The following is a 57,671-nucleotide window of genomic DNA, read 5'->3' as shown; positions in this document are numbered from 1 at the left end:
CGCGAGTATCGCGGCGGTGGGCGAGATTGAGATGAGGACGATTGGAGAGGAGCCTCCAGGACCGAGACCAGACTTTGTGTCGCCAGAGGAGCACGCCGTAAGGGCCGCAACAAACCCGAGCGACACAAGCCACCGCCTGTATTTGAAATCAGAAATCGTGAAACCTGATGTGCCTGCTGAGCTTGCCACCGCAATCAATTCACTCGAAGACCTGCTATTAGCCCAACCAACTTCCACCACCCACAGCACTTGGGCTACCTCTGGAAATGCAAACCCCGGGCCGGATCCGCTTTCCAAGGGGACTAGGATAATCAATTGCACAACAATGTGTTAGGGAAACACCCCAAACCGACGGACCTCCGGCTTGGCCCGCCCCCAAATCCGCGACCATTCAAAACACCGGAATATTCGCGCTCCGCACCTGGCTGTGGGTGGGAAGGGTAACGAGGCGTTCGGCCAACAGGCGAGCCCCAGGGAATTCTGTATCCCGGTTCGGGAAGCGCCGCAGCCGTCCCGGAAGATCCGAAGGGACAATGGATAGCCGGATCTGACCCCCAGCGCGACATTATGTCTACTCGGCACCGCATCTGCCGTGCGCTGGGTACAACTGGCAGCCTCAGCCACCCGGCCTTCCAGCCCGTTGGCACACCGAAGTGTGAGACACCCCGGACAGGACTGCAGCCGGTCGGCGTTGGCCCGCCGCTGGAAATCTCATTGGGAGCCATCAGGAGGAGGGTCCGGATGAGGACCCCCGCAGCCATAGCAGAGATCCACCGATCGGGTGAGGCGGATGGTGGGTTGTTTCACCGAGGCCAAGAAACGGGAGTTTCGATGGAATCCAATAGAGGGCGGGTCGACCGAAACTCCACTGTGCACAAAGCGAAATGAAGTCCGTGAGAGAGCCGCGAGGCGCGCGCGGACCGGTCGTTGAGCCCCACGCCGACCGAGCCGCATCGAGCAGCATTTCGTTGTTGATGAGCAGTGCACCGCCCCTGCCGCCAGTGACGCTCTTGCCGCGTCCGAAGCTCGGCAAGATGCCAAGGGCGCCGTGGCTTCTCCGCCGGTTTGCCGCGCCAGACGCACCCCGACCCCTGAGGCTGCATCTTCAATCAGCAGGGCCTGGTATTCGTCCGCCAAGCTCTGAACGGCCCCCAAATCCAGCCGGCACGCCATACAGGTGCGCCACCACCACACTCCGCACCTGCCTCAAACGCCTTCCGAAGCGAGGCGAGATCAGGCGAGAGGGTGGTTGGGTCCACATCGTAGAGATGAAGTCAATCCTCGCCGCGTCGGCTGCAGTCGCGACGTCGTAGCAGCAGTAGGCCGGGAGAGCGATGGGGGCTCGGGTCACATCCCCTACGACCCGCAATGCCAAAGCCAATGCGGACGTCCCGCTGTCGGTGAGATACAATTTGCATGGGCCAAAGGCTAGCCTCAGCGCATGCTCGACTTCGCGCCGTTCCCACCGACCGTCGCTGAGCCAAGCAGCCCGCAAGCCCGAGTAAGGCCGATATGGTAAGCGGGGAATTGGCCGGGGTGCAAGCGGCTCACCCTACCGTACCCCTTGGTTCGAACCGGGCTTTGAGTTTCAAGAATGGGCGCTCGATGATGTAATACGAGCCGGTGGCAAAGCCAGCCGTGGCCATCACGCCAAATGCGAATCTGGTGTGCAGATGGCCGAACGGGACGCGCCGACCAATGGCCATACCCCAACAATGGTACAAGTACATCGGGTATGAAATCCCTGCCCAGATACCGCACCCTGGCATCATCGAGCCATCGCCATGGTGAGGTCGAACTCAACTGCAAGAGTTGGACAAGCAAGACCGCGAGCAGGAGTGCGTCGACAGTGGTCCGACTCCGTAGTGCCAGTTCGATGAGATTCCTAGGTGGGAGATGAGCAATAATCCGAGAGTAGCCATCGGAAGCCACCAATAACGTGCCAGCAGTCCTGCTCAGGCCACGGCCGACCGGGACTTGAAGCACGGCCAGGAGGCAACCGACCGCCAACGTGTCGAAGCGAAGTATCAAAGGCATTGTAGACGTAGGCCTCCCCCATACCCACCTGATACCAAAGGAAACACCTCCAAGCGACGACGAGGGCGATGAGTCCGATGAGTCCCCGGAGCATTCGCAATCGCCCGCCGGAGCATAGTGTCCAGAAACAACAATGGCCAGATAAGGTAGAATTGCTCCTCGACTGCGAGCGACCAAGTCGCCGCCACCGAAGTACTGGGGTGACCGTTGAACGCGTTGAAGTAGTTGACACCGTAGTACAAGGCGGCGGCCATGGCGGAACGCGAATGGGTATCCCCGACGTACGTGTCAATTGCGAAAGTGAGGAGCAGGTAGGTGTAGTAAGCCGGGAAAATGCGAAGAGTCCTCCGCGCATAGAACCGCCGAAGCGAGACGGTACCAGTCTCGTCATACTCGCCAGCAGAGCGATGATCTGGCGGGAAACCGCACTCAGAACGAAGAACGCGCTGACCCCAAGCCCACCGGTGGGGATCTGAGCGTAAGAGTGCGCAACGAGAACAGCCATGACGGCGACCATTCGAATTCCGTCAAGGGCAGGAAGGTGACGCTGACGAGGACTTCCCGCGAGATCGCGCGTCATGGAATCAGGCGAACGATGTGGGCCAGGCCAGTGGCAATCGGCAGCGGCAGCACCTCGCTGAACCGCGGACCCCAGGCGAAGGCCCCCTGATCCGGCGATGGCGTGGTCGCCGGCGCTCCACCAGTGGAGTGCTGATACCGCCGGAAGTCCTCGTCTACGCCGCCCCCACTGCAACTTGAACCGATGGGTACACCGCCACCCGGCGTGCAGCGCCAAAGTTGAAACAGGTGCAACCGGTCGCAATGGCCCGTTCCATGAAAGCCCTGTAGAGTCCATATTGGCTGAAGTGCGATTGAATTCCGAGAGCGCGCTGGCCCAGGTCATCTCAAACTCTCTGCCCCAGATGAATCCGGCCCCTGCCGCAATGGGCCTGTCCCCAAGCCAGGCGCACCCGAAGACGGCGTCCTCCGGAAAGACGCGCGCGATTTCCTGGAAGAGCCGAAGACTCTGCGTAGGCGTGCCCGGTCTCGCATGTGCCGGGAAAAGACGGAGAAGAACGGCGCGACCTGGTCAGAGCCGAAGGCGTAGGTGACACCCTCCTTCTCAGGGCGCCTCACTGGCTCCGCAGCTTGGCGGAAGCCCTTCATCAGCAAAGCGGGGTCGGCGGGCATGTCCAGCACCACGGTGACTTTCCGATGCGACACCAAGAGAGGTCGACGGGAAACTGCCGCTCCGGAGTTCAAGGAGTTTCACGCCCCCTTCGTCTGCCATTCGGGCCGCCTCGGCCGCGAGGGCGCCCACCGCATCTGGGGTGCCGGGGGGCCACCGTAGTTCGGGAATGGGAGCGAGACCCAGATAGTGTCCGAATAGGGCCTCCGCACCGGACGAGGGGGTATCCCGCTTGGCGAGCTAGCCGTGTGAGGCACGGCCCGAGATAGATCGTCTCGTGACCGAGCGCGTTCTGCATGAGGTCACGCCGCACCCATACAGATGAAAATGCGTCCAGCCAACCTGTTGCCTGCGAACGCGTTCCCACTCGGCCGGGGACCCTTCGAAGGCTTACGTCAGATGTGCGGTCACCCGAGGGACGACAGACGAAAACCGGAACTCGCCGAGCAACCGCTCGAGTCGCGGCAAGGGTGATCGAGTCCACGATAGTGTCGAAGCCAGGTAAGCTTTCCACACTTGATCCGCGGTTATGCAGGATCCACTTCCCAAGGATGTACGTAAAACATCCCTCCTTCCTCCTGCCGCTCAGGTCCCCGGAATGCGCGGCGGGCGGCGCCCGAACAGGAACTGCCGAAGAGTACCCACCGCCCGCGGCCGGAACCCGGACCCCGAGGAGGCGGAGGGTCGTCATCAGGTACTCTCGAAGCGTACCTGCCGGGCGGACGATATCGTACGGTACGGTCGGAGCACCCGGCCATCCGTACCCTGGCCGCCGGATCAGGGAAAAATGCTTGAGTCGTAGAGACAGCGGCCGGTCTCCGAGCAGGACGTCAAAGGCCCATTCCATCCCGGGAGAATGGAAAAGCTCGGTGCGCGGAAACCACGAACGCGCTGGCCGGAGATCTCCTCAACCGAGCCTTGGTGCGGTCACGTCTTCGCGAAATTCGTTGGGACTGATGGTGGGAATCCTGCGGTGCCGCCAGGCTGTGGCCTGGCGATTTTGTGGCCGCCGGCTGCAATCCGGCGCACGAGGTCCGGCTTTCAGTCCGCCAGCCAGCCAACGATGAAGAAGGTACCGGTAAGCTCCATGGCGCGCGAGGAGATCCAGCAACAGGTCGGTACTTCGCGTCCGCCCTGCTCGGCTGATGCTCCCACTCCGCAGGAGAGGTACCGCTCGAAGGCAGTCACGTGGAAGTGCTCCTCCACATCAACCGAGAAGTGGTGAACTGGCGGCAGGCGGCGGCTCCGGGGGCTGGTTGCTGGCAAAATTGACCCTTCAGAAGGTACTATCCATGCACGGGTCGTGCCTGTGTGGACCTCCCGAAGCCTGCGACCGGCGCTTGGATGCCGTCGGCCGCCTCACCCAGCCTCCAGCGAAAGGCTCTATGTCTCGATCCCAGAACAACTTCGGGTTCCAACTGGCACTCGCCGGGATCGTATTCATTGCCGCTCATGACCCTGATCCCCGACCCGGGCGGGGCGGGTGAGGCCGCTGCGACGCCGCTCTACTGTGGTCTGCGGATCGCTGGGCGGTGTCGATGTGCTGCTCAACGTGCTGCTCTTCCTGCCTCTGGGGATTGGGCTGGGCTTGGCGGGGTTCTCGTGGAGGCGAGCATTCGTGCTGGCCGGCATCGCTTTCGTTCGGCATCGAACCACCTGGATGAAGGTCATAACCGGCCGGGATGCCAGTCTCGGTGATATCCTGATGAATACGGCCCGGTGGCACGATCAGCGCAGTCATCGGTTCCAGCTGGCTCTACATAATCGTCCCACCCCCACGCGTGGCACGGCGATTGGCCTGGCCCTCGGAACAGGGTTGGTCTGCATCTGGATTGTCACGGCCTGGTCGCTCGGGCGCGTAGCCCGATCCAGCCGCCCGTGGTATGGACAGTGGGCGCCGGATCTCGGCAATTACAAGCCCTTTCTCGGTCGAGTCTTGACCTTGAGCGCCGGGGGTATCCTGCTCCGGCAGAGCCATCGACCAGGCGAGGATCAGGACGCCCTGACAGCGCAGCCTTCGATGGGATTCCGGGCCGTCCTTGGTCCCAGTCCATCTCGACTGGCCCCCGTCAGGGTGTGATCTATGACGAGTGGCAACGGCAGGTGGTTTGCTCGGCCAGGATCGTCGGGACCTGCTGCGTTCCCGTTTGAGCCTGAAGGCGCTGAACCCGAAACTCCGGGTGCCATCCGTGAACCTCAAGAATGGCATGGCTGGGTCGATCGGCGACACAGTGGAGGCCTACGGCGCTGCGCAATGGGGCCTTCGAACTGAACCGCGGATCCACGACCCCGATCCGCACGCGTCGGCTACCCTTGAGTGCAAGCTGGGGATGGAGCCTGATCATGCCGTGGGATTCTGTGCTTGGCGAGGAGGCGCGGGCTCACGGCGCACTGGATTCTCGGCCTGCTCGGTCTGGTGTCACACTACGGGGCGCTCAGCGGGAAGATGGGTCTGATAGTCGCACCCTCACGGCCGCCCTCCTCCTTGGCGGCGTCCCGTTTGCGGCGGGCTTCCCGGCCGCGCACTGGAAGCGAGTGGGTGGCGGCGATCGGCATCCTGCTGGGAATGGGTACCGCGATGTACCCGGAACTCCTGGCCCGACCAGAGAACGGAGCCGCAGCATTCGCCATATTGACATCCTTGGTTTCGAATGGCATATCGGGGGTGAAGCCCCTCCGTACGTCCGCTTTCGCGAGGAGGATGTATGTCGCCCACTAATGCGCGGTCCGTGGAGTACGGCCATCGTTGGCGGTGTCGCTGCGTTGGTCTTCTTTCGGCTGGGACTGCTCTTCTGGGTTGGCATCATCGGCTGGTTGCCCATTGCCGAAGCCGACGGCGGGAACTCCCCCATGATGAGAGTGATCGGCAGCAGCATCTTCGGTGCTGTCATCGGTTGGGTGGGGATTGTCGCATCCCTCCTGATTCCGGTTCCCCCCGACGGGTGGCTTTGGGTACCGAGGCTAGCACTCGCGATTGCGCTTTCGCTCTACCTGTTGGAGTGGGGAAGCCAATTCGACGCCCTCTCGCACCGCACCGCGGCCTACCTTGGATATGCAGCCGTGTTCGGCGCGACCGCCCTAGCCCTAGCGAGCCTCACGGGAATCCCGGCCCGTTCATCTCGACCCCACCTATCCAACCCCCTCATCGGAACGGTGATTGCATTCATCGGCGGCACACTTGCAGGATCTGCCCGGAAATCGATGACCAGCGCCCTGTCAAGGGCTAGCGCCTCAGGCAGATCGCCCAGCCCAACCCGAGACCGGGCAGTTGGACCGATGTGCTAACTTTGTCACATGAATATCTCTCTCCAGCGTGTTGTCCTCCTCGGGTGGGCATCGGGGCTATGTTCTCGTGTCAAGCGGGAGACGTGGTTACCACCCGCCAACCAGGCTCCGAGTGTCGTTATCGACGGTCCCTGTCCGGGGCGACCATCACGCTGGGCACCAGTACCGCGGTTACAGCCACGGCGACTGATCCGACAGGGCCATCGCATCGGTCAGATTCTTCGACCAGCCCCAACTCTCTCGGCATGGTCACCTCCATGCCTTATGCGGTCAATTGGTCGCCGAGTGTCCGCGGACTGCACCGCACTGACGGCCCGCCACGGACGATGGCGGCGCCGCCACCTCCGCCCCGGTAGCCGTCACTGTCTCTCCCCGGCGAACCAATCGCCGACGGTGAGTCTGACTGCTCCATCCCGGAGGGCCACCCCGCTCGATCAAGGCGACTCCGGCCTGACCGCCGCTGCCGGGGATCCCGACGGGACAGTCGTGGCTGTCGAATTCTTTGATGGAGCCGTGTCGCTCAGTGCGGACACATCACCCCATATTCCGTAAGCTGGACTAATCTCCGCAGGGCCCCATGCACTGACGGCGCGGGCAACAGACGACAGCGGCGCCACTACCGCATCCGCGGTCGTGGGCGTGGTCGTGACTGACGGGCAATCAACCACCAATCGCGACGTCAATGCTCCTGCAACCGGCGGCTTCTTCTCCGGCGGTGAAACAGTCGCGTACGCCGGCACGGGTTCGGACAGACGGGACCCTTGCGGGCAGTCAGTTCACCTGGTGGGTGGTGCTGCACCACGCGACTCATACACCTTCGATACCGACGACGGGGGCGACTTCCGGAAGTTTCCTGGTGCCGCCACGGGGGCACACGGACGACATCTTCCTCCGGATATACCTGGCGGTCGTGGATGCGGGCGGACTGGCGGATACGAGTCACGTGGATATTGCAGCCCCGCAAGGTTACACTCTCCCTTGCCGGCGCCCCGAGCGGGGTCGTCCTGACCGTGGATGGACAGCCCCAGGCAACCCCGTTCAGCGTGGTCTCGGTGATCGGAATGGAACGCGATCTCGGCGCCCCCTCCCCGCAGGTGATCGGCCCCGACAGCCTCGAGTGGCAAGTGTGGTCCGATGGCGGATCCGCGCCCGCACGGTCGTCACGCCCACCACCAACACTGCGTATACCGCCACCTACCAGATCGTGGCGGTCGTGAACCAGATCCGATCGTGAGCCTCACCGCGCCATCCGCCGGCGCCCCAGTTACGCAAGGCACAGCCACGCAGGTGACTGCGACTGCGTCCGATCCGGATGGTTCGGTGACTGGGGTCGCATTTTTCGATGGAGGGACCCCGCTGGGCACCGACAACGGCTCGCCGTATGCCGTGACCTGGACCCCGATCACGACCGGCAATCACACGCTGACGGCCCGCGCCACGGGCGATGGTGCTGTCACCATTTCCGCCGGTTGGCGTTACCGTGAATCCCGTCTGGATCCGACGGAACGCCGCCCAGCGTGCAACTCACCGACCCGACCGATGGAACCACCGGCCTGTCGGGGTCGCTGACATTCACTGCCACCGCGACCGACAACGTCGGGGTAGTCAGGAAGTGACCTTCCAGCTAGATGGGATCACCTTGGCCGAAGACACATCGGCTCCCTATCAAGCCACGCTACGGCGACGAGTGCCTATACCACGGGCGTCCACGTGGTGCGGGCACAGGCCCGCGATGCCGCCGGCAATCTCTCGCCCTGGTCAGCGGCTCGCGTGACTTTCTCCGGATCCCGCTTTGCCAACTGGCTTCAGCCGCACCACTCTGGTGAGCGGATTCCAAGTTCAACCAACGGCATGAAGACGGTCACCTGATGGCCGTCTATTCGTGGCAGAGCAAGGGAGGAGCCGTCCGTGTCATCAAGAACGGCCTACTCCTTTCCACCCTTCACGACTGTGACCACCACGGAGATCGGCGAACAGGGGCTGTTGGGCCTCACATTTCACCCAGGTTCATGACCAACCATTGGATATACCTGTATTACACTTCTGAATCAGGTGGTGCCCACAATCGTATCGTGCGCGTCACTGCCAACGGTGACGTTAGCTCGGGCAGTGAAACGGTGGTGGACCTTCCGAATCTCTCCAGCGCCACCAACCACAACGGCGGTGCTCTGCACTTCGGCCCCGATGGAATGCTGTATGTTGCTGTGGGTGACAACGCCACCGGAAGCCAATGCACCAGAGCATGAGTTCTCCGTTCGGAAAGATCCTTCGTTTTAATGACGACGGATCGTTCAACTGACAACCTTTCTATGGGAGCACGACTGGCGGAAACCGGGCGATCTGGTCATTGGGGCTAAGAAACCCGTTTGCTGCATTTCAGCCGGTGACGGGTCGGATGTTTATTGACGATGTTGGGAGAGCATCTGGGAAGAGGTCGACGAAGGTCTTGCCGGCGCCAATTTCGGCTGGCCTGTCAGGGAAGGGCCAGGTGGGGCCGACGTGCCGACCCACTGCGTCTACAGACATTCCAGTGATAATCAAGCCTAGTAGTCGGGTTCGCCATTGCTGGGGCTACGTTTTATGGACCCGTCCTCGCTCTTCCCTGCGGAATACCAGGGCAGCTTTTTCTTCGCTGACTATGTAAGCGGATGGGTCAGCCGCCTCGACACTGTCAACGACAATTCCGTAAACTCGTTTTGGAACTATGGTTCCCCATAACTGGTTGAGGGTGGGTCCCGACGGAGCGCTTTACGTCCTCGCTGACATGGGGAACTCGTGGGGTGTCTGTCGCATCGGATATCTGACCACACCCAGACCCCTCACTCTCCCCCTTCCAACGGATCCTGCTGGTGCTGATTGCGCTGGGCGCCGTGCCCACCGCGATCGCCATCTTCAGCTTCAGGCCCTCACCATCCGCACCAACAACCCCGCTACCGCCGCCCGCGCGGCCGTGGAAGGTCGGCAACTCCAGCCGGAGTGCTGGTGGAAACCATCGACACCACACGGCTCCGCGCTCCCGAGCGCCGCGCCCTGGCCGCCCACGCAGAGGCGCTGAACCGGGCCCTGGTGCGCACCCAGGCGGCCGAGGCGTACGGCCAGTACTACTACGCCGGGCTGGCGGCGCTGCTCCTGGCCCTCGGTGCGTTGTATGTCTACGCCGCCGTCCGCCTCGGCGGGCACCTATCCCGGCAGCTGAGCCGGCCGATCGATGAACTGGTCGGCTGGACCGGCCACATCGCCCGGCACGAGCCGATACCCGACGCCGAGACGCTGCGGGGCGCCCCGGAATTCGAGGCACTCCGCTCCGCCCTCCGCTCCATGGCCAGTGAACTCGAGCTCGGCCGCTCCCGCGAACTCGAGACCGAGCGGATCCGCGCCTTCGGCGAGGTGGCGCGCCGGGTGGCGCACGAGATGAAGAACCCGCTGACGCCGATCGGGTTCGCGGTGAAGGCGCTCGCCCGCACGGCGCGCCCCGAACAGACGGAGGCCATCGAGGTCCTGGCCGCCGAGTCGAACCGGCTGGAGCGGCTCGCCAAGGAGTTCGCCGAACTGGGCCGGCTCCCCGAGGGACCCGCCGCCGAGGTGGACCTGCCGGAACTGCTCGAGGAGCTGCGGCGCACCGCCGTGCCACCCACGGTCGAGGCCACCCTGCAGGTCCATCCCGACACGCCGCGAATCATGGGTCACTACGACCCCCTCCGCCGCGCCTTCAGCAACCTGATCCGGAACGCCGTCGAGGCGATGGACGGCGCCGGCCAGCTCGACATCCGGATCGCCCCCGGCGCCGGCGGCGTGATCGTGGCGATTGCCGACCACGGCATCGGCATCCCCGAGGAGCAGCGCGCCCAGGTGTTCGAACCCTACTGGACCACGAAGGACGAGGGCACCGGCCTCGGCCTGGCGCTCGTGCGGCAGACCGCCGTGGCGCACGGCGGCAACGTGGAGGTGCGGGAGACCCCGGGAGGGGGAGCCACGTTCGTGGTGATGCTGTCGGGCGGTCCCCCCTCTCCATATCATGGAGAGGGGGACAGGGGGTGAGGTGGTATTGGCGGGGCCGCTGGGCAGCGGGGCAGCGGGGCAGCGGGGCAGCGGGGCAGTAGGGCGCTATCTTTCCGAATGTCCTCAATCTTGCTCATCGACGACGAAGCCAACATCCGCCGGATGCTCGGGGCGCTGCTCCGCGCCGAGGGGCATGTGGTGTCGGAAGCCGCCAATGGCAACGCCGCCATCCTGGCCGTCGAAGAGGCCGAGCCGGACGCCATTTTTCTGGACCTGATGATGCCGCCGGGCCCCGATGGTCTGGCCACGCTGCAGGCACTCCGCGAGCGCGGCGTCTCCGCCCCCGTCATCATGATGAGCGGCAAGGCCCAGCTGGCCGACGCGGTCCGCGCCGCCCGACTCGGCGCCTTCCAGTTCCTCGAGAAGCCCCTCACCCCCGAGTCGGTCCTCGTCACCCTCCAGGCCGCCCTCGACCTCTCCCGGACCCGCGCCGCCAACCGCGCCCTGCACGCCGCCCTCGGCCACCGTGACGAAATGGTCGGCACCTCCGCCGCCCTCCGCAAAGTCCGCGAACTGGTGGCCCAGGTGGCACCGGGCGACACCCGCGTGCTCATCACAGGCGAGTCCGGCACCGGCAAGGAACTGGTGGCCGCGGCCATTCACCGCGCCAGCGGTCGCGCCGGTGGGCCCTTCGTGGCCGTCAACTCCGCCGCCATCCCGCGCGAACTGGTCGAGTCGGAGATGTTCGGCCACGAGCGCGGCGCATTCACAGGCGCCACCGAGCGCCGGATGGGCCGCTTCGAGCTGGCCGACGGCGGCACCCTCTTCCTCGACGAAGTGGGCGACCTGCACCTCGAGGCGCAGGCCAAGCTGCTGCGCGTCCTCGAGACGGGCGAGGTCCAGCACCTCGGCGCCGAGCGGACGACGCGGGTGGACGTGCGGGTTATCGCCGCCACCAACAGCCGCCTCGATACCGCCGTGGCGCGGGGTCAGGTGCGCGAGGACCTCTTCTTCCGCCTCAACGTCTTTCCGATTCACCTGCCGCCGCTCCGGGAGCGGCTCGAAGACCTCCCGGCCCTGGTGCGGCACTTCGCAAGCCGGCTCCGGCCGCAGGATCCGGTGCCGTTCACTCCCGACGCGGTGGCCGCGCTGGCGGGCTACCGCTGGCCCGGCAATGTGCGGGAACTGGCCAACGTGGTCGAGCGGCTGACGATTCTTGCCGACGGCAGCGTGACGGCAGAGCTCGTGCGGCAGGTGGTGCCGAGCGTTCCCCCTCTCCAGTTGTCTCACCTCACCCCCCGGCCCCCTCTCCACAATGTGGAGAGGGGGAGCCATGCATCATTGAGTGAGTCGCTTGAGAATCATGAACGTGCACTGATCCAGGCGGCGCTGAACGACGCGAACGGGGTCGTGGCCGAGGCGGCGCGGGCGCTGCAGACCGACCGGGCGAACTTGTACCGACGAATGAAGCGGCTGGGGCTTGGCGAATGACATGATCTAACGGGCGTCCCCCTCTCCATATCATGGAGAGGGGGACAGGGGGTGAGGTGGATGCGGGGATGACGGACCATGGACCCCGGCTTTCGCCGGGGTGACGACTGGGGGCACGAACCGATGCATAACAAGGCGCGTTGGGTATGTGGGCTCTGGCTCCTGACATTGATGTTGGGGGTGACGCCACTCCTGCACGCCCAAGACAGCGTGGTGGTCATCGACCCCGACGCCCCCTTTGCCGACAGCTCGGGGATGGGCGCCCTCCCCGCCGCCGTCACCCAGCAGCTCCTCCGGACCTGGAACGACTCCGGCACCACCCGCCTGACCGGCAACGTCACCCTCGCGCGGGGGAGCACGCTGCAGGGAGCGGTGGCCCTCTATCGCGGCGCGCTGCGCGTCGGCGGCACCATCGAGGGCCCCGTCACCATCATCAACGGCAACCTGGTCCTTCTCCCCGGCGCCCGCATCACCGGCGATGTCCTCGTGGTGGGCGGACGGCTCATCCAACAAGAAGGGAGCACCCTGGACGGCGCCGAGAAGGTCTACTGGGACCTCGCACCGGTCGCGAAGCTGAGTGACGGCACGCTCATCGTGCAGAAGACCCCCGACCTCGAAACACTCGGCACGGCCAAGGCGAGTTTCGGCGTCGGCAAGGTGCGCACCACGCTCAACGCCTCGCTTGGCGGCACCTACGATCGCGTCGAGGGATTCCCGCTGGAGGCCGGCGTCGGGTTCGACTGGCGGGCCACCGACCGCGACCGGGTCCGGCTCGACCTCGCCGGGATTCTCCGCACCAGCACCGACCGGACCGACTCGCGCAGCGACTTCGGCTACCGCACCGGGCTGGAGTGGCGCCGCAGCGGCGAGGTGACCTACGGCCTCGGCGGCAAGGCGTGGAGCGTGATCCAGGTGATTCCCGACCAGACCCTCTCCCGGGCCGAGTCGGGGTGGTCGTCAATTCTCGTGCAGGAAGACCAGTACGACTACTACGACGACCAGGGAATCGGCGTCTACGCCTTCCTCATCCCCGCCCGCCAGTTCCGCGTGGATCTCAGCTGGTACAGCGAGCAGATGTCCTCGGTGCCCGCCGCCGATCCCTGGTCGCTCTTCGTCAACGACAGCCGCTGGCGCCCCAACCCGCTGATCGACGACGGCACCTATTCGATCACCACGGCGGGCCTCACCCTCGACACCCGCGACAGCGACCGTCAGCCCCAGCTCGGCTGGTACGCCAAGGCGAGCGCGGAATTCGCCTCGAGCGACAACGTCGGGCCGGTGAGCCTCCCGCCGGGCGTGCGCAACCCGATCCCCACCGACGGGTCGTACAACTATTCGATGCTCACCCTCGACCTGCGGCGCTACCTCCGGCTCTCACCAGACGACCGGCTCAGCGGCCGCGGCTACTTTGCCGGCTGGGTGGGCGGCGGCGCCCTCCCGATGCAGCGGCGGCTCTCGCTCGGCGGCCCGTCGATTCTCCCGGGCGACGCCTTCCGCCAGGTGAACTGCACCCCGCCCGGCTTCAACAACAGTTCCCAGGCGAGCCTCTGCGACCGCACAATGTTCTTCCAGGTCGAGTACCGGCACCGCCTGAACCTGGGGTGGCACTACACGCTCTCGAAGGGGAGCGAGACCTCGGCCGGCAGGGTCATCGGGATCCAGACGGCGGACCTCGTGTTCCTCTCCGACATTGGCTCCGCCTGGCTGACCGGCTCCGGCCCCGGCCGCGTGCCGAACAATCGGCTCCCCTCCGCCGATTTCTGGTCGGCGGACATCGGCGCCGGCATCGACTTCGGATTTCTCGGCGCCTACCTGGCCAAGTCGGTCACCGACGATGGCCCGCTCCGCCTCTCCCTGCGCCTGCAGCGCCGCTTCTAGCATGCGCCTGCCGGCCGTCCTCCTGCTGCTCGCGGCCCTCACGCTGCCTGCCGCCCCTCCGCTCGCTGCGCAGGGGTCGAACGACGTCACGCTCACCGTGACCCTCGTCCCCGATGCGAACCGCAAGGATGGCCAGCTCCCCGAGGCGCGCGTCAACGGCCTGCTGGAAGACGACCGCTGGACCTCCGCCCTCCTGAGCGGACTCCCACTCCGGCTGCATTACCGCCTCGAGCTCTGGCGCGCGCGCGCGTCATGGTTCGATGCCGCCGTGCGCTCGATCGACTGGGACGTGGTGGTGCGGCGGGAGCCGCTGCTGGACCAGTACACCGTCACGACCGTGCTGCTCGGGCGTACCCGCCAGCAGCGCTACCCCGACCTGGCCACCCTCGGCCGGGCCCTCGGCGTGGCCTACCGGATCGCGGTGCGAGCCACGGACAAGGGCAACTACTACTACGTGGCAACGCTGTCAGTATCGACGCTGTCCGACGCCGACCTCGACGAGATGGACCGGGTGATGCGGGGAGAGACCGGCGCCGCCACCGACGACAACGGCAACCTGGGTGGCGCCGTCAGCCGCTCCGCACGCCGGATGCTGCTGCGCGTGGCAGGGCTGCCCATCATGCGGGTGGAGGGGAAGAGCGAGAACTTCGAAGTGGAGTAGGCGGGGCAGCGGGGCAGCGGGGCCGAATCTCGTCACCCCGGCGAAAGCCGGGGTCCATGTCACAGACCGGGAATGGATCCCGGCGTGCGCCGGGATGACGGCGTTCGAGCTAGTGTCCGCGCAGCGCGTGCAGCGCCGCTTCGCCGTAGAACAGCCGGATGTACTTGGCCTGGGTCCGGCTCAGGCGGCGGACTGCCCACGACAGGTGCACGAAGTGAGGCTCGGTCGGCGGGTGAATCGGCAGCATGCCGCACTCTTCCGGGAGCCGGTTCCCCTTCCGGGTGTTGCAGCTGCTGCACGCCGTGACGACGTTGGTCCAGGCGTTTCCTCCCCCGCGAGAAATCGGCACCAGGTGGTCGCGCGTGAGGCACTCGCGCGGACGCAACTCGGGCTGGGTCCGGTTGCAGTACTGGCACCGGTACTCATCGCGGGCAAAGAGGAAGGTGTTGGTGACGTGGCGGCGGAAGCGGCGGGGGACATGCACGAACTTGACGAGGCGGATGATGGCTGGCCGTGGGATGGCCAGCCGCTCACTTCGCATGTATTCAGGGCCGTCGGCTTCGACGATCTCGGCCTTGCCCTCAATGACAAGCCGCAGCGCCCGGCGCACGGGCACCATGGTGAGTGGCTCGAATGAGGCGTTCAGTGCAAGGCAGCGCATGCGGTGAATTCCGCCTGAGTTGGTTGCAGGAATCGTAACGAGCGGTGCTGGCGCCAGCAAGGGAGGGCCGGGAGGCGTTTCACCCCCGGTACACGGTCCGCCCGCCAAGGATCGTTTCCGCCACCTCGGCGGGGGTGCTCGCCAGGACCGACTCGAGTGCCGACTCCGCCGCCTCGGTCCGATCGATATTCACCACTGCCACGTCTCCCCAACGGCCTGCCCGAAGCGTCCCCACCTCGTTCTCCATTCCGATTGCCCGCGCGGCCCCGCTGGTGACCAGTGCGAGCGCTTCCACGGCCGACAGCCCGGCCAAATCACGGGCGGCCTGCGCCTCGGCCAGCAGGTCCAGCCGTCCCACGCTGGCCACCGAGTCGGTACCCACCCCCACGGCCAGACCGGCCGCCAGGAAGGCGGCAAGCGGCGCGGCGCCATGAAGGTGCCTGCGGTTGGAGAGCGGGCAGTGCGCCACTGATGTGCGGCTGCGCCGGAGCAGCGCCACGTCCCCCGCATCAGCTCGGACAGCATGGATGGCCAGCGTCCGCTCCCCGAGGACACCATGCCGGTCGAGCCAGGCCACCGGAGAGACACCCGAGGAGTCCGGCAACGGTATCCCGCGCGCGCGCCACGCCTCCGCGAACGCCCCTGTCCCGCCGGTTATCAGTTCCGTCTCCGCCGCCGATTCCGCCAGGTGCACCGCGACCGGCAACCGCTCCTGCTCCGCGAACTCGGCGACCGCCCGGTACAGCTCGGCACTGACGGTGTACGGAGCGTGAGGAGAGACACCAAGCCTCACCCGCTCCGACGCGAAACGGCGGAGATCGGACACCCGCTGGCGCAACCCCGCCATGCTCTCGGTGACCTGGTCCGGATGCGGACCGAACACCTCGTGGTAGGCGATCCCGCTCCCGCCCGCCTCCGCCAGCGCCTCGATGACCGCGCCGCTGTCGCCGGTGTCGGCGACGGTGGTGACGCCCGCCGCGTGGCAGTCGGCGAGTCCCTGGCGCGCCGCGACGAGGAAATCCTCTGCGCTGCGCTCCGCCTTCAGCACGCGGATCCGCCGGATCCAGGCGGGAAAATCATCCTCGTCCGCCATGCCGGCGAATCCGGTGAGTTCGAGATGGGTGTGGGTGTTGACGAGGCCGGGGAGGATGGCGGCGTCGGGCCAGGCGGAATGGTCGGCGTCTGCGGGGCGCGGGATGCTCCCCGCCGGACCGACAGCCTCGATCCGTCCATCGCCCCCGATCAGGATTGCGCCATTCCGGATCGGTGGCCCGTCCATCGGGAGGAGCCAGCCGGCGGTCAGGAACCGGGGGGGCATGTTACTGGCCGTCGGGCGCGGGCTCGACTGGGGCGGCTTCGACTTCGGTGGACCGGCCGAAGGGCAGGTGCACCGGGCAGGCCTCGTTCGGCTCGCTGCCCGGCAGGAACCACTCGGTGGCCCGCACCGCCGTCGGGCAGTAGGGCGACGCGCGGAAGCCGGTGGTGCGGTCGATTTCGGCGCTCACGAGGCCATCGGGCTGGGGCCAGCCGCCGGGGGTGGGGCGCCGTTCGTACACCTCGGTCATCATCTGCTGCCACGCCGGCGCGGCGAGGAGACCACCCTGCGCGTTGGTCTTGATCTTCTCCGGCGCATCGAACCCGAACCAGAATCCGGTAACGAGGTCCGACGTGTAGCCGACGAACCAGACGTCGTTGCCGTCGTTGGTGGTGCCCGTCTTCCCGCCGACGGGGAAGCTGATGCCGGTCACGGCGCGGGTGCCGGTGCCGCGGCGCACCACATCCTGCAGCGCGCCGTTCATGATCCACGCAAGCGGCGGGTCCATGACCGGTTCCAGCCGGGGCTTCGGCTGCCAGAGGATGTTCCCCTGGCGATCCTCCACCCGCAGGATCCCCATCGGCGTGGCCCGCTCCCCCTGGTTGGCGAAGGCGGTGTAGGCCGCAATCAGTTCGAGCGGCTTGACCACCGCCGAGCCGAGGTGGATCGAGGGGACGGCCGGGATGGGCGAGGCCACGAGGCCGAAGCGGGTGGCCTCCGCGATGACCGCCTCCTCGCCGATTTCCATGCCGAGCTTGATGGCGATGATGTTGACCGACTTGTAGAGCGCCTGCCGGAGCGGCATCGGCCCGGCGAAGGTGTTGTCGTAGTTCTGCGGCTCCCACGGCTCCTGGATGCCCGGCATCTCCACGGTGATCGGCTCGTCCACCATCACCGTGGAGAGCGGCACGCCGGCCCGCACGCCGGCGGTGTACACGATCGGCTTGAAGGTGGAGCCGGGCTGTCGCAGCGCCTGGGTGGCGCGGTTGAACTTGCTGTCCTCGAAGTCGCGCCCACCCACCATGGCCAGGATGTAGCCGGTCTTTGCCTCGAGGGTGACCGCCAGGCCCTGCAGATAGGGCGACTGGGCGGGCCCGATCTCGTCTTCCGACTCCGCCTTCTTCTCGAGATAGGCGGCATAGGTCGGGTGCTTGTACGGGCCGTACGCCCCCGCCTCGATGGAGCTGAGTTGCGACTCGAGCGCCCGCTCCGCCGCCTGCTGCACCTCGAGATCGAGGGTGGTGTAGATCCGGAGCCCGTCGGTGTAGAGCCGGGGCCCGAACCGGGCGTCGAGCTGCTGGCGGATGTACTCGACGAAATACTCGGCCACGCCGCTGAAATCGTCGCGCGAGGAGAGCAGGAGGGGATACGCCTTCCAGCGATTCGCCTCCTCCTGCGTGATCGATCCTTGGTCGGCCAGGAGATTCAGGATCAGGTTCCGGCGCTGGATGGCGCGTGCCGGGTGACGGCGCGGGTTGTAGCGGCTCGGCGCCTTGGGCATGGCGGCAAGGGTGGCCGCCTCCGCCACGTTGAGATCGCGGGACGACTTGCCGAAGTAGCGCTGTGACGCCGCCTCGACGCCGAACGCCCGGTTGCCGAGATCGATCTGGTTGAGATAGAGCTCGAGGATCTTGTCCTTGCTGTACCGGTCCTCGATCTGCCGCGCCACCTTCGATTCCCGGATCTTCCGGTCGTACGACCGCACCCGGCGGTTCAGGTCTTCCGGGAAGAGATTGCCCGCCAGCTGCATGGTGATGGTCGAGAACCCCTCGGTGACGCCCCCCGCCAAAATGTTGGCCTTGACCGCGCCGAAGAAGCGGATCCAGTCGACGCCGTGGTGCTGGTAGAAGCGCTTGTCCTCGGTGGCGATGAAGGCGGCGACGAGCGCCGGCGACATCTCCTGCAGGCTGACGACGGTGCGCCGCTCCTTGCCGAGGTCGGTGATGAGGCGGCCGTCGGCGGCATAGACCTTGGAAGCCTGGTCAGGGTCGTAGCTGTCGAGTCCCTCGATGGAGGGACAGCGGTTACCGGAGCAGGCGCGCAGCCAGATGCCGGCGCCGAGGGCGGCCCCGAAGACCATCACGCCGAGGATGGAGAGGATGACACCCCGGCGGATTTTGGGGGTACGCCACCACCGGAGGAGGGTGTCGCGGAGGGTGGCCAGCAGGGAACGGAGCATTGAGGGAAAGTAATCGTCCCCCTAGGTTTCTCCACCATGCCCACCCTTCTCGACACCATGACCGCCCGGGGCCTCGTCCACGACGCCACCCCCGGGCTGCAGGCCCGCCTCGGTGAGGGGCCGGTCACCGCCTACATCGGGTTCGACCCGACCGCCGACTCCCTGCATGTGGGGAGCCTCCTCCCGGTCATGGGCCTGGCCTGGCTCCAGCGGTCCGGGGGACGTCCGATTGCCCTGGTCGGCGGGGGCACCGGCATGGTCGGCGATCCGAGCGGGAAGCGGGACGAGCGGCCGATTCTCTCCGTCGAGGTCCTCGACCGAAACTCCGCCGCGCTCAAGGCCCAGCTGGCCCACTTCCTCGATTTCGAGGGGCCGACCGCTGCCCGCGTCATGAACAACGCCGACTGGCTCCGGAACCTGGGGCTGATGGATTTCCTGCGCGACACCGGCAAGCACTTCACGGTCAACTACATGCTGCAGAAGGAATCGGTCCAGAGTCGGATGGAGACCGGCATCAGCTTCACGGAATTCACCTACATGCTGGTGCAGGCCTACGACTTCTGGCACCTCTTCCGCCAGGCGGGGTGCGAGCTGCAGATGGGCGGCAGCGACCAGTGGGGCAACATCACGGCGGGGATCGAGCTCATCGGGAGGCGGGAACAGGGGAGCGCCCACGGGCTCGTGATGCCACTCCTGACCACGGCGGCCGGCGCCAAGTTCGGGAAGAGCGAGGACGGAAACGTCTGGCTCGACCCGGCGCGCACCAGCCCCTACAAGTTCTACCAGTTCTGGCTCAACACCGACGACCGGGACGTGGAGCGGCTCCTCAACTTCTTCACCTTCCTCTCGGGTGACGAGATCGCCGTGGCGATGACCGAACAGGCCGCCGACCCGAGCCGCCGCTCCGCCCAGCGTCTCCTCGCGCAGGACATCACCACGCGGGTGCATGGTGCGGACACCACCGCGCGTGTCATCGCCGCGAGCGCCATCCTCTTCGGCGGTACCGACCTGCGCACCGCCGACGCCGGCGTGTTCGAGGTGCTGAGCGGCGAGATGCCGACCACCGCGCTGCCCGCCGGGATGCTCGACACCGGCCTCCCGCTGGTGGACGCGCTGGTGACCGCCGGCCTGGCCACCTCCAAGAGCGACGCGCGGCGCGGTATCCAGGGGAAGGGCTACGCCGTCAACGGCGAGAAGACCGACGACGTGGAGCGGATGCTGACCTCGGGGGACCTGCTCGCCGGCGGGTACGTGATGCTGCAGAAGGGGAAGAAGAATTACGGGCTGCTGCGGGTCGGGGAGTAGGGGTGGCGGGCTCGTAACCAATACGAAGGAATGTCGGAGGAGAATCGGAGGGTCGGAAATCTGGATTGGTGGGTGACGACGCGACCACTCGATCCGTTATCCGACCCTCCGTGGTTCTTCCGACCCTCTCTCGTTTCCCTTTTGGTGAGGCTACCAGCGAGTGGTCCGCCTCCGCGTCTTCGGTGGCTTGGCTCCCAGCAGTCCGAAAAGACCGCGCACCATCTCCCGGCCCACCGTCCGGCCCACCGTCGCCGCCAGGCTCCCCAGCAGCGCCCCCCCCAGCACCTTCGTGGTCTTTGACACTTGGCTCGGCTTGCCCGGTGCCGCCGGCGCGGCGGGGGCGGCGGGGGCCGCCGGCATCTCCGCGGTCTTCTCGATCCGGCGCGCCAGCATTTCCCGCGCGCTGTCGCGATCGATGGCCTGCCCGTACTCCGCCAGCAGGTCGGAGCTGCGGATATCGGCCTGCAATTCCTCCGGTGTCAGCGGGGCCATGCGCGATGTCGGCGGGATCAGCCGGGTGGCCACCACCGGTGTGGGCACGCCGCGCGGGTTGAGCGCGGTCACCACCGCCTCGCCGATGCCGAGGGTAGTCAGCGTCTCCTCGAGGTCGTAGAAGGTGGTCTTCGGAAAGGTGCGCACCGTGGCGCGGAGTGCCTTGTCGTCGTCGGGGGTGTGCGCGCGGAGTGCGTGCTGCACCCGGTGCCCCAGCTGCGCCAGCACATCGGAGGGCACGTCCTTCGGCGTCTGCGTCACGAAATAGACGCCGACCCCCTTGGAGCGGACCAGGCGCACCACCTGTTCCACCTGCTCCAGGAACGCCTTCGGCGCGTCGTTGAAGAGGAGGTGCGCCTCGTCGAAGAAGAAGACCAGCTTCGGCTTCGGCAGGTCGCCGGCCTCGGGGAGGTTGTGGTAGAGCTCGGCGAGCAGCCACATCATGAAGGTCGAGAAGAGCCGCGGCTTGTCCTGCACATCGGACAACTCGAGGCAGGTCACCACGCCGCGCCCGTCCGAGGTGCAGGTCAGGAGGTCCCGGACGTCGAACTCCGGCTCGCCGAAGAACGCCTCCGCCCCCTGCTCTTCCAGCTCGACCATCTTCCGGAGCAGTACCCCCACCGACGCCGAGGACATCCCGCCGTACTCCTTGAGCGCGGGCTTTCCTTCGTCGCTGTCGAGGTACTGGAGCACCGACCGGAGGTCGGCAAAGTCGAGGAGTGGCATCCCCTGGTCGTCGCAGAACTTGAACACCAGCGACAGGACGCTGGTCTGCGTCTCGTTGAGCGAGAGCACCTTGCCGAGGAGGAGAGGCCCGAACGAGCTGACGGTGGCCCGCAGTTGCACGCCCAGCTTTCCGGTCAGGCTCACGAACTCCACCGGCACACCGGCGCCCTGCCAGTCCCAGCCGATGCTGGTGGCCCGCTCCTCGATCCGCTTGTTGGTCTCGCCCGGCATGGCCAGGCCGGAGAGATCCCCCTTGAGGTCCGCCACGAACACCGGCACACCCTGCACCGAGAGCTGCTCGGCGAGCAGCTGCAGCGTCTTGCTCTTGCCGGTACCGGTGGCGCCGGCCACCAGCCCGTGACGGTTCATCATCGCCAGCGGTATGCAGACCTTAGGGGCGGGATGGACCGTGGCGCCGTCGAGTGCGGCGCCGAGCGTGACACTGGGCCCGTCAAAGCTGTAACCGGCCTGGAGTGCGTCATGGAATGAGGTCATGGGTTCTTCTCGAATTCAGGAGGCAGCGACCTGATCGTAGTTCCGAAACAACGGACGAGGGAAGGTCGGAAAAAGGCGGAGGGTCGGAAAGAATACGTTGGTGGTTGCGTTGGCACACCACAAAGGGTCATTCCGAATCTCCGGCTCTCCCCCGACCCTCCCTCGTCCACTTTTCCTTGATTGGACCCCGGCTTTCGCCAGGGTGACGTTCACACCCGGTCGAGCATCTTCGTCACCCGTTCCATCTCGTCGACGGAGTTGAACAGGTGCGGGCTCAGCCGGATGGCCCCCTCCCGCACACTGGCAATGACCCCCTGTGCGCGGATGGCCTGGTAGGCTTCTGCCGGTTCCGGCACCGCCACGCACACGATCCCCGACCCGTGCGCCCCGACCGGCGAAGTGACCTGCACGCCCTTGCGAGCCGCCCAGGCCAGCACCGGCTCCTGTACCTCGGCAATGTGCCTGGCCACGGCGGGAATGCCGGCGTCGAGCAGCAGCTGCACCGAGGTGTTGTACCCGGCAAAATCCTGGAAGGGGAGACTGATCATCTCGTAGCGCTTCGCGTCGCCGCGGAGGTGCGGGTCGTAATCGGTCAGCCGGGTGAAGTCGTCCGTGCCCTCGAACGCCATCCATCCCATCACCACCGGCTCCACCACCGGGATCAGTTTCTTCCGCACGTACACGAACCCGCTGCCCCAGGGCGAGAGGAGCCACTTCTGTCCGCCGCAGGAGAGGATGTCCACCGGGGTGGCCTGCAGGTCCACCGGCACCGCTCCCAGGCCCTGGATCGCGTCCACGACGAGGAATGTGTTGGTCTCGCGGGCGCGGCGCGAGAGGCGGTCGAGGTCCACCTTGAACCCGTTGCTGAACTGCACCAGCGACACGGCCAGCACGCGGACCTTCGGGTCGGCCATCCGCTCGACCAGGAAATCCTCGTCGGGCCACCCCTCGGCCGTGACCGGCGCCAGTTCGAGCGACACGCCGCCATCTGCCAGGCGGATCCAGGGGTAAACATTGGCCGGGAACTCCCGGTCGCTCGCGAGGACCACGTCGCCCCGTTCGAGCGGCAAGCCGCGCGCGGCGAGGTTGAGCCCGTAGCTGGTGTTGAAGGCGAGGGCGATCTCTCCGGCGGTGACGTTCAGCAGCTGGGCCGTCAGCGCCCGCGCCTGGTCGAGCTCCGAGAAGAAATCGTGGTCGTTCATCCGGTGCGGCGCGGTGCGCATCGAGCTGTATTCGTCGATGCGGCGGCGGGTGCGTTCCGGAATCGGCCCGACGGAGGCGCTGTTGAGATAGATCGCGTCGTCGAGGGCCGAGAATTCTTCGCGCCGGAGGGCGGCGAAGTCAGTGCTCATCGGGTGCTCCTACCGTTCGCTACGGAGTTTGGGGTCAAACGCCTCGCGCAATGTGTCGCCCACAAGGTTGAAGCCGAGGACGGCGAGCCCGATCGCGATGCCTGGGGCGAACGACACCCAGGGCGCCACGCGGAGGAGGTCCCGCCCGTCGGCCACCATCGACCCCCAGCTCGGTGTGGGGGGCTGGGCGCCAAGTCCCACGAATGAGAGCGCCGCCTCGGCCATGATGGCGCCGGCCATCCCGAGCGTCGCCGCCACGATCACCTGGGCGCGCACGTTGGGGAGGAGGTGCCGGAAGAGAATCCGCCGGTCGGGGGCGCCGAGGGCCCGCGCGGCGAGCACATACTCGGAGCCCTTGAGGACCAGGACCTGTCCGCGGACCAGCCGCGCCATGGCCGCCCATCCCACGACGCCGATCACCACGAAGACCACCGGCAGGGACGGATTGACCGCCGCCGCCACTGCGATGAGCAACAGGAGCGTCGGGAAGGCGAGGGTGACGTCGGCGAGGCGCATGATGAGCGCGTCCACCCGGCGGCCGTAGTATCCCGAGATCAGGCCGAGGGTGACGCCCAGCAGGCTCGCCACGACCTGGCTGATGATCCCGACGGCGAGCGAGATCCGCGCCCCGTAGATGACCCGGGTCAGCACGTCCCTGCCCTGCGTATCGGTGCCCAGGAGGTGATCGAGGCTTGGCGGAAGGAGGTAGGCGGTGGCAGGGTCCCCCGTATAGGGGCCACCCGGGGCGAGCCACTGCGCCAGGAGCGCGGCGCCGACCACCATGCCGACGAGCAGGAGCCCGAGCTGGAAGAAGCGGTCGCGGCGGAAGGGGCCGGCCAGTGGGGAAGCCATGAAGGAAGGTAAGTGAAGGGGGAAAAAGAGGTAGAGGAGTCGGGCCAACCACTCCCGGTCCTCACGTTCCTTTCTCCAAGCTCCATTGTATTCTTCCTTCATGCCTTCCTCCCCCAGCTTCAGCCTGGTCCTCGGCGGCGGCGGCCTCAAGGGGCTGGCGCACATCGGCGCATTGCAGGCCCTGGAGGAAGCGGGACTTCGGCCGAATGGCGTCGTGGGGTCGAGCATCGGTTCGCTCATCGCGGCGGCCTGGGCGGCCGGGCGCTCGGTCGAATTCATGCGGGAGCGTGCGCTGCGGCTGAAGCGGCGCGACGTCTTCCGGGTGGCCCACAGCGACATGGCGCTCAAGCGGATGCGTTCGCCCGCCGTGTACCGGCACGAGCCGCTGGACGACCTGATCCATGAGATGGTGGGCGAGAAGACCTTCGACGAGCTCACGCATCCCCTCATCGTCAACACGGTGGACATCAACTCCGGCATGCAGGTCCTCTGGGGCCTGCCGGGGCTCCGCTACGCCCGGGTGGCGGACGCGGTGTTCGCCTCCTGCGCCCTCCCCGGTATCCTGCCGCCGAGGGAAATTGCTGGACGGTGGTACGTGGATGGCGCGGTGGCCGATAACCTCCCGGTCAAGGCTGCCACCGTCTGTGGGCCGGGGCCGATCATCGGCGTCGATGTGAGCGCCTCGATGGCGCTCCGCTCGGAGATCGAGAAGACCGGCTTCGCGACGACGTACGCCCGCGGCCTAGAAATCGTGATGCAGACGATGCTGGAGCGGACGCTGCGGCTCTGGAAATCGCCGCCGCTGCTGCTGGTGCATCCGCGAGTCGAGGACTACCCGATGTTCGTCTTTGACCGCACCCAGGAACTGATGGCGGAGGGGTATCGGGCGATGCGGCAACTGATCCCCGAACTGCTGCGGCTCCTCGACACGGCGGAGGTGGGAATCTTCCCGAAGACGCCGGTCCGCATTCACGTCGACCGCACGCGCTGCATCGGCTGCGGCGCGTGCGCCCTGCGGGCGCCGGGGATCTTTCAGATGGATGGATTGGGCAAGGCGGAGGTGGTGGAGCCGCGGCAGGCGTGGTCGCCGCTCGACGGCATCTTTGTCCGGAACTGTCCGACCTGGGCCATCAGCGCCCGCCCGGTGACGGGAGAGTGGAGCGGCCCCCTGCCTATCGCGGCGGACCGCTAGTCCTCAGTCCGACGTTCCATCGCCCACAAGTGCGCGTACTTCAGGAACCCCGCGTACGCGTCCAGACCCGACTGCACCAACCCCAGGCGCCCGTCGAGCACCCCGCCCCCCAGCAGATAGGCCTTGAGGAACCTCCCGGCCGGACGAAGGCTGAGATCCGCCCAGCCGGCGCGGACGCCCCTGTCCCAGAGATCGGCCGCCCCCCACTCGGCGTAGCGGTCGAGCTTCTCGATGTGGTGACTGAGCGACCGGTATGGATGATGCAGCAGCCGCGCCTCAAGCTCCCCGACATCCGCGACCGGCTCCAGTCCCTCGTGTACCCGGCGTTCCACGTACCGCCTGTCCCGGCTGAAGAGACGCACGACCCAGTCGCGCGCCCACCCGCCGCGGGTCTGCTCGACCCCGAGATAGAAGTTGCGCCGGTGCACCCGGTAGGCGGCGTGCGCCGGCACGGCCAGCACGCGCGCGATTTCGGCGGCGAGCTCCGGGGTCACCCGCTCGTCGGCGTCCAGCGCGAGAATCCAGGGATGGTGGGCGGCGGCGATGGCGGCGTTGCGCTGGGCGGCGATGGTGGGGCCGGTCCCTTCGAGCACGGTGGCGCCGGCCGCGCGCGCCCGGGCGACCGTCTCATCGGTGGAACCGCCGTCGGCGACGATGACTTCGCCCGCGAACGCGGCGCTTGCCACGCAGGCGGCAACGTTGGCCGCCTCGTTGAGGGTGGGGATGATGACGGTCAGCGCGAGTGGTGCCGGCACATTCCCTCGGGGGGCGTCGTCGATGGAACGTTCAGACGAGACGGTAGTTCCGATACTCGAACACACGGGCCCCCGTGAGGCGCTCGATCACGTCGGAGGCGTAGAAGCGCAGGTGCTCGAGCTCGAAGTGCGGCGGCTCCACCACCCGCTCGGGATCCTTCGCGCGCTCGTCGATGTAGGATTGCGCGACCTTCGGATGAATGCCGGTGAAGGGCTTGAGGCCGGGGAACCAGGGGAGGAGCGGGCGCTTGGCTTCGCGCTCCGCCGACCAGGGATAGATGGTCCGGTTGGTGACGATCTTGGCCCGCAGCGCCGCGGCCGGCCGCGCCCACCCGTAGTGGAACATCTCGGCGTTGGTGAGCCGCGCGCGCGTCTTCCGGTTGTCGGGGCCGACCCGGAATCCCTGCGCGCCCTTGTAGGGACGGAGATCGAGGGCGGGGTCGAGCCGCAGCGCGCGAATTTCGCGGCGATACCACCGGCGGTTGGTGGCGATGGTGTCGAAGTCGCCGTAAAAGTGGAGATACTTGACCAGCAGCGCCTCGACCCGGGGATCGTCGTCCACCGCTTCCATGGTGGCGAGGAGTTCCGGCCCGCCGCGTTCGTGGAGCACCTCGTCGCCCTGGATGTAGATGCCCCAGGGGTGACTGCAGGCCCGCATGGCGCGCAGCGTTTCGTCGCTCAGCATCCAGTTCTGGCGGGAGACGTCCCAGACGCCTTCGATGATCTTGATCTTGGGGTCGTCGATCGACTTGATCAGGTCGAGCGTGCCGTCGTCCGAGGGCCCGACGTTGACGATGACCTCGTCGCAGAACGGAAGGATCGAGCGGATGCTCGCCTCGACGGGGAAGTCGTGGCTGATGGCGTTCTTGATGATCGTGAAGCCGGAGACCTTGACCATGGATCGCACCTGACACCGTTGCGAGGAGTGGGCAATTTACCCCGGCCACCGGGTGAATTCCACCGCGTCAGGCGCGGTGGGGCGTGGCCCGGACCACGTCGAGCAGTTCCTTGAGCCGGTGCATGTAGGTGTGGTCGGCCAGCAGCCGTGCCCGCCCGGCCTGCGCCACCGTCTCGGCGGCCGCCGGGTCCTGGAGCGCCGCCTCGACCAGCCCTCGCATCTCCTCCACGGAGTGGTACACCAGCAGTTCCCGCCGGTCGACGAAGTGCCGCTCCAGGTCTCCCCGAAAATCCACCACCTGCGGCACGCCGATCGCCGCCACCTCGAAGGTCCGCTGGTTGACGCCCCGCTCGGTGACGGCCGGCTCGGCATCCGCCGAGCGGTGGATATTGACCGCCACCGACGCGCCGGCATAGGCGCGGACGAAATTCTCGGTGTCGAGTTGCTCACCGCGGCAGTAGTCGCGCAGCGACGTCCGCCGCCATCCCGGTCCCCAGAGCGCGAGCCCGAATTCCACCAGTTCGCCGAGGAGGCGCTCCCGTCTCGGCGTGGCCGTCCCGGCAAAGACGACGTTGGCGCGGTACTGGTCGCGCGAGCGCATCGGCTTGTACACCGACGGATCGGCGGCGAGCGGCAGGTAGTGCACCGGCCGGTCGATGGTACTGGCGAGCGCCTCGGCCACGTCGGTGCCGGCCGCGAAGACCATGTCGTACGCCGGCAGGGCGTGTTGCACAATGGCCAGGCCATGGAGGTCGTCGGGCACCCAGTTGACCCAGGTCCCGGGATGGTCGCGCCGGAGGTTGGTCACCGCCTGCGCCGAAAGCGCCTCCCCCCGCACGACGAGCACGATATCTGGCGCGACGACTTCGAGCTCTCGGTCGAGCCGGCTGACGAGATCCCCGCCGCGCAAACGGGACAGGAGACCGGGCCGCGCATTGATATCGAACCGGGTGACCGTCTGTCCATGCCGCTCCAGCGCCCGTTCCCGCTGCGCCGAGTGGGCGTTGAGGGCGTCGTCGTACGCGGCCACCACCAGGACCCGGGTCATGACGCCGGCTCCGGATCCCGGAACTGCATGTCGTGCAGCCGCCGATAGAGACCGTTGTGCTCGATCAGCTGCGCGTGCGTGCCATGCTCCACCACGTGACCCGCCTCGAGCACCAGGATCTGGTCGGCGTGCCGCACCGTGGCCAGCCGGTGCGCGATGACCATCACGGTCCGGTCCTTCATCAGCCGCTCGATGGCCTCCTGCACCAGCCGTTCCGATTCGGTGTCGAGCGCGCTGGTGGCCTCGTCAAGGATCAGGATCGGCGGGTCGCGGAGCAGCGCCCGCGCAATGCTGATTCGCTGCCGCTGCCCGCCGGAGAGCCGGGTGCCCCGCTCCCCGAGGACGGTGTCGTAGCCGTTCGGCAGGGCGGCGATGAACTCGGCGGCATTGGCCGCCCGGGCCGCCGCCTCCACCTGCGCCGCGGTGGCCTTGGGCGACCCGAAGGCGATGTTGGCGCGCACGGTGTCGTTCAGCAGGACGGTGTCCTGGCTGACCACGCCAAGGCTGGCGCGAAGGGAGCCGCGCTTGATGGTGTCGAGGGGGATCCCGTCGAGGTAGATCTGCCCGCTCACCGGCTCGTTGAAGCGCGGCAGCAGGTCCACCAGCGTCGTCTTACCGGCGCCGGAGGGACCGACGATGGCCAGGACCTGCCCCTTCGGCAGGCGGAACGAGATTTCCGTCAGCACGGGGGTGTCGGTGCCGTAGCGGAACGACACCCGGTCGAAGACGATGTCGCGGTCGAACTGCAGCGGCACGCTGCCGGGGGCGTCGACGTCGGAGACCGGCTCGTCGAGCAGCGCGTACACCCGCTCGGCGCTCGCCATCGCGATGGCCATGCTCGCCGGGTACTGCGAAATCGCCTTGATGGGCGACGTCAGCTGCAGCGCGGCCACCAGGAAGGCGATGGCCGCCTCCGGCGTCAGCGGCACGCCGCCCACCAGCCCCGGCTGCGTCGCCGCGGCGATGATGAGGATGATCAGCAACCCGCCGAAGATTTCGCTCATCGGCCCGGTCAGCGACGAATACCGCTGGGTCCGGATGACCTTCTTCCGGTACCGGGTGAGCTGGTCTGTGAGCTTGCCGAGCTGGCGCGACTCCTCGCCGTATGCCCGGATCAGCTTGACCGCCCCGACCTGCTCGGCGACCATCGCGAAGATGCCGGCGCGGTCCTGCGTCCGGTCGCGGGCGTGGCGCCGGAGGCGCACCAGCACGAACTGCAGGCCGAGCACCAGGATCGGGGCGGTGGAGAGCGTGAGGATGGTGAGCCGGCCGCTGATCTGGCTCATCAGGACGAGGATGGTGACAATCCGCACGACGCTCTGGAAGAGCCGCACCACCGCGGCGGTCACCACTTCCTTGAGCTGTTCCACTTCCGTGGTGAGGGTCGAGAGAATGTGTCCCTGGCGGGTGCGCTGGAAGTACCCGAGGTCGAGCTTGAGGAGGTGCGCAAAGATCTCGGAGCGCAGGTCGCGGACCAGCCCCTCCTGCACCGCGACCTGCAGTTGCGTGGTGCTGTAGGTCATCAGGTTCCGCAGCACCAACCCCAGCACCAGCACGCCGAGGAGCCGCGCGACCGCCACGTTGGTCGGGACTCCGGCGATGAGCGGGTCGAGCAGCCACTCGGTAAACCGGGTCAGCGCCTGCGACCCCGAAGCCCCGAACTGACCGGTGGTGCCGAACAGCAGCCGCAGCAGCGGGATGAGGACCACGATCGTCGTACCGTCGAGGAGCGACGCCAGCACCGACGTGACCATCGACAGGATGAACGGCGCACGATAGGGCTTCACCTGCCGGAGCAGGCGGAGTTCAGTCCGCACGCCTACGACCGCCGCGGGGTCAACAGCGTGATCGGCAGGACGACCTCTTCGGGCGACACGCCGCCGTGCAGGAAGGCGCCGCGATACCGCGCCTGGTATTCACGGAGCTTGGTCGGGTAGACGAAGAACCGGTCGCCGGTGGCGAGCAGGAGCCGGGTGCCCGGCGTCCGCGCCGGCAGCCCGAACCGCTCCAGGTCGTTGACCACCAGCGCGGCGTCGTCATCCTCGGCGCGGAGATCCTCGCCGAACTTGTACCGAAGGTGGCTGGTGGTGTCGCGCCGGGCGAAGACAGTGGCCGGTGTGTGGCAGTGAATGGACCCGTGGTCGGTGGTCAGCAGCACCGGCACGTTGCGGCGCTCCGCTTCGCGCAGCGCATCCCACAGCGGGGAACGCTCGAACCAGGTGCGGGTGAGGTTGCGGAGCGCCTGGGTGTCGCGCGCCACCTCGAAGAGGGTCGAGTTCTCGGTACGGCCGTGGGTGAGCTGGTCGATGAAATTGAAGACCAGCGCCGTCACCCCGTCCTGCGAGAGATGCGCCGGCAGGCGGCGAAGGAGCCCCTCGCCGTCGGCGGCTGTGAAGACCTTCTCATAGCGCACCGGCACCGCGCGGCCGGTGAGCTGGAGAAGGTGCTCCTCGAGCAACTCCGCCTCGTGCGCGTTGAGTCCCGCCTCCTCCTCCGTCTTCCACCACTCCGGGTGCCGCGCGGCGAGCTCGTTCGGGAAGAGTCCGCTGAAGATGGCGTTTCGGGCGTAAGGCGTGGCCGTGGGCAGGATCGAGAAGTAGTGCGCTGTCTCGATGTCGAACCGCGTGGCCACCAGCGGGCGGATCATGGCCCACTGGTCGAGCCGGAGGCAGTCCACCACGACGAGCAGCGCCTTGCCGTGCGCGTCGAGGGTGGGGCGCACGAACTCCGCGATGATGTCCACCGACAGGGCTGGACGATCCTCCTCCGAGCCGTCGAGCCAGGCGCCGTAGTGCTTGCCGAGGAACTTGGCGAAATCGGCGCGCAGGGAGTCCTGCAGCGTCCGGAGCGCGTCCTGCAGCCCCGGTTCGTCGGCCCGGCCGAGCTTGACCTCCCACTCGGCAAGTTCGACGATCAGCTCGATCCATTCCCGCCACGCCATCCCCTCCCCGCGCCGGGTGTCGAGCTCCCGGAAGCGGGTGGCGAAGTCGCGAGAGAGTCGCTGCTGGCGGATCCGGTCGCCCTCGAGGAGGCGGGTGACCACCGAAAGGATCTGCCGCGGATTGACGGGCTTGATGAGGTAGTCGCTGATTTCGGCGCCGATGGCGTCCTTGAGCGTGTCCTGCTCCTCGCTCTTGGTCACCATCACCACCGGCATCGATTGATCGACGGCGCGAATGGCCTGGAAAATCTCGAGCCCGCGGCGACCCGGCATCTGTTCGTCGAGGAGGACCACGCCGTAGGGCTGGCGCTGGAGCATGACGAGGGCGTCGTCGCCATGGGGCGACTTGTCCACCGTAAACCCGTGTTCTTCGAGAAAGAGAATGTGCGACGTGAGGCTCTCAACCTCATCGTCTACCCACAGGATGCTCTTCGGTCGTGGCATGCACCAAACCTAATCGCCGCTCGCGGCGGGGCACAACGCGCTGGCGGCCTCCGGCGGCGGGGCCTACATTCCCGCCGTGCCTCACTCCGGTCCCGCCACCGCGCCGCGCATCCTCCTGGTGCGCTTCAGTTCCATCGGCGACATCCTCCTGACGACGCCGTTGATCCGCGCCCTCCGGGCGCGCCACCCCGGCGCCCGGATCGACGCGCTCACCAAGGCACGTTTCGTCCCGCTGCTCGCCGACAACCCCCATCTGGATGCGGTCCTGGCCCCCGCCGACGGGGAATCGATGCCGGCGTTGGCCGCTCGCCTCCGCGCCGGGAACTACACCCATCGCCTCGACCTGCACGGGAGCCTGCGGAGCCGCCAGCTGCGCCTGCTCCTCCCAGGGCGGTGGCGCGGGTACCGAAAGCACCGGGTGGCCCGGGGGGTGCTGGTGCTGACCCACCGGAATTTCTACCCGTCCGGGAGCCCACCGGTGCCGGAACGGTATTTCGAGGCCGCCGCGGGGCTCGACGTCCGTCCCGATGGCGGGCCGCCGGAGTTCGGGCTCTCCGCCGCGGCGTTCGCCGAAGCGGATGCCTACCTGGCCCAGATGGATACGGCGCCGGGGAGACCGTTGGTCGCCCTTGCCCCGGGAGCGGCCCACATGACAAAACGGTGGCCTGTGGAACACTGGCAAGCGCTGGCGCGGGCGCTGGGGGCGGAGGGGAAGCGGATGGTCGTCCTGGGAGGCCCGGAAGACGTCACCGCCGCGGAGGAGGTTGCCAGAGTGACCCCGGCCGCGGTGTCAGCCGCTGGGAAGTTCGGACTTCAGGGCACCGGCGCCCTCCTCGCCCGGGCCTCGGCCCTCGTATCGGGAGACACGGGGGTGATGCACATGGCCACGGGGGTCGGCACACCGGTCGTGGCGCTCTTCGGCCCGACGGTCGAGGCCTTCGGCTTCTTCCCGTACCGGGCCACCGCCACCGTGCTCCAGCGCGATCTCCCCTGCCGACCCTGCAGCCGGATGGGGGGGCCCTCCTGCCCGCTGGGCCATCACGCCTGCCTCCGCGACATCGGCCCCGATGTGGTAGCCACCGCGCTCGGCGCTCTGGAGGAGAGATGAGCGACGAGGCGGCGCTGGCCCGCCCCTGGGAGCCGGCAGCGGTGGCGCTCGCCGATCTGCTCTCGAGAACTTCCCGCGGCTCGAAACGCGACGGCGTCTTCGCGCTCTGGCTCACGGTGCGGGTGGCGCTCGACCTCAGCCTCACCCCTCCCCTGCCCGACCGCGCCCGAAGGCGCCGGACCGGCGCTCTCGAGCGACGTCTGGCGAGCCTGACCGTTCCCGCGCCGCTCCGGCGCGCACTCACCGCCGCCCTGGCCCAGCTCCAGGCCGGCGATCCGCCAGCCGCGGCGCTCGCCCTGACCCAGCTCGTGGCGCCAGTACGCGACACCCTCGGTGCCGAAGCGGGCGATGCGATTGCGCTCGCAGCCCGGGTGGCGCGAAGTTCCGTCCCATGAAGGCCATCATCACCGCCGCGGGGCAGAGCAGCCGCCTCTGGGAAACGACCGGCCGGGAGCCGAAGACGCTGCTCCCCTTCGGCGATGGTTCGATCCTGTCCGCCATCCTGGGGAACTTCGCGCAGATCGGGATTCGCGAGTTCCTGATCGTGACCGGCTACCGGGGAGACCTCATCCGCCAGCACCTCGGCGATCACGCCAGTTTCGGGATGTCGGTGGACCTCCTCGACAACCCGGAGTGGCACCGCGGGAATGGCCTCTCGGTGCTGAAGGCGCTGGCCCACCTGGCACCGGAAGAACCGGTCATCCTCTCGATGGCCGACCACGTGGTGAGCCCCGCCGCCCTCGCCGCCGTGCGCGATGGCCCCGTCGGCATGAATCTCCTGCTGGTGGACCCCCGCATCGACGAGTGCTTCGACCTGCCGGACGCCACCAAGGTACGGCGCGAGGGCGACCGGATTGCGGACATCGGCAAGGACCTTACCAGCTACGATGTCCTCGATTGCGGCGTGTTCCGGCTGAACCAGCAATTCCGCTCGGCGCTCGAGTCCGCCGTGGCCCAGGGTCGGGAGGGGATCTCCGACGGGGTCCGTGAGCTGGTCCGCGGGCCCGGATTCGGTACGGTCCTGCTGCCGGCCGGTGCCGCCTGGCTCGACATCGATACGCCCGAGAGCTACCAGCACGCCCTGACCCGGCGCGCCACCTTCGCCTGAGGAGCGGCGCCCCATGCCCCGGATCCGCCTGCTGTTCAAGATCGGCTTCGTCTATCACAAGGCGGCGTTCGATCCGGTCATCGAGCAGTTCCTCTCCGACGAACGCTATGATGTCTTCTTCGCGCTCGACGAAGAGCGGATCCGCCGCTGGGGGATCTTCAACGTCCCGTACCGCCCCCCGATCGTGGACCAGTGGGTGCGCGACGGGTACCGCTTCACCACCGAGAAGCGCGGCTTCGACGTGGTCATTGCCGGCGACACCATCCGCGACGCCGCCGCCTACGGCCGCACCCTCCTCTGCTTCCTGAACCACGGCACCGGCATCAAGACCATCCTCTACCGGAACCTCGCCCAGCACCGCGACACCCGGTACCAGATCTACGTGGAGGGGCCGTACCGGGAGGAAAAGATCCTCGAGTCGGGCCAGTTGGGCCGCAGCGAGGTGCGTGTCGTGGGGCTTCCCAAGCTGGACGGGATATTCCAGGGGCGGTACGACGACCGCGCGGGGTTCCTGTCGGCCCGGGGGCTCGATCCGTCGAAGCCGACGGTCCTCTTTGCCCCGACCTACAAGCCCACCTGCCTCTACGATGTGAAGGACGCCATCTTCGAGGCCACCGAGGGCCGCTGCAACCTCGTGGTCAAGCTCCATCACTACAGCTGGATGGGGAAATACGCGCCGCACGAGCAGCATCGCATCTTCGAGCGCCGGGTGCGCAAGTACCCCCACGCTCTGCTGGTGCCGATGGAGGAGTACAACATCGTGCCCTGGATGGCCGCGGCCGACACCCTCCTGAGCGAGGCCTCGAGCACGGTGTTCGACTTCCTGGCCCTGGGCAAGACCGGCATCATCTACGACCTGCCCAGCGACCGCCTGAAGCACAGCGACGGCATGCCCCTGCTCGGGGAGGACAACCGCGCGTTCCTGAAGGATGCCTTCGTCCATGTGGGGCGCCCCGGCGATCTCGGCGACGCAATTACCCGCGCGCTGGCGCCGACCGACGCGATGCGCGCGGCCCAGAACCGGGAACGCGACCACCTCTTCTACAAGCTGGACGGACAGGCCGCTGCGCGGATGAAGGCGTCGATCGAGGAACTGCTCGAGGAGGGGGGGCACGAAAACGCCCCGGACGAGCCGGGGCGTGGGGAAGCGGCCAGCACGGCCTGAGCAAACTCAGCTCCCGGACGGCGCTCCAGCTGCGGTATCAGTCGCGGTCGCGGGTGGCTCCACCACCGCCCCGTTGAGCGAGATGACGGATCCGGGCATGCCCGGTGTCTGGCTGATCCGGATCCAGATCGGATGCCCGCTCTTGACCGCGTACAGCGCGTAGGCTCCTTCCGCATCCTCGCTGTCACTCTCCAGCGACCAGCCGGTACTCGGCAGGCTCTTCCGGTAGTAGTCCAGCACCTCGGATGGCGTGGCGCCGCTCTGGAAGGAGATTTGGACGGCGTTGGGGGACGTGGCGCGCGAGATGACCGTGGCCTGCGGCGGAATCGGCAGGTACGGCAGCGCCGAAGAGGTCGTGGCCTGGCTCTGGGGCGCGTCCTTGCATGCCCCAAGGGCCAGGACAAGCAGCGCTAAGTGTAGGTATCGCATAGGGCAAGGAGAGTAGCGGCGGGCCCGCCCGCGGTCAAGCGGGCGCGTTGCCGCCCCGCGCGCCTGCCGCTATGCTTGGGGTCTGAATTCTCGCGATGGAGTGGGCCATGGCAGGCCATAGCAAGTGGAAACAGATCAAGCGGAAAAAGGCGGTCACCGACTCGCGCCGGGCGTCGTCCTGGACCAAGGTGATCCGCGAAATCACCATTGCCGCCAAGTTCGGCGGGGGTGACCCTGGCGGCAATCCGCGCCTGCGGACCGCGATCGACGCCGCGAAGGCCGTCAACATGCCGGCCGAAAACATCGAACGGGCCATCAAGAAGGGCACCGGCGAGCTCGAGGGCGGCAACATCGAGGAAGTGGCTTACGAAGGCTACGGCCCCGGCGGCGCGGCGCTCTTCATCGAGGGGACCACCGACAATCCCCACCGGACCGTCGCCGACATCCGGCACGCCATGAGCCGGAACGCCGGCAACCTCGGCGCCACCAACTCGGTGGCCTGGATGTTCGACCGCAAGGGCCAGCTGTACATCGACGCCACCCAGCATGGCGAGGAGCGTACGCTGGAGGCCGCCCTCGAGGCCGGCGCGGAAGACATGGTCCGCGAGGGCGACCAGTTCATCGTCTCGACCGCGCCAAACGACATCCACGCCGTGCAGGACGCCATGCGAGAGAAGGGGATCAAGATCGACGAGGCCGAGCTCGCCATGGTGCCGAAAAACACCGTCAAGGTCGAGGGTCCGGACGTCGAGGCGCTCTTCAAGCTGATCGAGGCCCTCGAGGAACTCGACGACGTCTCGAAGGTCTTCTCCAACTTCGACATCGACTCCGAGCTGGCGGAGGCGGCAGGCTGACCGGCCGCCCGTGATCATTCTCGGCGTGGACCCCGGCACGGCGGTCACGGGCTACGGCGTCATCGACTCCGGCCCCGGCAGCAGGGCCCGGCTCATCGAGTGCGGCGTCGTGCGGACCCCCGCACGCGACCCCCTCCCGGTGCGGCTCCGCGCGATTCGCGACGGCATGATGGAACTCATCGAGCGACACCGCCCCGACGCCGTCGCCATCGAGGAAGTCTTCTACGGCAAGAATGTGCGGACCACGGTGGTGCTCTCCCACGCCCGCGGGGTCATCCTGCTGACGGCGGAGGAGGCCGGCGTGGCGATCGGCGAGTATCCACCCGCCCTCGTCAAGAAGACGGTGGTCGGGCGAGGGGGCGCTGCCAAGCCGCAGGTCGGATACATGGTGGCGCAGCTCCTCCGGCTCACGGCGCCGCCCAGCCCGGCGGACGCGGCGGACGGCGTCGCGGTGGCGCTCACGCACCACATCCTGGCGGGCGGCGCGCTGTCGCGCGCCCGCCGCGGGCAGGTGGCGTGATCGCCGGCGTCCGGGGACAGCTGGAAAGCGTCGAGCTCGACGTGGCCACCATCGAGACCGCCGGTGGTGTCTCATACGAAGTGCTGGTGCCCCTCGGCGTGCTTGGCCGACTCCCCGCCCCCGGCAACCCGGTGCGTCTCTACACCGAACTGGTGGTGCGCGAGGACAACTGGCTCCTCGTCGGGTTCGACACGGCGCACGAGCGGCTGGTGTTCCGGCGGCTGCTGACGGCGAGCGGGTTCGGCCCGCGCCTGGCGCTGGCGCTCCTGTCGACTCTCGGCCCCGATCGCGCGGTGCGCGCCATCCTGGGCAACGACCTCGCCGCGCTGGGCAGCGTGTCCGGCATCGGCAAGAAGAAGGCGGAGCGGCTGGTCCTGGAACTGCGCGACCGCTTCAAGGATCTGCCGACGGCGGCGGGACCGGCGGCGGTCCGCCCCGACCAGGCCTCGGTGAGCGCGCTCGTCGGCCTGGGATATTCGATGTCCGCCGCCGAGGATGCGGTCCGCGCGGTGCTGACCGACGGCGTTACCGAGGATACGACACACATCGTCCGGCGGGCGCTGCAGCGCCTGACCGCCGGCAAGGGAGGAAGTTCCACATGACCGTCACGGCCCAGACCGCAGAGTGGCAATGCACCCGCTGCGGCTCCACCAACCGCAAGCTCGTCCCCAGCACCAGCGACGAAGCCACGGACCGCTGCGTCTACTGCCGCACCAAGCATCGGCTGGAGCCGGGTGAGACGGCGGTCCGCTGGCTGGCGCAGGCCAGCTAGCCCCCCGCCCCGTCACGATGGCCCAGCGCCTCGAAGTCACCACCCCGGACGCCCTCCCCGAAGAGACCGGCGCCGAAGCCGCCCTGCGGCCCTCCCGCCTCGACGAATTCGTCGGGCAGGAGCAGGTCAAGGCGTCTCTTCAGATTGCCATGGACGCGGCCCGGGGACGGGGCGAGGCGCTCGACCATACCCTCTTCTTCGGTCCTCCCGGACTCGGCAAGACCACCCTGGCCATGCTGATGGCGCGGGAAATGGGCGTGCAGTTGCGGACCTCGTCCGGCCCGGTGCTGGAGAAGGCCGGCGACCTGGTCGGGCTGCTGACCACGCTCGGGCCGGGCGACATCCTCTTCATCGATGAAATCCACCGGATGCGCCCGGCACTCGAAGAATTCCTCTACTCCGCCATGGAAGACTTCCGGGTGGATGTGCGGATTGCCGACGGGCCGAACGCGCAGACCATCCCGATGACGCTGGAGCGCTTCACGCTGGTGGGCGCCACGACGCGGTTCGGCCTGCTCACGCCGCCGATGCGGGCCCGGTTCGGGATGGTGGAGCGGCTGAATTTCTATCCGGCGGAGGACCTGGAGCGGATCGTGACGCGGTCAGCGGCGCTGCTGCAGGTGCCGACCGACGCCGAGGGCGGACTGGAGATCGCAAAGCGCAGCCGCGGCACGCCGCGCGTGGCCAACCGGCTGCTGCGCAGGGTGCGCGACTTCGCCCAGGTTCGGGCGGAGGGAAAGATTACCGGACCGGTGGCGCGGGAGGCGCTCTCGCGGCTCAACGTCGACGAGTTCGGGCTCGACGACATGGACGCGCGGATCCTCACCACGCTGATCGAGAAGTTCAACGGCGGACCGGTGGGCCTCAACACCCTCGCGGTGGCCGTCGGCGAGGACAGCGGCACCCTCGAGGAGGTGTACGAGCCCTATCTCATCCAGCAGGGCTTCCTCGAGCGCACGCCGCGCGGCCGGTGCGCCACCGCCAACGCCTATCGCCGCTTCGGCATCACGCCGCCACCCGGACAGGCCACGATCTTTGACGGCTGACCGTCCCCTCCGCACCGCCGACTTCGCGTACCATCTCCCCCCGGAACTGATTGCCCAGACCCCCGGCACCGAGCGGGGCGACAGCCGGCTGCTGCTTGTCAGGCGGGGTAGCGGGGCCGCAGGGCTGGAAGACCGCCAGTTCGCCGACCTCCCGACGATCATCCCCGCCGGCGACCTGCTGGTGCTCAACTCCACCCGGGTGCGCCACGCCCGTCTCCTCGGGACCCGGCCCTCGGGGGCGCCCGCCGAGGTCCTGCTGCTCCACCCTTCCACCGATGGCAGCTGGCTCGCCATTGGAAAGCCGGGCAGCGCCATGCGCGCGGGAAAGCGGATCACCCTGGGCGACGGGGCGGAGATCGAGACGCTCGAGGTGCTTCCCGAGGGAGAGCGCCGGGTCCGTTTCGTCGGCATGCCGGCCGAGGAAGCGATTGCACTGTTCGGCCGGCTGCCACTCCCTCCGTATATCGACCGTGACCCCGAGGCGGAGGACGAAATCCGCTACCAGACGGTCTACGCCGATCGTGAGGGCAGCGTGGCGGCGCCGACCGCCGGGCTGCACTTTACCGACGCCATGCTGGCGGATCTCCGGGGACGCGGCGTGCGGATCGTCTCGCTGGACCTCGAAGTCGGCCCCGGTACCTTCAAGCCGGTCGAGGAGGAGGAGATCGCCGCGCACCCGATGCACCCGGAACGCTACGAGATTCCTGCGGAGGTCGCCGACGCGGTGCGCGATGCCCGCGCACGCGGCGCCGCGGTCTGGGCGGTCGGCACCACGGTGGTCCGCGCGCTGGAAAGCGCCGCGGACGCGACCGGGGCGGTGCGCGCAGGAGCCGCGGAGACGCGCCTGCTCATCGCGCCGGGCTACAAGTTCAAGGTGGTCGATCGCCTGGTGACCAACTTTCACCTCCCCCGCTCCACCCTGCTGATGCTCGTGGCGGCCTTTGCCGGCTACGACACCATGATGGCGGCGTACCAGCACGCCGTGGCCGAGCGCTATCGGTTCTACTCCTACGGGGACGCGATGTGCATCCTGTGACCGACGCCCCCTTCTCCTTCACCCTTCACGGCACCCAAGGCGAGGCCCGCGCCGGCACCCTGCACACCCCGCACGGCGAGGTGGCCACACCGGCATTCATGCCGGTGGGCACCTACGGCACGGTGCGCGGACTCCATCCCGTCGAGGTAGAACGCACCGGCGCGCAGGTGATGCTGGGCAACACCTACCACCTGCATCTCCGCCCCGGCGAGGACGTGGTGCAATCCCTGGGCGGACTCCACGCCTTTTCGCACTGGAACCGCCCGATGCTGACCGACAGCGGCGGGTTCCAGGTGTTCTCGCTGGAGGGGCTCCGCACCATCGCCGAGGAGGGCGTGGCCTTCCAGAGCCATGTCGACGGCAGCCACCGGACCATCACCCCCGAGAAGTCGGTGGAGATCCAGTGGGCGCTCGGTGCCGACATCGCGATGCAGTTCGACCACGTGGTCCCTGGCGGCGCCGACCATACCCTGGCGAAGGAAGGGATGGAGCGCTCGCTCCGCTGGCTCGCGCGGTGCAAGGCAAGGCACACGGAACTTGCCCTCGCCCCCCGTCCCCCTCTCCAGCAAGTGGAGAGGGGGGGCGTCGCCCAAACACTGTGGCCAATTGTTCAGGGTGGAACTCATCCCGATCTGCGTCGTGCCTCCCTCGAGGGAATCCTCGAGCAGGGCCCCTGGACCGGCATCGCGATCGGGGGCCTCTCCGTCGGCGAGCCGAAGCCGGTCATGCACGCGGTCCTGGAGGGGCTGGCCCCCGTCCTGCCCAGGGCCACCCCGCGTTATCTTATGGGGGTGGGGTTTCCGCAGGACCTGCTGGAGGGGATCGCCCGCGGGGTGGATCTGTTCGACTGTGTGGCCCCGACGCGCAACGGCCGGCACGGCTCGGCCTGGATCTCGACCGGCAAGGTGAACGTGCGCGCCGCGATCCACCGGCTCTCGAAGGAGCCGCTCGACCCCGAGTGCGACTGCGAGACCTGCGCGACCTTCAGTCGCGGATACCTGCGCCACCTGTTCGTGGCCGAGGAGATCCTGGGCCTCCGCCTGGTGTCGATTCATAATGTCCGGTTCCTGGTCCGGCTGGGTGAGATGGCCCGCACCCACATCCTGGCCGGAACCTTTGATGGCTGGAGCCGCGAGTGGCTCCGCCGCTACCACTCGAAAGGCGAATCGTGATGCATGCTCTTTCCCTGATGGCCCCGGCAGCCGGATCCGGCGGCGGCATGTCCGTCCTCCTCCTGCAGATCGGCCTGATCGGCGCCGTGTTCTACTTCCTCATCCTCCGGCCCCAGTCGCAGGCGAGGAAGAAGCACGCCGCCATGCTCGAGGCCCTGAAGAAGGGGGACGAGGTCATCACCTCCGGCGGCCTGATGGGCAAGGTGAAGAGCATCAAGGAGCAGGAAGTGACCATCACCAGCGGCGAGAGCACCGTCGTGGTGCACCGCGCCCGCATCGTCCAGGTCGGCGACACCGCCGCACCCAACACGCCGGCCTGATGTCGCTGCTGCCCATTCACCTCCTCGGCTCCCCGGTGCTCCGGGAACCCTCGGCGCCGGTGCCCGAGGTGACGGACGAGGTGCGTCGGTTGGTGGAGGACATGTTCGAGACGATGGACGGCGCCGAAGGGGTCGGTCTCGCGGCCAACCAGATCGGAATGGCGATTCGCATTGCCGTCGTGGATGCGGAGGGATCCCGCATCGCGATGATCAATCCGGTCATCGCCGAGGCGTCCGGCAAGGCCCGCGAAGAAGAGGGGTGCCTCTCGATTCCCGACGTCTACGGCGAGGTGACGCGTCCCGAAAGAATCGTCCTCGAGGCGACCGATCAGCAGGGCGCCCCGTACCGCCTCGAAGCGGCGGGGCTCCTGGCCCGCGCCATCCAGCACGAGATCGACCACCTTGACGGGATCCTCTTTCTGGATCGGCTGAGTCCCATGAAGCGGCGGCTGTTGGTCGCGAAGTACCGCCGCGAACACAAGGAGGGCGACGGCCTCCTGCGGGAGGTTGCGCGGCCCTCCGGCCGGACCCCCTGATGCGCATCGTCTTCTTCGGGACACCGGAATTCGCGGTGCCCTCGCTCGACACTCTCCGCCGCGGCGGCCACGACGTGGTCGCAGTGGTGACCCAGCCGGACCGACCCCACGGCCGCTCCCGATCCAAGCTCATTCCCCCGCCGGTCAAGGTGGCGGCGCTGGCCGCCGGACTCGACGTCCTGCAGCCGGAGCGCCCCGTGGGCGATCTCTTCGCCGCGACGCTGCGGCACCACCGCGCCGAGCTCGGTGTCGTCGCCGCCTATGGTCATATCCTCAAGCCCGACATCCTGGCCATCCCGACCCGCGGAATGATCAACGTCCATGCTTCGCTCCTTCCGCGGTGGCGCGGTGCGGCGCCGATCCAGGCGGCCATCCTGCACGGCGATCGGGAGACCGGCGTGAGCATCATGCAGATGGAGGCGGGGCTCGACAGCGGGCCGGTGTACCTCCGGCGCGAACTCCCGATCGGCGCGGAAGACACCGCCGACATCCTCACCGCCCGCCTGGCCGAGCTGGGGGCGGAGGCGCTGTTGGAGGTGGTGGACGGTCTGGACGCGGGGAACCTCAAACCGGAGGCCCAGCACGAGGCCGATGCGACCTTTGCCCCAAAGGTTTCCAGAGCAGCGGCTCGGGTGCCATGGAACAGGAGCGCGGTCGAGGTCGTGCTGCACATCCGCGCGTACGATCCATGGCCGGGGGCATGGACTGAAGGCCCGGCGGGGGAGGTGAAGTTCTTCACCCCGCGGCTCGCAGAAGGAGAGGGCACGCCGGGAAAGGTGCTGCAGGCCGACAAGGCGCTGGTCGTTGCGTGTGGGGAGGGGGCCGTGCAGGTGGCGGAGGTCAAGGCGGCCGGCGGGCGACGGATGGCCGCGGCGGAGTGGCTGCGCGGGCGTCCCCTCGCGGTCGGGGACCGGCTGGGGTGAGGCCCCTCCCGCGACTCCACGCGATCACGGACGACGCGATCCTCGCGGACGCCGACGTCGGGATCCGGGCCGCGGCGATCGCCGCCGCAGGGCCGGCGGCGGCGCTGCACGTGCGGGGACGAGACAGTTCCGCCGCCTTCCTGGCCAAGTGCGCCACGCGCTTCACGTCGCTCGCAACTCCCGCGGAGGCCGCGGTCATCATCAACGCCCGTCCCGACCTGGCGCGGGCCGTCGATGCGCAGGGTGCAGCTTGGAGGCGGGCGACCTCTCGGTGGGGACGCGCGGCGCGTCCTGGGCCCGGGTGGATCGGTCGCTCGGTGCATGGCGTGGCGGAGTCCCGGGAGGCGATCGACGAGGCGCGGACTATCTCCTGCTGGGGACCATCTTCGAGACCGCATCGCATCCCGGCCGGGCGGGACTCGGCCTGAACGTGCTCGCCGAGGTGGCCGCATTCGGCACTCCGGTGATCGCCATCGGAGGCATGACTCCGGCGCGCACCACCGACCTGAGGGAGGCCGGCGCGTGGGGGGTGGCCGCCATCCGCGCGCTCTGGCACGTGCCCGATGCGTATGCCGCCGCAATGGAACTGCTGACCCCGTGGAGCAGCGGAGCATGACCGAACTCACCATTACCGTCAACGGCGACGAGCGTGCAGTACCGGCGCCGATCTCCCTCGCCGGCCTCCTCGAACACCTCGGACTCGACCCGCGCGCCGTGGTGGTCGAGCAGAACCGCGTCATCATCCGCCGCCCCAGCCTGGCCGACACCCCGGTGGCCGACGGCGACGTGATCGAGCTGGTCCATTTCGTCGGAGGCGGGTAGCCGCCACGCCGTTATCTTTCCCCGCATGACAGACATCCTCGCAACCCCGCCCAGTGACACTCCCGACGCGCCCCTGGAAATCGGTGGCCAGCGTTTCCGCTCCCGCCTGCTGGTTGGTACCGGCAAGTACCGCGACAACCTCCAGACGGCACGTGCCATCGAGGCCTCCGGCGCCCACGTCGTGACGGTCGCGGTGCGGCGCGTGGACCTCGACCGCACCAAGGAAGAGGGCGTGCTCTACCACCTCCCCGCCGACCGATACTTCCTCCTGGCCAACACCGCCGGCTGTTACACCGCCGACGAGGCGGTCCGGTACGCGAGGCTGGCGCGCGAGGCGGGGTTCAACGAGTTCATCAAGCTCGAGGTGATCGGGGACAAGGAGACCCTCCTCCCCGATACCGACGGGCTCCTCGCCGCCACCCGGACCCTGGTGAAGGAGGGCTTCAAGGTCCTCGCCTACACCAACGACGACCTCATCACCGCCCTCCGGCTCGAGGAGGCGGGCTGTGCCGCCGTCATGCCCCTCGCGTCGCCGATCGGGAGCGGGCTCGGACTGCTGAACCCCTACTCCATCCGCACCATCAAGCGCCGGCTCACGGTGCCGGTCATCGTGGACGCCGGCGTCGGAACGGCGAGCGATGCCTGCCTCACCATGGAACAGGGCGTGGACGGGATCCTGATGAACACGGCGCTCGCCGAGGCCGCCGATCCGGTGCTCATGGCGTGGGCCATGCGCCACGCGGTTGAGGCGGGGCGCGCCGCCTGGCGGGCCGGGCGGATGCCCCGCCGCGAGACCGCCGTCCCCTCCAGTCCGACCTCGGGGATGCTGCGCTGACCGAGCCCGTCGGCGTCGACGCGCGGCGCGCCGCCCTCACGATTCTCCGCGACGTGCGCGACGGCCGGCCCTTCGATGCCGCCCTGAGCGGCGCCATTGAAGGGCTGGGTGACGCCGATCGCCGGCTCGCCCACGAACTCGCGGGCGGTGTGCTCCGCACCCAGGACTCCCTCGACGACCGCCTCGCCCGCCTCATCAGGCTCGGCTGGGACTCCGTCTCCCCTCCCCTCCGCGACCTGCTCCGCGTCGGCGCCTATCAGCTGATCCACCTCGACCGGGTCCCGCCCCACGCGGCGGTTAGCACCTCCGTCGACCTCGCGCGGGAAATCGCCGGCAAGGCCCCAGCGGGTTTCGTCAACGCGGTGCTCCGGCGTCTCGGCCGGGAAGCAACGCCGGCACCGGCCGTCGCCTCCGCCGATCCGGTCGCCTCGCTCGCGCGCGCGCACAGCCACCCGGAATGGCTGGTGGCCGGCTGGGTCGCACGCTTCGGCGCCGCGGACACCGAGGCGCTGCTCCGCTGGAACAACGGGCGCCCGCCGCTGGTGCTGCAGGCGGCACGGGAGGACCTCACCACGCTGCGTGAACGCCTCGACGCCGCGGGTGTGGCGAATGACGCCGCCCCGTTCGGCGCGGGACTCGTGGTGGAAACCACCCGGCCAGGCGAGCTCCCTGGATACGCCGATGGCGCCTTCTTCGTACAGGACGCGGCGCAGGCGCTGGTGGCGCGGTTCGCGGACTTTCCCAGCGGCGGCCGGGTGCTCGACGCCTGCGCGGCCCCGGGCGGCAAGGCGATCGCACTGGGTCGCACGGCCGGCATGCTGGTGGCGGCTGAGCGAAGCCGGCGGCGCTCCACCCGCCTCGGCGAGAACCTGCGGCGGTCGGGATCGGGACGGGAATTTCTGGTCATCGCCGACGCGGCCTCCCCCCCGACACGCCCTCTCGATGGCGTCCTGCTCGACGCCCCCTGCCTCGGCACCGGCACCTTCGCGCGGCACCCTGACGCACGCCTGCGGGTCACCTCGGAGGCCTTGCGGGAACTGGCCAGGACGCAGGCCGACCTGCTCGAGGGTGCCGCGGGGGCGGTGCGACCGGGCGGGCTGTTAGTTTACGCCACATGTTCCCTCGAACCGGAAGAGAATGAGGAGCAGGTGGCACGCTTCCTTGCAGCACACCCCGAATTTCAGCGCGAACCATCACGGACAGTCCCCGAAGAATGCCTGTCGGAGGCGGGAGACCTGACACTCCTGCCGCATCGACATGGCACCGACGGCGCCTTCGCGGCGCGGCTCCGGCGGGCTTCGTGAAGGTTCGGCGGCATACTCCAGCGTCCACACCCTTGGTCAGCCGGCGCTTCCTCACCTGGCTGGCTGTTCTCGGGGGCGCCTCCCTGCTGGGCTACCTCCTGGCTGCCGTGGTGCTCTTTCCGGCGCCGATCTCGGACACCGGCAATCTGGTCCCCAGCGTGATCGGCCAGCCCTACACCTCGGCGGAGAAGACGCTTCAGGCGGCGGGATTTCGGGTGCGCCGTGAATCGGAGGTGCCGCATCCCACGGCGCTCGGCGGTGTCGTCGTCTGGCAGGATCCACCGCCCGATATGCAGCTGCCTCCCTCCGCTGTGGTCCGCCTGACAGTAAGCACCGGGCCGGAAGCGTCCGTGGTGCCCGATGTGGTGAACCTCGACCTGGACCTGGCCATCTCCGTCCTGCGCGAGGCGGGCTTCCGGGTGGGTTCCATCGACTCGGTGGCCTCCCTTACCGTCCCGGGCACCGTGCTGGCCACACGGCCGGGGCTGGGGGTGGTCCGCCGGCCGGGTGAAGATGTGACGCTGGTCGTGAGCCGCGGGCCCGCCGATATTCAGGTGCCGACCCTCCGGGGCCTGAACCGCGACCAGGCCGCCGAACGCCTGGAGGCGCTGGGCCTGCTGGTCGGCTACGTCCGGTATGAGAGCCGGCCCGGGTCGCGGCCCGGTGTGGTGCTGGAACAGCGACCCTCCCCCGGCGTGCGCCTCCCCCGGCGGAGCAGAGTGGACCTGACCCTGGAGAGGACCCCGTGAACCCGATCATCGCACCCAGCGTGCTCAGCGCCGACCTCGCGCGCCTCCCGGAGCAGGTGGAGAAGGCCCTCGCGGGCGGCGCCGAATGGATGCACGTGGATGTGATGGACGGCCACTTCGTGCCGAACCTCACCTTTGGGGCGCCGATGATCCGGGCGATCCGCCGGATCACCGACTGTCCGATTGATGTCCACCTGATGGTCGAGCGGCCGGAGCAGTATATCGAGGAGTACGCCGCCGCCGGCGCGAACGTGTTCACCTTTCATCCCGAAGCGACGGTGCATGTGCAGCGACACCTGGCCACCGTGCGCGCCCACGGGATGGCGGCGGGGCTGGCGCTCAATCCCTCGACGCCGCTCGCGCTCATCGAGGAAGTCGTGGCCGACCTCGACCTGGTGCTGGTGATGTCGGTGAACCCCGGATTCGGCGGGCAGTCGTACATCCCGGCCGCCACCGACAAGATTCGTCGCGTCCGCGCACTGCTTGATGCCCGGAGGTCGGGCGCCCGCCTCGAGGTCGATGGCGGGATCACGCCCAAGACCATCGCGCAGGCGCACGCCGCCGGCGCGGACACCTTTGTGGCGGGCACCGCCATCTTCGGCGCCGCCTTTTTGGGCGGCGCCGTCAATGAACTCCATCGCCTGTGCATGGCACGGGCCTGAGGAAGAGCACAATCATGTCCAAGCAGTGGATGGTCGTCGGCGCAATCGTCATCGCGATGGTCGTCGGGGCCGTGGCGCTCGTGAAGAACAGCCCGGACAACTACGGCGTCGCGGTCAACAAGAAGGCCCCGGACTTCCGGGTCCTGGATCTCGCGACCAACGACACCGTTTCGCTTCGCGAGAAGTACGCCGGGCAGGTCACGCTGGTGAATATCTGGGCCACGTGGTGCGCCCCATGCCGGGAAGAGATGCCCGCCATGGAGGCCGCCTACAAGGATCTTGCACCCCGCGGTTTCAAGGTGGCCGCCGTCAGCATCGACGATGGCGACCCGGCCGGCGTGCTCGCCTTCGGGACCGAACTGGGCCTGACCTTCGACCTCCTGCTCGACCGGAGCGGGGAGATCCAGCGCATCTACCAGACCACGGGCGTGCCAGAGAGTTTCCTGCTCGACCACAACGGCGTGATCATCAAGCGGATCATCGGCACGCACGACTGGAGCTCCAAGGCCAACCGGGACCTGATCGAGCGGCTGCTCGACCAGCAGAGCTGACCCACCCGATGCGCGTCCTCGGCATCGAGTCGTCCTGCGACGAGACATCTGCCGCGGTCGTCCGGCTGGAGCAGGGGCGCCCGGCGCTCGAGAGCGTCGTGATCCTCTCGCAAGACGTGCACACGGTGTTCGGCGGCGTGGTGCCCGAACTCGCGAGCCGCGCCCACCTCACCGCCATCGCTCCCGTGGTGGACCGGGCGCTCGGCGAGGCCGGTGCCACCCTCGACGACATCGACGCGATTGCCGTGACGTCGGGACCCGGGCTCGTCGGCGCGCTCCTGGTGGGACTGATGTACGGGAAGACGCTCGCCTGGTCGACCGGCAAGCCGCTCATCGGCGTGCACCACATGGAGGGGCACCTTTTTGCACCGGCGCTGGAAGACGCCGACTTCGCCCCGCCCTTCGTGGCGCTCCTCGTGAGCGGCGGCCACACCCTCCTGCTCGATGTCCCGGCGTGGGGAGAGTACCGCCTGCTCGGCCAGACGCTCGACGACGCGGCAGGCGAGGCGTTCGACAAGGTGGCCACCCTCCTCGGCCTCGGGTATCCCGGCGGCGCCCCGCTCGAACGCCTGGCGGCGACCGGAACAGCCGGGAAGTTCGTGTTTCCCCGCCCGCTGCTCCGCGACCTGAAGGGCGACGGACCCAATCGCTGGAATTTCTCGTTCAGCGGACTCAAGACCGCGGTGCTCCGGGCGGTGCGTCAGAGCACCGACCTCGACGCCGAACGAGCCGACCTGGCCCGCGGATTCCAGGATGCGGCGCTGGACGTCCTGGTGCAGAAGACCGCCGCTGCCGTCGAGGAACTGGGGTATCCGCTCGCCATGATCGGCGGGGGGGTGGCCTGCAACCGGGCGCTGGCCCTCCGGCTGCGGGAACGACTGGGCACCCGGGTGCGTTTGGCTGTCGCCTCGCCGCGCCTCAACACCGACAACGCCGCCATGATCGCGGCCGCCGGCGCGTGGCGGCTCGCCCGCGGCGAACGCAGCGGGCCCGGGCTGGAGCCGAGCGACAGCCTGCCCCTTCCCGGACTCTTCACAACCGCCGCCTGAACCGGAGCATCGATGCCTGTCTACCCGTTCAACATCAATCTCGGCCCACTGCAGGTCACGGGCTACGGGATCATGATGATGGTCGGCTTCCTGGTCGGCGGCTGGCTCATCGGCCTCGAACTCGAGCGCCGGGGACTCAACCGGAACTACGCCTCCGACATCGTGATGGCGGCGCTCATCGGCGGCGTCCTCGGCGCCAAACTCTGGTACGTGGCCCTGACGCAGGATCCCGGCGCGCTCTTCTCGCGCGGTGGCCTGGTCTGGTATGGCGGCTTCCTCGGCGGCGTCGTGGCTGTCCTCGCCAACGGATGGCGCCTCCGCGTCCCCGCGCGGTGGACCCTGCACATTACCGCCCCCGCGCTCGCGGCCTCGTACGCCATTGGCCGGGTCGGGTGCTTCCTCGTGGGCGACGACTACGGCGGCCCGACCAACCTCCCCTGGGCGGTGGCATTCCCGCAGGGCCTGCCGCCGTCGACCGCGGGCAACCTCGCCGCGTTCGGCGTCTCCGTTCCACCCGGACTCGACCCGACGACCGTGCTGGCAGTCCACCCAACCCAGCTCTACGAGACCGGGTTGATGCTCATCGCATTCATGATCCTGTGGAAGCTGCGCACCAAGGACTGGGGAACGGGGACCCTCCTCGGCCTCTACCTGATGATGGCCGGCGTGGAGCGGTTCTTCATCGAGATCCTGCGCGCCAAGGATGACCGGTTCTTCGCTGGTTTCACGGCAGCACAGGTAACAAGCGTCGCCATCGTCCTCGTGGGGGCCGCCGTGTTCGCTCGACTCCGGGGGGCCGGGGAGGCTCCGCCAGGGGAGTACCTTTCCATGACACCGACCCGGTCTGTCAAGTAACTCGACAGCACCGTAAGTGACTCAGATCACAAAGCTTGAGAAAAGAGGGCTGAAATCGTCGACTTTTTTGACGATTTCGGCCCTTTTCAGCGGCTCGAAGCAATAAGCCAACTTATTACGCTTCAACAGGTTACCGATTTGTACAATGTGGCACGAACGGTGCTTTAGTTATCGACCAGCAAGGGGTGAATGCTGCCCCGGAAGAAAGTGGTAGGTCGAAGAAGGGTTGGAGCGGGCACATCCGCCCGTCTCCGTATAACTCAGGGGGCGATCTACCACCTCTCATACGCGAACGGCCCGCCGACATCGGCGGGCCGTTTGCATTTGTGCCTGAGCGACCGAAGACGCTCGACTACCGCCTTGCGTGCAGGCGCGCCTTCAGGCGCTCCACCTCCGCGCGCAACTCCGCCAGGTCGGCGTCCATCCGCTCGAGCGAGCGGAGCAAGTCCAATTCGAAGGGCACCGAAAGGCTGGCAACCATCGCAGGCGGCTCAGGGGCGGCCGCTTGATCAGGGGGCAGCGGCTCGGGAACCAGCTCCTGGGTGACCCGCAGCCTGCGCGGCTCGAGGTAGAAGGTCCAGATGAGTGCGCCGACAAAGAGCAGCGCCAGGATGCCCTGCGCCGTAAGCGATTCCACTGTCCGGTAGATGCCGAGCCGCTCGATCTGCGGGGCCCACGGCACCACCGTGATCGGTACCACCCCACCCCCCTGCAGTTCCGCAATGCCCTTCCCCAGGAACACGAAGGCCATGTAGTAGAGGAAGGCGCTCGTCACGCCGAAGAACGGTTTGAGCGGCAGCTTGACGCCGAACCGGTTGATCATCACGTAGACGATGGCGAGGACGACCGACGCCGCGAGGATGCCGAGGAGCACCGGCCACACGGCCCCCGACGTCGGCCCCGCCACCAGCAGCGCCTTGTAGAAGAGGACCGTCTCCACCCCTTCCCGATAGACTGCCAGGAAGGCGACCGACGGCAGCGCGAACATCGAGCCCGAGACCAGCGCGTCCTGCACCTTCCCCTTCACGAACCGGTTCCACTTCGCCACTTCCATCTTCGACAGCAGCCAGTAGCTCACGTAGAAAAGGGCGACTGTCGCCACCAGCATCGTGATCCCCTCGAGCACCTCCTGGCTGGCGGGCGAGAAACGGAAGATGGTTTCGAACGCCACCGCCGTCAGGAGGCTCACGACCACCGCGGCACCGACGCCGATGTGAATGTCGCGCCGGCGCCGGGCGTTGCCGGTCTTCATCAGGAACGCGATCAGCGCTCCGATCAGCAGGATGGCCTCCAGTCCCTCCCGCAGCAGGATGACGAACGACTGGACGAAGAGGTCGGACGGCGTCATCGGCGTGCCGAGAATCCGTTCGGCGCGGGCCAGCCCGCTGACCAGGTCGTCATGCAGGGCGTCCAGTTCGGCGGAGGTGGCGCCGCCACCCGCGCGGCCACGCAGCGTGGCGAACCCCGCCTCGAGTTGTCCCGCGAGCGAGGGATCGATGGCACGGAGTCCCGACTCCACCTGCTCGAAGGTGAGATAGGCCTCGAATGCCTCGGCACTGGCGGCCTCGCTCTGGCCTGCGGCGGCCAGGGTAAGCACCGAGTCGAGCCGGACGTTGACCTCGGCAAGGACCTCTTCCGCGTGCACCCCCGACTCCTGCACCTGGAAGCTCCGGACTGCGGCGATAGCCGGGGCCGCCGCGCCAACGGGGGCACCGAGCGCCTCGGCGATCTGCGCGTCCGACATCCTGGCCGTGGTGCTGAAGGTGCGCAGTCCCGCCGGCACATCACCCGAGGGAGCGGGATACCGGAGGAGGGTGGCATAGGCGGCGGCAGCCCAGCGGTCGGCGGTGCTCAGCCGGGTCTCGAACGCCGGCATCGCGGTGCCCGACACGCCGATGGTGATGCGCCGGTAGAAGTCGAGCGGGGAGACGTTCACGAGCCGCGCGCCATCCCGCAACGCCGACGGAGGCGGGGTAAGGCCGAGTCCCTCCTGCCCATCGCCGCTCCCGGTGAGGCCGTGGCAACTGGCGCACTGCTCCTGGTACACCTGCGCCCCCCGCGCGAGCGAGGGCGCGGTGCCCGGCACCTGGTCCACATCGACGCGATAGCGATCAGCCAGGCCACTGGTGAGCCCGCGGGCCACCACGGCGACCGTATCGGGATCCGCGGTCCGGCTCACGGCGGCGATCAGCTGGTCAATGGCAGCAATGGTCGAAGTCGAGGACTCCGGGGGGAGTCGCTCGGCTGTCCGGCGGGCCTCGGCCAGGAAGAGGTGGGCTTCCTCCACCTCGGCGGGCGAAACGACCCTGCCCCCCGAGACCCCGATGCGATATTCCTGCGCCGCGAGCTGCACCGTCGAGGCGATGCGCTGGACGATCGGCGCCAGATCTTCTCCGCCGGCCGGCGACTGCACCCCCTGCTGGGGAGCGGCGAGGAGGAAGACAGATGTCAGTACAGGAATGAGAATCATTATCAAGTCGTTTGGTCGGCGAAGCTGGAAACTATGCCGCGTTAGTCGGATTAGCTAGGGCTGGTTCCGGGAGAGAACAACGACCGCCCCTGCGACCCCATGCGTATGGGTCAGCGACAGGAGCAGCGAGTATTCGGCAGGCACTTCGGTGGCGATGCCGTGCAGCGTGAGTCGAGGCCGTCCATCGGATTCCCGTGACACTTCCAGGTCGTGCCAGCCGACCGCCCGCATCCCCGGCAACGACTGCAGCGCTTTGTAGGCCGCCTCCTTGGCGGCCACGCGGACCGCAAAGTGGGGCGCCGGGTCGGGTTGCCGCAGGACGTATTCCCGCTCGCCCTCCAGCAGGAAGCGGCCGAGCGCCCGCTCCCCGTGCCGCGAGAGAATGTGCCGGGCGCGCTCGACTTCCACCACATCCATCCCGACCCCGATGACGCTCACAGCTGTCCCCAGAGCGTCTCGACGATCGGCCGGAGCAGTTCCGGAACAGGGAGATACCCGCCGAGGAGGAGTCCGGCCCAGAGCGCCACGGCGAGCACCACACCGGTCGCCGTCCAGAGGGGCCAGCGGGCACGGCGCCAGGCGGCCACCAGTTCAATATCCGGTTCCCACTCCGCCAACTCACGGTCCGCCGCGGTGATCAACGCCGCCCAGGCGCTCTCCACCCGCCTCGCGGTGGCGAGCACCTGCTCCCCCCACTGTGCATCCGAGACATGCTCGAGTTCCGCGGAGGCCCGGAGCAACGCCCCCGCCCCGGCACCCAGCCGGGCGTGGATTGCGCGATGCTCCGCCGGGGTGACGCGGTGCCGCTCCAGTCGCCACGCCGGCATCCGGGCCGCCACCGCGGCCGAGGTGATCCGGGCCTCCAGCTTCCCGATCACGACCGCGGCCGCTTCCTCCGCGGCCTGGTCCCAGGATGCGGCCCACACCGCCGGCGCCAGCGCTTCGCGGGCCGCCGACTGGTCTCCCGAGGCCAGCGAGGCGCGAGCTCTCCCCGCGGCGTCAAGCAGGCGCGTCACCAGCGCGATGCGCACCGTCGCGAGCAGCGCTTCGGTGCCACCCGCGGCAGCGGGATGCACCAGCCGGCCCATCGCCGGCCCGAGCTCCGGCAGCGAGGGTCCCCGTGTCACCGACGATCCCACAGCGGTCGCCCTCCCTTCAGGTCGGCCACGGCCAGCGCCGCCCGCTCCCCGGATCGCTCCTCATAGCGACGGACAAACTCGACCAGCGGCTCCGGTTCAAACGCCACACGCGGCAGGCCCGTCACCCCCAGCGCCGCTTCGATGGCCGCCGCCGTCCCCTCTACTTCCACCAGCACATCCATCTGCGGATACCACTCGAGCCGCACCTCGGCGCCGTGCACCCGGTAGACCTCGACGAAGCGGTCCACCGACTTGGTGACGCGATAGCCCAGCGCGGTCAGGATCCCTGCCGCAATCCCACCGTCCCCCTCGATTGCGCACTCCAGCTCGTCACGCAGCTTGTATCCTTCCGGCGATCGCCGCGTCGCTCCCTTCCATGCCATCTGCGTGCGGGCCGGCGCTCCCTCCGGTTTCCAGGTCCGGATGCGGAGGACTTCGTCACGCTCCCGCAGGGCGCCGTCCCGATCGAAGTTCCGGTCTTCCATCAACCCCCGGAACGTGGACTCGGCCCCCGACTCCACCAGGTGACGCCGCAGCAGCGCGGGATCCGGCACCACCGCCTTCAGTTCCAGCTCCGGGTGTGCCCCGGAAACGGTACTCATCGGAGGATGGCCTCCAGGACGGCGTCGGTATCGGACAGGTCCTCGAAGGCAACACGCGCGCCGGCGTCGCGGAGCTCGGATACGGCATAGCTCCCGGTGGCCACCGCCACCGCGCGGGCGCCGATCGCGCGACCGCAGGTGACATCGGCGGGCGTGTCGCCGACGATGATCACCGTCTCGCCTTCAGGCACCCGCCCGAAGATCGGTGCGGCGCGCTCGGCGGCGATGGCCGGCAGGTCGGGGCGGTGGGAGGAATCGGAACCGTATGCGCCGACCCGGAAGCGAGTGGGGTCGAGTCCACCGGAGCGCAACTTCAACCCGGCGCCCGGCGCGATGTTGCCGGTCAGCAATCCGAGCACGACGTCTTCCTCGGCCTCGAGCCGGTCCAGCAGCATGGACACGCCGGGAAGGACGCGCGTCCGTCCCGGCGTGCGGGCCAGTTCCGCCTCGAGGAGCACCAGGTAGCGTTCCAGGATCTCCGTCACGGCCAGGGGATCGCCCGCCGAGGCATCGCCCGCCGCCTCGAGCATTTCGCGTACGATCTGCGGATCGGTCTTGCCGTCGAACCGGATCTCCTCCCACACCCGGGCATCGATCATCCGGTCGGCCAGGGCCGCGGTGATCGCCCGCCGGCCCGCGCCGGGGGTAAGCAAGAGTGTGCCGTCGATGTCGAAGAGGACGAGAAGGCGAGTCATTCGGAGGCGGCGGCTCCCGGAACACGACGGGCGGTCACGAACAACTCCCGGAGGTGCGCCGCCCGATGCCCCGGGGCCCACGACTCCCGGAGCACACCGCCGCACGACACGGTCGAGTGGACCAGCGTGTCGTCCTCGGCGGCAAAGGCCACGTGGGTCACGCTCCGGCCGTTCTCGCTGAAGAAGAGCAGGTCTCCAGGGGCGATCGCGTCGCGTGCCACCTCCGCGCCGACCAGCGCCTGCGCCGACGAATCGCGCGGCAGCGGTACCCCGCGCGCCGCGAAGGTGGTCTGCACCAGTCCCGAACAGTCGACGCCGCACTCGGTGAGTCCACCCCACTGGTACGGCGCGCCGGAGAACGTCTCCAGCGCCCACTGTTCGGCCGGCACGGTCCGCGCCAAGCGCCGGAGTTCATCGGCGGGCAGCATGTGCCCCTGCGTCAGCGAGCCGCTGGTGCCGTCGGGCAGGCGAATCCGGCCGTGCTCCAGTACTGCGCGGGCACGCACCGGAACTCGCCGACGGCCCGCCGTCGTCTCGATCTCCGCGCCCGTTGACCACCCCGTGGCCTCCTCCCGCCACCGGACCGCCTCCTCCGCGGTCACGTCGCGGATGTATCCCCGGTGGACCCACCCTTCGTAGTGGTCCACGGCGGTCCGGATCCGGTACCAGGTACCGGTGGTCTCGAGCAGGTCGGCCGTTTCACCCATCACCAGTTGCGTGACCTGCTCGGTCCGCAGTGACGCCTCCCGGAACACGGGAGCCACCGCGGCGTGCGCAATGACAGAGTTCACGCCGGGCTGGCCTTGGCGTGCTTCGCCTGGCAGGGGGCGCAGCGTTCCACGCCCCGGAACGCGCAGATGAGGCAGATGAAGGTGCCGCAATCGATGCAGGGATACCCCTCGGACGCACGCTCCTCCCGGCCGCAGGCGCGGCACTGCATCGCGTCGTGTTCGTGGATTTCCGCCATGCGGCCTCCGCTCAGATGTCCAGGTTCCAGCGTTTGATCTTGTTGATCAGCGTTGCGCGCGAAATGCCCAGCTCCAGGGCTGAGCGCGTGCGATTGCCTCCATGGTGCCGGAGGGTTCGCTCAATGTGCTGCCGCTCCAGCTCCTCGAGGGCCAGCGGGGTGTGCCGTCGGTCGCCCGGTCCCGGCCGGGCGCGGAATTCGCCTGGCAGGTGCTCGACGCCGATTCCCGCCTGTCCCCGGCCGAGGATCAGGGCACGCTCGAGCACGTTCCGCATCTCGCGCACGTTGCCGGGCCAGCCATAGCCCAGCAGCCGCTCGAGAGCCTCCGCGCCGATTTCCGGCGGACCATCGGGGAGCTCCGTGCGGAGGTCGTTGAAGATCCGCGTGATCAGCGCCAGGCGATCGTCCCGCGAGCGTTCCCGGACCGCCGGCAGCCGCACGGGCATCACGCTGAGGCGATAGTAGAGGTCCTCGCGGAACCGGCCCGCCTCCACTTCCGCCGACAGATCCTTGTTCGTGGCGGCGATCAACCGGACATCCACCGAGATTTCCCGCGTGCCGCCCAGCCGGCGGAAGGTCTTCGTCTCCAGCACCTTCAGCAGCTTGGGCTGGAGCTCCAGCGACAGGTCCCCGATTTCGTCGAGAAAGATCGTGCCGCGGTCGGCGATTTCGAAGAGCCCCTGCTTGCGGTCCTTCGCGTCGGTGAACGCCCCCTTCTCGTGCCCGAACAGTTCGGAGTCGAGGAAGGTGGCACTCAGGCCGGCGCAGTTGACCTCCACGAACGGCATCCGTGCCCGGGGGCCGAGGTTGTGGATCATCCGTGCGACCCACCCCTTGCCGCTGCCGCTCTCCCCAAGGAGGAGCACGGTGGTCCGCTCGCTCTGCGCGAGGAGCGAAATCTGGTGGGCGAAGGCCTTCATCGTGGCCGAGCCGCCGAGGGAGTCGAGCCCGTGCCCCGCGCCGCCATGGTTGACTAGCGCCTCGTTGACGCGGCGGAGCCGCGCCTTGTCCGCCACCCGCGCGGCCGCGGCCGACAGGTGCGTCATGTCCACCGGCTTGGACAGGAAGTTCTCGGCGCCGAGCTGCATGGCCCGCACCGCGGTGGGGACGTCGCTGTTGCCGGTCAGGAGAATGACGCCGGCGTCGCGTTCCCGGAGCTTCTCGAGCACCTCGAGGCCGTCCATCCCCGGGAGATGAAGGTCGAGCATCACGACGTCGGGGTGCAGGCGATCGAACGTGGCGAGCCCGGCCTCCCCGCTGAGTTCGCGGGTGACCTCCCAGCCGAGCTGCTCGAAGTAGTTGCCGATGGCGCGCAGCACGTCCGTGTCGTCATCGATCAGTAGTACGGAACCGATCATCGTCTCACCTCGCACCGCGGCCAGGATGCCGCGGGAGTTCGAACCAGAAGCGCGCCCCGCCTCCCGGACGGTTCTCGGCGCGGATGTCGCCGCCGTGGGCACGGATGATCCCGTGGGAAATCGAGAGCCCGAGCCCGGTGCCCTCCCCGGCCGGCTTGGTCGTGAAGAATGGTTCGAAGATACGCGCCATCACGTCCGGCGGAATACCCGGCCCGTCATCGAGGACCTCAAGCAGCAGGAGGGGGCCGTCGGCCCAGACGCGCACTGTCCCGCTCGCTCCCGTGGCGCGCATCGCGTGCGCCCCGTTGGACAGCAGGTTCAGCACCACCTGCCGGATCTGGTCGGGGTCGGCGTGGGCGGCGGGCAGGTCCGGCGCACACTCGAGTGCCCACCGGCCGATCCGTTCGCCATTGGTATCGATCACATCCCGGACCAGTGCGCCCAGGTCCACCTCAGCCCGGCGGAGTGGCCGCTGCCGGGCGAACGCCAGGAGGTCGGTCACGATCTGGGCCGCGCGCGTCGCCTCAACCCGGATGCTCTCTACCACCCGCTGGCTCCCGTCGTCGAGCGGCTCATCGAGAATGAGCGCCTGCGCCAGCGCGCTGATCCCGGCCAGGGGGTTGTTCAACTCGTGCGCCACGCCGCTCACCAGGCGCCCCAGCGCCGCCAGCTTTTCGGTATGCCCGAGTTGTTCCCGCAGCCGCTGTTCGTCGGTCACGTCGCGGGCGATGGCGAGCACCAGGGGCGCGCCGGCCTCCTCACCGGCCGCCGGCACCGCCACGACCTCCGCCTCCCGGACCGTCCCGTCGGGCCGCCGGAGGTGCATGACGAATTCCCGGGGCTCGCCCCCGCGCACCTTTGCCAGTTGCCTGTCAACGTACCCGGATTCCGCCGGCACCACGAAGTCCTCAAGGCGGGGCGCCTCGTCCTCGAACCCGCCGAGTGCCCGCGCCGCGGGATTGACCGAACGCAGGACCCCTGCCTCGTCCAGCGTGAAGATGGCGACCGGAACGGTGGCGAACAATGCCCGATACCGCATTTCGGAACGGCGGAGCTCGTCGGTCGCCACCCGCTCGCGGGTGACATCGCGCATCAGCGCCACCGACCCCCCTTCGCCTTCCGCGGTCCCCAGCGGCGCGAGCGAGACCGACAGCAACCGGGCCCCGCCGTCCGGCCGCACAATGCACGACTCGAACCGACGCGAGCCCGTTCCGCCCTGGGGCTCGCCCGGGATCAGCCCGGCCAGCAGGCGGCCCTTAAGCTCCTCGGCGGAACTCCCGAACAAGTCGGCCGCGGCGGCGTTGGCGAACCGCACGTTTCCCTGCCCGTCCGCAAGAACGATGGCGTCGTGGGCCGCTTCGACCACGAGGCGGAAGCGCTGCTCCAACCGCAGCACCTGGCTCACGTCATCCACCGCCACCACATGCCC

General features: G+C 68.2%; 52 protein-coding genes (1 of these 52 only partly in view). 30 read left to right on the top strand and 22 right to left on the bottom strand.

Going from position 1 to position 57,671, the window contains the following annotated elements; translation table 11 throughout:
• Positions 1 to 4,267 precede the first annotated feature (4,267 nt).
• Positions 4,268 to 4,414, bottom strand: coding sequence for a hypothetical protein (locus R2910_09085; GenBank protein MEZ4413123.1), 147 nt, complete (start codon positions 4,412 to 4,414; stop codon positions 4,268 to 4,270).
• Positions 4,415 to 9,493: 5,079 nt separating this feature from the next.
• Between R2910_09085 and R2910_09080 the strand changes: the two genes are divergently transcribed.
• From R2910_09080 to R2910_09065, 4 genes are all read left to right on the top strand, one after another.
• Positions 9,494 to 10,549, top strand: coding sequence for a HAMP domain-containing sensor histidine kinase (locus R2910_09080; protein MEZ4413122.1), 1,056 nt, complete (start codon positions 9,494 to 9,496; stop codon positions 10,547 to 10,549).
• 78 nt (positions 10,550 to 10,627) lie between these two features.
• Positions 10,628 to 12,001, top strand: coding sequence for a sigma-54 dependent transcriptional regulator (locus tag R2910_09075; protein ID MEZ4413121.1), 1,374 nt, complete (start codon positions 10,628 to 10,630; stop codon positions 11,999 to 12,001).
• 180 nt (positions 12,002 to 12,181) lie between these two features.
• On the top strand, positions 12,182 to 13,879 hold the full coding sequence (locus tag R2910_09070; GenBank protein MEZ4413120.1) for a hypothetical protein: 1,698 nt from the start codon (positions 12,182 to 12,184) through the stop codon (positions 13,877 to 13,879).
• A 1-nt stretch (position 13,880) separates the two neighbouring features.
• The gene (locus tag R2910_09065; protein MEZ4413119.1) at positions 13,881 to 14,540 is read left to right on the top strand and encodes a DUF4390 domain-containing protein; all 660 of its coding nucleotides are present in this window, start codon (positions 13,881 to 13,883) and stop codon (positions 14,538 to 14,540) included.
• Between the two features lie 109 nt (positions 14,541 to 14,649).
• Here R2910_09065 and R2910_09060 read toward each other — a convergent pair whose 3' ends face one another.
• From R2910_09060 to R2910_09050, 3 genes are all read right to left on the bottom strand, one after another.
• Positions 14,650 to 15,201: an HNH endonuclease gene (locus R2910_09060; GenBank protein MEZ4413118.1), complete on the bottom strand. Its 552-nt coding sequence runs from the start codon at positions 15,199 to 15,201 to the stop codon at positions 14,650 to 14,652.
• Positions 15,202 to 15,280: 79 nt separating this feature from the next.
• Complete coding sequence (locus R2910_09055; protein ID MEZ4413117.1) at positions 15,281 to 16,519, bottom strand: amidohydrolase family protein; 1,239 nt, start codon at positions 16,517 to 16,519, stop codon at positions 15,281 to 15,283.
• Between the two features lies 1 nt (position 16,520).
• A complete protein-coding gene (locus tag R2910_09050) occupies positions 16,521 to 18,695 on the bottom strand; it encodes a PBP1A family penicillin-binding protein (protein MEZ4413116.1) in 2,175 nt (724 codons plus the stop codon).
• Between the two features lie 36 nt (positions 18,696 to 18,731).
• Between R2910_09050 and tyrS the strand changes: the two genes are divergently transcribed.
• Entirely contained in the window at positions 18,732 to 20,000 is a 1,269-nt protein-coding gene (gene tyrS, locus R2910_09045) for a tyrosine--tRNA ligase (protein MEZ4413115.1), read from the top strand.
• 150 nt (positions 20,001 to 20,150) lie between these two features.
• On the opposite strand, the gene R2910_09040 is transcribed toward tyrS, so the two are convergent.
• The 3 genes from R2910_09040 to R2910_09030 form a co-directional block, all read right to left on the bottom strand.
• Positions 20,151 to 21,713, bottom strand: coding sequence for a helicase HerA-like domain-containing protein (locus R2910_09040; protein MEZ4413114.1), 1,563 nt, complete (start codon positions 21,711 to 21,713; stop codon positions 20,151 to 20,153).
• Positions 21,714 to 21,922: 209 nt separating this feature from the next.
• Positions 21,923 to 23,065, bottom strand: coding sequence for an aminotransferase class V-fold PLP-dependent enzyme (locus tag R2910_09035; GenBank protein ID MEZ4413113.1), 1,143 nt, complete (start codon positions 23,063 to 23,065; stop codon positions 21,923 to 21,925).
• Between the two features lie 9 nt (positions 23,066 to 23,074).
• Positions 23,075 to 23,917: an ABC transporter permease gene (locus tag R2910_09030; GenBank protein ID MEZ4413112.1), complete on the bottom strand. Its 843-nt coding sequence runs from the start codon at positions 23,915 to 23,917 to the stop codon at positions 23,075 to 23,077.
• 100 nt (positions 23,918 to 24,017) lie between these two features.
• Here R2910_09030 and R2910_09025 point away from each other — a divergent pair, with 100 nt between their 5' ends.
• A complete protein-coding gene (locus tag R2910_09025; protein MEZ4413111.1) occupies positions 24,018 to 25,109 on the top strand; it encodes a patatin-like phospholipase family protein in 1,092 nt (363 codons plus the stop codon).
• Here R2910_09025 and R2910_09020 read toward each other — a convergent pair.
• From R2910_09020 to R2910_09000, 5 genes are all read right to left on the bottom strand, one after another.
• Positions 25,106 to 25,864, bottom strand: coding sequence for a glycosyltransferase (locus tag R2910_09020; protein MEZ4413110.1), 759 nt, complete (start codon positions 25,862 to 25,864; stop codon positions 25,106 to 25,108). The two genes, R2910_09025 and R2910_09020, sit on opposite strands and share 4 nt — an antisense overlap.
• A gap of 31 nt (positions 25,865 to 25,895) precedes the next feature.
• The gene (locus R2910_09015) at positions 25,896 to 26,762 is read right to left on the bottom strand and encodes a hypothetical protein (GenBank protein ID MEZ4413109.1); all 867 of its coding nucleotides are present in this window, start codon (positions 26,760 to 26,762) and stop codon (positions 25,896 to 25,898) included.
• A gap of 67 nt (positions 26,763 to 26,829) precedes the next feature.
• Positions 26,830 to 27,810 carry a glycosyltransferase gene (locus R2910_09010; GenBank protein MEZ4413108.1) on the bottom strand — a complete coding sequence of 327 codons (981 nt, stop codon included), beginning with the start codon at positions 27,808 to 27,810 and terminating at the stop codon, positions 26,830 to 26,832.
• The gene (locus R2910_09005) at positions 27,807 to 29,627 is read right to left on the bottom strand and encodes an ABC transporter ATP-binding protein (protein ID MEZ4413107.1); all 1,821 of its coding nucleotides are present in this window, start codon (positions 29,625 to 29,627) and stop codon (positions 27,807 to 27,809) included. Before R2910_09005 ends, R2910_09010 begins: the two co-directional genes overlap by 4 nt.
• A gap of 2 nt (positions 29,628 to 29,629) precedes the next feature.
• Entirely contained in the window at positions 29,630 to 31,195 is a 1,566-nt protein-coding gene (locus tag R2910_09000) for a response regulator (protein MEZ4413106.1), read from the bottom strand.
• Between the two features lie 76 nt (positions 31,196 to 31,271).
• On the opposite strand from R2910_09000, the gene waaF reads away from it, so the two are divergent.
• The 4 genes from waaF to R2910_08980 are packed head-to-tail and all read left to right on the top strand — an operon-like array spanning position 31,272 to position 34,576.
• Positions 31,272 to 32,303, top strand: a complete 1,032-nt coding sequence (waaF, locus tag R2910_08995; protein ID MEZ4413105.1) for a lipopolysaccharide heptosyltransferase II — start codon at positions 31,272 to 31,274, stop codon at positions 32,301 to 32,303.
• On the top strand, positions 32,300 to 32,698 hold the full coding sequence (locus tag R2910_08990; protein MEZ4413104.1) for a hypothetical protein: 399 nt from the start codon (positions 32,300 to 32,302) through the stop codon (positions 32,696 to 32,698). Before waaF ends, R2910_08990 begins: the two co-directional genes overlap by 4 nt.
• Positions 32,695 to 33,411 carry an NTP transferase domain-containing protein gene (locus R2910_08985; protein ID MEZ4413103.1) on the top strand — a complete coding sequence of 239 codons (717 nt, stop codon included), beginning with the start codon at positions 32,695 to 32,697 and terminating at the stop codon, positions 33,409 to 33,411. The genes R2910_08990 and R2910_08985 overlap by 4 nt, the downstream gene beginning before the upstream one ends.
• 13 nt (positions 33,412 to 33,424) lie before the next feature.
• Positions 33,425 to 34,576: a CDP-glycerol glycerophosphotransferase family protein gene (locus R2910_08980; GenBank protein MEZ4413102.1), complete on the top strand. Its 1,152-nt coding sequence runs from the start codon at positions 33,425 to 33,427 to the stop codon at positions 34,574 to 34,576.
• 6 nt (positions 34,577 to 34,582) lie between these two features.
• Here the strand turns inward: R2910_08980 and R2910_08975 are convergent, their stop codons facing one another.
• Positions 34,583 to 35,005, bottom strand: coding sequence for a hypothetical protein (locus R2910_08975; GenBank protein ID MEZ4413101.1), 423 nt, complete (start codon positions 35,003 to 35,005; stop codon positions 34,583 to 34,585).
• 107 nt (positions 35,006 to 35,112) lie between these two features.
• On the opposite strand from R2910_08975, the gene R2910_08970 reads away from it, so the two are divergent.
• Genes R2910_08970 through R2910_08875 form a run of 20 tightly spaced genes read left to right on the top strand, consistent with a single transcriptional unit; the run spans position 35,113 to position 49,011 of the window.
• Positions 35,113 to 35,859 (top strand): YebC/PmpR family DNA-binding transcriptional regulator, encoded by a 747-nt coding sequence (locus R2910_08970; protein ID MEZ4413100.1) that lies wholly within the window; start codon positions 35,113 to 35,115, stop codon positions 35,857 to 35,859.
• 10 nt (positions 35,860 to 35,869) lie between these two features.
• A complete protein-coding gene (gene ruvC / locus R2910_08965; protein ID MEZ4413099.1) occupies positions 35,870 to 36,379 on the top strand; it encodes a crossover junction endodeoxyribonuclease RuvC in 510 nt (169 codons plus the stop codon).
• Entirely contained in the window at positions 36,376 to 36,981 is a 606-nt protein-coding gene (ruvA, locus tag R2910_08960; GenBank protein ID MEZ4413098.1) for a Holliday junction branch migration protein RuvA, read from the top strand. Before ruvC ends, ruvA begins: the two co-directional genes overlap by 4 nt.
• The gene (locus tag R2910_08955) at positions 36,978 to 37,151 is read left to right on the top strand and encodes a hypothetical protein (GenBank protein ID MEZ4413097.1); all 174 of its coding nucleotides are present in this window, start codon (positions 36,978 to 36,980) and stop codon (positions 37,149 to 37,151) included. Before ruvA ends, R2910_08955 begins: the two co-directional genes overlap by 4 nt.
• A 17-nt stretch (positions 37,152 to 37,168) precedes the next feature.
• The gene (ruvB, locus tag R2910_08950) at positions 37,169 to 38,197 is read left to right on the top strand and encodes a Holliday junction branch migration DNA helicase RuvB (protein MEZ4413096.1); all 1,029 of its coding nucleotides are present in this window, start codon (positions 37,169 to 37,171) and stop codon (positions 38,195 to 38,197) included.
• The gene (gene queA / locus R2910_08945; GenBank protein ID MEZ4413095.1) at positions 38,187 to 39,233 is read left to right on the top strand and encodes a tRNA preQ1(34) S-adenosylmethionine ribosyltransferase-isomerase QueA; all 1,047 of its coding nucleotides are present in this window, start codon (positions 38,187 to 38,189) and stop codon (positions 39,231 to 39,233) included. The genes ruvB and queA overlap by 11 nt, the downstream gene beginning before the upstream one ends.
• Positions 39,230 to 40,405 (top strand): tRNA guanosine(34) transglycosylase Tgt, encoded by a 1,176-nt coding sequence (gene tgt, locus R2910_08940; GenBank protein MEZ4413094.1) that lies wholly within the window; start codon positions 39,230 to 39,232, stop codon positions 40,403 to 40,405. Before queA ends, tgt begins: the two co-directional genes overlap by 4 nt.
• Positions 40,405 to 40,725, top strand: a complete 321-nt coding sequence (gene yajC / locus R2910_08935) for a preprotein translocase subunit YajC (GenBank protein ID MEZ4413093.1) — start codon at positions 40,405 to 40,407, stop codon at positions 40,723 to 40,725. Before tgt ends, yajC begins: the two co-directional genes overlap by 1 nt.
• On the top strand, positions 40,725 to 41,261 hold the full coding sequence (gene def / locus R2910_08930) for a peptide deformylase (protein ID MEZ4413092.1): 537 nt from the start codon (positions 40,725 to 40,727) through the stop codon (positions 41,259 to 41,261). Before yajC ends, def begins: the two co-directional genes overlap by 1 nt.
• Positions 41,261 to 42,184 carry a methionyl-tRNA formyltransferase gene (fmt, locus tag R2910_08925; GenBank protein ID MEZ4413091.1) on the top strand — a complete coding sequence of 308 codons (924 nt, stop codon included), beginning with the start codon at positions 41,261 to 41,263 and terminating at the stop codon, positions 42,182 to 42,184. Before def ends, fmt begins: the two co-directional genes overlap by 1 nt.
• Positions 42,181 to 42,612 carry a thiamine phosphate synthase gene (locus tag R2910_08920; protein ID MEZ4413090.1) on the top strand — a complete coding sequence of 144 codons (432 nt, stop codon included), beginning with the start codon at positions 42,181 to 42,183 and terminating at the stop codon, positions 42,610 to 42,612. The genes fmt and R2910_08920 overlap by 4 nt, the downstream gene beginning before the upstream one ends.
• Positions 42,555 to 42,800, top strand: a complete 246-nt coding sequence (locus R2910_08915; protein ID MEZ4413089.1) for a thiamine phosphate synthase — start codon at positions 42,555 to 42,557, stop codon at positions 42,798 to 42,800. The genes R2910_08920 and R2910_08915 overlap by 58 nt, the downstream gene beginning before the upstream one ends.
• The gene (gene thiS / locus R2910_08910; GenBank protein MEZ4413088.1) at positions 42,797 to 43,006 is read left to right on the top strand and encodes a sulfur carrier protein ThiS; all 210 of its coding nucleotides are present in this window, start codon (positions 42,797 to 42,799) and stop codon (positions 43,004 to 43,006) included. Before R2910_08915 ends, thiS begins: the two co-directional genes overlap by 4 nt.
• A 25-nt stretch (positions 43,007 to 43,031) precedes the next feature.
• Positions 43,032 to 43,841 carry a thiazole synthase gene (locus R2910_08905; GenBank protein MEZ4413087.1) on the top strand — a complete coding sequence of 270 codons (810 nt, stop codon included), beginning with the start codon at positions 43,032 to 43,034 and terminating at the stop codon, positions 43,839 to 43,841.
• Entirely contained in the window at positions 43,769 to 45,145 is a 1,377-nt protein-coding gene (gene rsmB, locus R2910_08900; protein ID MEZ4413086.1) for a 16S rRNA (cytosine(967)-C(5))-methyltransferase RsmB, read from the top strand. The genes R2910_08905 and rsmB overlap by 73 nt, the downstream gene beginning before the upstream one ends.
• Positions 45,146 to 45,177: 32 nt before the next feature.
• Entirely contained in the window at positions 45,178 to 45,894 is a 717-nt protein-coding gene (locus tag R2910_08895; protein ID MEZ4413085.1) for a PASTA domain-containing protein, read from the top strand.
• Positions 45,891 to 46,556 carry a ribulose-phosphate 3-epimerase gene (gene rpe / locus R2910_08890; GenBank protein ID MEZ4413084.1) on the top strand — a complete coding sequence of 222 codons (666 nt, stop codon included), beginning with the start codon at positions 45,891 to 45,893 and terminating at the stop codon, positions 46,554 to 46,556. Before R2910_08895 ends, rpe begins: the two co-directional genes overlap by 4 nt.
• Positions 46,557 to 46,570: 14 nt before the next feature.
• Positions 46,571 to 47,107: a TlpA disulfide reductase family protein gene (locus R2910_08885; protein MEZ4413083.1), complete on the top strand. Its 537-nt coding sequence runs from the start codon at positions 46,571 to 46,573 to the stop codon at positions 47,105 to 47,107.
• Between the two features lie 8 nt (positions 47,108 to 47,115).
• The gene (gene tsaD, locus R2910_08880; GenBank protein ID MEZ4413082.1) at positions 47,116 to 48,156 is read left to right on the top strand and encodes a tRNA (adenosine(37)-N6)-threonylcarbamoyltransferase complex transferase subunit TsaD; all 1,041 of its coding nucleotides are present in this window, start codon (positions 47,116 to 47,118) and stop codon (positions 48,154 to 48,156) included.
• 12 nt (positions 48,157 to 48,168) lie between these two features.
• Positions 48,169 to 49,011 carry a prolipoprotein diacylglyceryl transferase gene (locus R2910_08875; GenBank protein MEZ4413081.1) on the top strand — a complete coding sequence of 281 codons (843 nt, stop codon included), beginning with the start codon at positions 48,169 to 48,171 and terminating at the stop codon, positions 49,009 to 49,011.
• 352 nt (positions 49,012 to 49,363) lie between these two features.
• On the opposite strand, the gene R2910_08870 is transcribed toward R2910_08875, so the two are convergent.
• The 9 genes in view from R2910_08870 to R2910_08830 are tightly spaced (at most 54 nt apart) and all read right to left on the bottom strand, a layout consistent with a single transcriptional unit that may run on beyond the window.
• Complete coding sequence (locus tag R2910_08870) at positions 49,364 to 51,481, bottom strand: FTR1 family protein (protein ID MEZ4413080.1); 2,118 nt, start codon at positions 51,479 to 51,481, stop codon at positions 49,364 to 49,366.
• Between the two features lie 54 nt (positions 51,482 to 51,535).
• Positions 51,536 to 51,919, bottom strand: a complete 384-nt coding sequence (gene acpS / locus R2910_08865) for a holo-ACP synthase (protein ID MEZ4413079.1) — start codon at positions 51,917 to 51,919, stop codon at positions 51,536 to 51,538.
• Positions 51,916 to 52,608: a hypothetical protein gene (locus tag R2910_08860; GenBank protein ID MEZ4413078.1), complete on the bottom strand. Its 693-nt coding sequence runs from the start codon at positions 52,606 to 52,608 to the stop codon at positions 51,916 to 51,918. The genes acpS and R2910_08860 overlap by 4 nt, the downstream gene beginning before the upstream one ends.
• Positions 52,605 to 53,222, bottom strand: a complete 618-nt coding sequence (locus R2910_08855) for a CYTH domain-containing protein (GenBank protein ID MEZ4413077.1) — start codon at positions 53,220 to 53,222, stop codon at positions 52,605 to 52,607. Before R2910_08855 ends, R2910_08860 begins: the two co-directional genes overlap by 4 nt.
• A complete protein-coding gene (locus R2910_08850) occupies positions 53,219 to 53,917 on the bottom strand; it encodes an HAD hydrolase-like protein (GenBank protein ID MEZ4413076.1) in 699 nt (232 codons plus the stop codon). The genes R2910_08855 and R2910_08850 overlap by 4 nt, the downstream gene beginning before the upstream one ends.
• Positions 53,914 to 54,708 (bottom strand): C40 family peptidase, encoded by a 795-nt coding sequence (locus R2910_08845; GenBank protein MEZ4413075.1) that lies wholly within the window; start codon positions 54,706 to 54,708, stop codon positions 53,914 to 53,916. Before R2910_08845 ends, R2910_08850 begins: the two co-directional genes overlap by 4 nt.
• On the bottom strand, positions 54,705 to 54,884 hold the full coding sequence (locus tag R2910_08840) for a hypothetical protein (GenBank protein ID MEZ4413074.1): 180 nt from the start codon (positions 54,882 to 54,884) through the stop codon (positions 54,705 to 54,707). The genes R2910_08845 and R2910_08840 overlap by 4 nt, the downstream gene beginning before the upstream one ends.
• An 11-nt stretch (positions 54,885 to 54,895) precedes the next feature.
• On the bottom strand, positions 54,896 to 56,242 hold the full coding sequence (locus R2910_08835; protein ID MEZ4413073.1) for a sigma-54 dependent transcriptional regulator: 1,347 nt from the start codon (positions 56,240 to 56,242) through the stop codon (positions 54,896 to 54,898).
• Positions 56,243 to 56,246: 4 nt separating this feature from the next.
• Positions 56,247 to 57,671, bottom strand: partial view of a PAS domain S-box protein gene (locus tag R2910_08830; GenBank protein ID MEZ4413072.1) — the end only. 1,842 nt of this gene lie beyond the right edge of the window; only the last 1,425 of its 3,267 coding nucleotides appear in the window; the start codon falls outside the window, past its right edge — the gene reads right to left on this strand; its stop codon occupies positions 56,247 to 56,249.

The sequence above is a fragment of the Gemmatimonadales bacterium genome (assembly GCA_041390145.1).
Taxonomy (GTDB): Bacteria; Gemmatimonadota; Gemmatimonadetes; order Gemmatimonadales; family GWC2-71-9; genus SPDF01.
The sequence above is the reverse complement of the archived record's forward strand: the minus strand, read 5'-3'. Positions and strand labels throughout refer to the sequence as shown.

Coding starts and splice junctions, on each gene's coding strand:
- R2910_08955 (MEZ4413097.1), top strand. CDS start 36,978: ATGACCGTCACGGCCCAGACCGCAGAGTGGCAATGCACCCGCTGCGGC.
- R2910_08980 (MEZ4413102.1), top strand. CDS start 33,425: ATGCCCCGGATCCGCCTGCTGTTCAAGATCGGCTTCGTCTATCACAAG.
- R2910_09040 (MEZ4413114.1), bottom strand. CDS start 21,713: ATGACCTCATTCCATGACGCACTCCAGGCCGGTTACAGCTTTGACGGG.
- R2910_08855 (MEZ4413077.1), bottom strand. CDS start 53,222: ATGAGTACCGTTTCCGGGGCACACCCGGAGCTGGAACTGAAGGCGGTG.
- R2910_08975 (MEZ4413101.1), bottom strand. CDS start 35,005: ATGCGATACCTACACTTAGCGCTGCTTGTCCTGGCCCTTGGGGCATGC.
- R2910_09065 (MEZ4413119.1), top strand. CDS start 13,881: ATGCGCCTGCCGGCCGTCCTCCTGCTGCTCGCGGCCCTCACGCTGCCT.
- R2910_08870 (MEZ4413080.1), bottom strand. CDS start 51,481: ATGATTCTCATTCCTGTACTGACATCTGTCTTCCTCCTCGCCGCTCCC.
- ruvB (MEZ4413096.1), top strand. CDS start 37,169: ATGGCCCAGCGCCTCGAAGTCACCACCCCGGACGCCCTCCCCGAAGAG.
- thiS (MEZ4413088.1), top strand. CDS start 42,797: ATGACCGAACTCACCATTACCGTCAACGGCGACGAGCGTGCAGTACCG.
- def (MEZ4413092.1), top strand. CDS start 40,725: ATGTCGCTGCTGCCCATTCACCTCCTCGGCTCCCCGGTGCTCCGGGAA.
- R2910_08990 (MEZ4413104.1), top strand. CDS start 32,300: ATGAGCGACGAGGCGGCGCTGGCCCGCCCCTGGGAGCCGGCAGCGGTG.
- R2910_09060 (MEZ4413118.1), bottom strand. CDS start 15,201: ATGCGCTGCCTTGCACTGAACGCCTCATTCGAGCCACTCACCATGGTG.
- R2910_08840 (MEZ4413074.1), bottom strand. CDS start 54,884: ATGGCGGAAATCCACGAACACGACGCGATGCAGTGCCGCGCCTGCGGC.
- tsaD (MEZ4413082.1), top strand. CDS start 47,116: ATGCGCGTCCTCGGCATCGAGTCGTCCTGCGACGAGACATCTGCCGCG.
- tyrS (MEZ4413115.1), top strand. CDS start 18,732: ATGCCCACCCTTCTCGACACCATGACCGCCCGGGGCCTCGTCCACGAC.
- R2910_08985 (MEZ4413103.1), top strand. CDS start 32,695: ATGAAGGCCATCATCACCGCCGCGGGGCAGAGCAGCCGCCTCTGGGAA.
- R2910_09035 (MEZ4413113.1), bottom strand. CDS start 23,065: ATGAGCACTGACTTCGCCGCCCTCCGGCGCGAAGAATTCTCGGCCCTC.
- R2910_08850 (MEZ4413076.1), bottom strand. CDS start 53,917: ATGACTCGCCTTCTCGTCCTCTTCGACATCGACGGCACACTCTTGCTT.
- R2910_09030 (MEZ4413112.1), bottom strand. CDS start 23,917: ATGGCTTCCCCACTGGCCGGCCCCTTCCGCCGCGACCGCTTCTTCCAG.
- R2910_08875 (MEZ4413081.1), top strand. CDS start 48,169: ATGCCTGTCTACCCGTTCAACATCAATCTCGGCCCACTGCAGGTCACG.
- R2910_08905 (MEZ4413087.1), top strand. CDS start 43,032: ATGACAGACATCCTCGCAACCCCGCCCAGTGACACTCCCGACGCGCCC.
- fmt (MEZ4413091.1), top strand. CDS start 41,261: ATGCGCATCGTCTTCTTCGGGACACCGGAATTCGCGGTGCCCTCGCTC.
- R2910_09000 (MEZ4413106.1), bottom strand. CDS start 31,195: ATGCCACGACCGAAGAGCATCCTGTGGGTAGACGATGAGGTTGAGAGC.
- R2910_09055 (MEZ4413117.1), bottom strand. CDS start 16,519: ATGCCCCCCCGGTTCCTGACCGCCGGCTGGCTCCTCCCGATGGACGGG.
- R2910_08885 (MEZ4413083.1), top strand. CDS start 46,571: ATGTCCAAGCAGTGGATGGTCGTCGGCGCAATCGTCATCGCGATGGTC.
- R2910_08970 (MEZ4413100.1), top strand. CDS start 35,113: ATGGCAGGCCATAGCAAGTGGAAACAGATCAAGCGGAAAAAGGCGGTC.
- R2910_09075 (MEZ4413121.1), top strand. CDS start 10,628: ATGTCCTCAATCTTGCTCATCGACGACGAAGCCAACATCCGCCGGATG.
- R2910_09010 (MEZ4413108.1), bottom strand. CDS start 27,810: ATGACCCGGGTCCTGGTGGTGGCCGCGTACGACGACGCCCTCAACGCC.
- R2910_09050 (MEZ4413116.1), bottom strand. CDS start 18,695: ATGCTCCGTTCCCTGCTGGCCACCCTCCGCGACACCCTCCTCCGGTGG.
- R2910_09015 (MEZ4413109.1), bottom strand. CDS start 26,762: ATGGTCAAGGTCTCCGGCTTCACGATCATCAAGAACGCCATCAGCCAC.
- yajC (MEZ4413093.1), top strand. CDS start 40,405: ATGCATGCTCTTTCCCTGATGGCCCCGGCAGCCGGATCCGGCGGCGGC.
- R2910_08835 (MEZ4413073.1), bottom strand. CDS start 56,242: ATGATCGGTTCCGTACTACTGATCGATGACGACACGGACGTGCTGCGC.
- R2910_09025 (MEZ4413111.1), top strand. CDS start 24,018: ATGCCTTCCTCCCCCAGCTTCAGCCTGGTCCTCGGCGGCGGCGGCCTC.